Genomic DNA, 45,847 nt, shown 5'->3' on the forward strand with positions numbered 1-45,847 from the left:
CATACGAAAGGCTGATTCCTTGCTCCGCCTACACTTTAAGCCGCTAGGCTTTCCGTTTTCGCGGAAACGGGTCGCACTTCGAGTAGGTACTCTCTAACCTCGTAACCTTGCAATTCCCCTTGTTGATACTCAACGCCGGAAATCTCTGGATTCTGCATTTTTTGAGTGTCAAAGTTTACCAACTCGAAAGCAATTGATTGGATAGGTGCTAGTTTGCGAAGGCGAGAAACCCACGTCATAGTCGTTAATACTCGGTGTTGTAAGCTCGGAGGCAGCCAACCTTTCGGACGAACACGATTTAAGAATCTCGCTTTTCGATAACGAGTTTTACGATTACGGCGGTTGCGTCGGACAGCCCGACGGGTTTCAAGTCGAGACTTGATAGCTTGACCCCGATGGATAAGTTCAGCACCCCAAATGACCTGGGTTTCCTGAACCAAAGCTATGCCAGTAGTTTTGCTACCAGGATCGATGCGAATTTCGATTGGTCTTGGTAGATCATTGACTGATTTTTTCAGAATGATTGTAAACGGGTACAGTCTAAAAACCTTTGCTTTACCTGCATTTAATAGCTTTCTAGCTATCACTGGCAGACACGGAGTTAGAGGTTTCTTGTCGATGTCAAGTACAAATACTTGATTGGGAGTTTTAGACATGGTTGCGTCTATTCCTAATTAGTAAAGGTTGCCTCGGCATGGTTATTAGGCGGTACTTTCTCCACAGCACTGGCTTTACAAATCCTTGCCTGTTTAACGGTGGAGTTATAGAGCTTGGGGCTGGCACGTACTCCAAGGTATGAACTTTAACGCTTCCTAGTAACAACAGCCTGGACTTACTTAGCTATTTCGGGATTTCTCCAGAAATGTCTAGGATTTCAGTAAGTCCCAAAGCAATCAATTTTTCTTTAGCAATTTTTTGAGCAACTTAGGAATCTCTGAAGGTCGAGCGGCCACAGGTATGTCCGCCTCTTCAAAGGCAGCCATTTTGTTTGGGACCGAAACTCCAAAGGCTTTCTGGGCAGCCGCCCGAGAACTGATCAGGATGCCGGCGTGGCCCAAAGACGGCCCCTTGGGAGCGTAGTGGCCGGCCAGATAAGCAACCACGGGTTTGTCGATCGCCGAGGCGATGTAAGAAGCAGCAGCTTGTTCACTCCACCCGCCAACTTCTCCCACCAAAACTATCGCTTCGGTACTGTCGTCTTCGTCCAAAATTTGCAGCCACTGCATAAAAGAAGAACCGACAATCGCGTCGCAGCCAATACAAACCGCCATCGACTGTCCCAACCCAGCCTCCGTCAGTTCTAGGGCAACTTCGTAAGTCAAAGTGCTGCTGCGGCTGATCACTCCCACGGGGCCGGGAGTGTAAAATTCCTTGGGGTGAGTTCCCAGCAGGAGTTTGTCGGGCACAATAATCCCCGGACTGTTGGGCCCGATTACCAAAGTTTCGGTGGCTTCTGCTTTTCTGACTAAGTGCACCATATCCAGAGGAGGCACTCCCCCAGTAACGATCGCAATTTGCCGAATTCCTCCGGCGATCGATTCTAGAGCCGCATCCAGCACTGAGTAAGCGTCTACCAAAATTACCGCAGTGTCAACGTGACCCACTGCAGCCACTGCTTGTTCTACCAAATCAAAAATCGGAATTCCCTCCACTTCCAGCCCCCCCCGACCGGGACTAACACCGGCGACTACATTCGTGCCGTATGCTTTCATCATCAGGGCGACGCGGGTGGACGCGGGAGATTCTGTAATGCCCTGTACTAGGACTTTGCTTTCAGGAGTTAAATTCATTTTTCTTCCCCCTTGGAGACTCCCGCTGTACCTGTACCCAGGTCAGCGGTGAGAGGAAAAGGGGGGCAAGGTTTATGCTGCATACGAATAACCATCTTTTTTGTGAATAATTGAACAATATTTGTGGCTAATTCCTGACACCAATTCGCTCGGCGGAAATATTGAATGAGCCACTGGTTCTTACGGCAACACGTCCAACGTATGTACCAATTTTTTTGCCAGAGGTTACAATCGCTTTGACAATATCTCCCGTTTGAAAACCTTTAACAAACTTAAACCGGGGAACATAGCGAGATGGAAAGCCGAATTTACCAGTGCGGCACATTTGACGTGTCCCGTGACCAGTTGCTTTGATCGATAGTGGCTTGCTTGTTAAAATCTTCAATGACTCAACCTTTCCGATACAAGCTGCATCTAGCCAATGAGTTTTAGGTAAATTTAATTGAATGCGGTTGAACTTCGTTAAGCCACCACTACCTGTAGAAACAGGCAAGCCAGTTGTACGGAGTCGATTAAATAATGTCCAACGAGTTGAGTTAACGGCTGCTGCGTCTTTTAACGGACGCTTTGCTTGAGATAGAATCCGCTTCAAAATCTCTGGCTTTTTAGACAAGAATTGCTCAACATCTTGAGTACCTTTCTTTTTATTGCAAGCATCGCAAGCAAGGCAAAGATTAGAAATGCGATTAGATCCGCCTTTGGCTTTGGGATGAATGTGCTCGACTTGTAATGGTGTATTTATTTCACCACAGTAAGCGCATTTTCTCTCCCATTTGTTCAACAAATACTCGCGGATCTCATAGCCATGCAAAACGCCTTGTTGGTACTCGATTCCAGAAATCTCTGGGTTTTCTAATTGCTGTAAGTCAAATCGCACAAGCTCTTGAGCAATAGAAGCAATGGGGGCGAGTTTCATCAATCTAGTTGCCCATGTAAGGGTTGTTTCGACACGATGTTGCAAACTTGGTGCTAACCAACCTTTAGGGCGAGTCCTGTTTGAGAATCTAGCCCGACGATAGCGGGTATGGCGATTTCTCCTGACTCTACGCAATGAACGGCGAGATTCAAGGCTGGCTTTAATAGCTTGTCCTCGGTGTGTTAGCTCTGCACCAAAGATTACGTTTTCTCCTTGTATTAACGCAATTCCAGTAGTTCGAGAGCCAGGATCTATTTTGAGAGTAATTGGTTTTTGCGGTACTGTTACCTCTACTTTCAAAATTAGCGTAAATGGATACCTTTTGAAGACAGCAGCTTTGCCAATAGTTAGCAATTTACGTGCCAATCCTGGGCGGATTGGATTGAGCGGTCGTTTTTTGGTATCAAGTACAAAAACCAAATTAGACATTTAAGTCCTCCCTTACGGGGTAATGTTTGCTTCGTCAATGTTTAAGGTCGGTAACTATCTTAAAAGCACTGGCTTAACCCTTACACCTGTTTAACTTTTAAGTTCTAGAGCGGAAGACTAGCACGCATCCTCCGGTAGGTACTTCAACACTTACCTTAAACGTAGTGGGCGAACCACTTAGACTGGTCAACTAGGCAATTTCTGTGCCCGCGCTGTCTCGGTACTCCGAGCAGCGCCGGGTGATTGACCTGTACAGAAATCTAATTTTTTGCCGATCGACTGCCGCTACTTGACGGAGGATACAGAAGCGGCCGCGGCCTCATCCAAAGTGCTAGCTAGCTGCACCGGCAACTGTCCCAAACGCTTTTTAACAGCATCAGCATCGATCTCTACCAGCCGCAGCACAACTTGGATGTGGCGGTTAGCGCGAGCTTTCCGTTCCAAATAGCCGGCTACTGCAGCGATTATTTCCTCGGTCTTGGAGGCGCTGCCCAAAATATTTACAAGTATCACCTTAACGCTTTTATCCTGAGCGACTAACTCCAGACCCAACTCCGCGCGATCGCGCAGGGCATTTGCTGCATAGTAGCGGTCTAGGGAACCAATATTCACAAAATTAGCTGGTTTTCCTCCTTGGTGGGTTACAGCATCTAGAGTTGCCATTGTCAGGCCCACTCCGTTGCACAAAATCGCGATATTCCCGTCTAGTTCGATTAATTGCAGGGATTCGGAATTCGAGATTGGGGATTTAGATTTGGGGTCAAACTCCGGCGACTGCTGAACCTTGGACTGGGAATGGGAGCGATCGCCCCCAGCATGGGGACTTCTTCTTTCCCGTGCCAACCCGCCCAAGAGCTTCTTTCCCGATAGTGCGGCCAAATCTGGATGTCGCCCCAAGGCATCGTCGTTGGCGGTGACTTTACCGTCTAAAGCCATTACCTCTCCCGTCGGACTGATGCCTAGAGGATTGATTTCTACTAGGTCTAAATCTTTTTCGACAAACAGCCGGTACATTTTTTCGACAATGGTGCTCACCGATTGAATCAAGTCTCCCTGCAATCCCATTTTCAGCGCGAGACGCCTCGCGTAGAAGGGGGAAAATTCTTGATCTACGGCCACTTGCTGCATTTGCTCGATCGACCCTTCGACATCCATACCTCCTTGGCTCGAACCCAGAAGCACCGGGCGGCGTGCTACGGGGTCTAGGAGTACCGCTAAGTACAATTCTTGGTCGGCGTTGTACTTTGCTTCTGCCAGCAGGACTTGGGGATATTCATCCTCGATCGGCAAATTAAAAATTGTTTGGGCTGCTGCTACTGCATCGATCGTATTTTCTACAAACTTGATACCGCCGGCCCTGCCCCGTCCCCCAGCCCGCACTTGCGATTTGAGTACAACGGGGTAAGGAATTTTCAGTCCTTTGAGGTCAGCGGGATTGTCAATCCGCTGCGACGGCAAAATCGGAATTGCCATCTGGCGAAATAAAGATTTAGCTTGGTACTCTAACAAATCCATTATCAATTACGGGTGACGGGTAGTTGGCAACAAGCAATTCGTCCTAATTGGCAATTCATAATTAATAGATAGTAATTGGTTTTTTGTCAAGTTAAAAGTTAAAAATTCTCGCTTTTATCTTTTAATTTTAGACTTTTGTATGGCCGATTACTTATTCGCTATTACCGCTCGCCGATTACCTATTACCTAAGCTGTTTCAAAGTGTTTTTTTCTCGGACTTGCCCAATTTTAATCTTAGGCTCTGGCGGGGAGATATTTGGCGAGCGTTGGTGTTTTTTTGTCTCGGAAAATCTTCGGACGTTCGGCCATACTGTGCCGAGATATTTCTGCGAATTGTTTACTTGATGCTATTAACAGCACCTTGATGGACGGTTTTGACCCATTTGAGCCGCTTGGGCCGTACCGCAATCCGAGCCGTCACAGTCCCTACCAGCAGCCAGTGGAACATATACACAGTACCCCGCAGCGTTTGCAGCAAGGTGAGAAAAACTCGCCTTACGTCAAATTTGGTCTCTTTGCGAGTGCGGCGCAAACCGACAAACATTCCCACCACCGACAATGTAAGGGTCATAAAAGTTATGGGACTGGCGATCGGCATCCGGCGCAGCGCAATTGACATCACAAAGTCGGGTAGCGCTACTGTGGGTAAGAAATATTGAGATACCCAAAATCCAAATAAATCCCAAGTTTTCCCAGTTCCCATGCGGTTCCGCAAAATTAGCCGCCAGTAGTCAAGATAACGCTGATAGCCACCTTCTGCCCAGCGATTGCGCTGGTGCCACAGGGCGCGAGCGTTAGTGACTCCTTCTTCTGACACGGCTGGGAAAGGGAGAAATTCAATGTCCCATCGGTTTAGGTGCAGCCTCACCGTCAAATCCAGGTCGTCGGTAATCGTCTCCTCGTTCCAGCCTCCGCAGCTTTCCAAGGCGGTGCGGCGCATGAATTGGCCGTTACCGCGCAATTCTCCAATGCCGCCGATCGCAATCCGCTGCTGCTGGAAAAAACTGTCGAGAGCCATTTCTGCTTCTTGGCCGCGAGTCCACAAATTTACCGAAGCATTGGCGATGGCTTTTCTGACTTGCACAGCGCCTACCTTTTCTCCATCGAACACTGGCAGCACCCGGCGCAGCAAATCCGGCGTTACCGTCGCGTCGGCGTCAAATATTCCGACAAATTCCCCGCGAGTCAGCGGTAACACTTGATTCAGTGCTCCCGACTTGCCGCCGCTGGCATTTGCTCCTCTGCGAAATACTTTGAGCTGGGGGTACTTTTTGGTTAGCTGTTCCAATACTAGCGGCGTGGCGTCGCTGCTGTGATCGTCGATCGCCCAAACTTCGTAGCGGTCGATCGGATAATCTACATTGCATATGGATTCTACGAATCTGGCAATCACCGCTTCCTCATTTTTCGCTGCCACCAGCAGCGACACATAAGGCCAATCCTCTCGACTTTCATCGGCAAGAGGTGGCAGTGCGGGCTTGGGCGAAGCGAACAAAACTCGAAATGCTTGCATCCACAGCAGTCCCGTCAACCCCCACACTACCCACGCACCCCAAGAAATCAAGTGCAGGGCGATCGTGCCGGCCCAAATCGCAGTCAGCACTGCGGCGGCTTTTCCGCGCCGTCCCCGGTACAGATTTTGAGGAAAAGAGGGAGTTCCCGGCACAGACACCGCAACTGGGCTCTCTGCTTTTGTTTCCGCGTCAAACACCCTGTCGCCAATGTCTGGTATAGCAAATACTTTGCTGAGCTTCGAGTGCGAGGTCAAACTCTTGAGCTCTTCTTGAGCTAAATCAGAGATGTCCAAGTTAAGCTCGCTGCGAGCGTCGTTTTCTGGCCAAGAACTCTCCTGCATAGGTTACTTGATTCAACCACCAATAGTTTTTGATTTTAGATATAAGCATCTACTGTATCAGTTTCTGGGCTTTTGTCGAAAGCGGACGGGAGGACAACCCGCGGGTTCGGTGCTTGTACGGCCCTGGTAAACGGGTACTGGATAGAGTATTTGGGTTGACTTTTGCTTGCGATCGACCAGGAATATCTGCTAGTTTTTTCAGGGGATCTAAACTATCTGTTAGTAATAATTGTCTGAGGTGGAAATATGTCTATTCCTCAACTCAAGCCAGCCGATGACAAAGAAGTGAAAGTCTACGCGCCTTTCTGTCAAGAGCCCAGGCGCAAGTTTTTACCGCACGCTATTGCCCTCTACAAGCTCAAAAGCTTGGAGGGAGCAAGAAAAATTGACGGCGGGGACAGCGTGCCGTTTGTCGCTAGTTGGAATATCTCGTCGCTGCCGATCGACTTAACCCGCTGTCGGGTGTTGTTTGACGGTAATGCTGAACTCAGCTACGAAGTGACTATGCAAAGCTCTGAGTTTGTTAGTTGCTTAATTGAGGTTCTCCTGACTTTTCAGCGAACTCGTACCGTCGATTTTTCTAAAACGTTTTACCGCAAGCTGATGCGAATGGATGAATAACTTTCACCGCAACCGCACTCCCGAAAGTCGGCAATTGACAATCAAGCAATTTAATCCGGGGCCCCCGGATTGATTCGCGGATCGAGAAAAAAGCTCCTCGCTCCCGATCGCCAGCCCCCGGATTTATCAGTGGGGTTGCTTTCTTCAATCTAAAATCTAAAATCTAAAATCTAAAATCGATTGACGGGCGCTATAACTGGCGCACCAATAGTGTAAAGCCACGACGGCAACATTACATGATTGGTGCGCCAGTCCTATTTGAGAAGCGGAAAGAGTAAGCGAGTTCTTGGATCATTCTCAATAATCTTTTTGGGGGTCAGCACTTATCCCCATTTCTAAAGTAAATCTACAGCAGTTTTCTGTTGAGCGTGATACGGATTTCTCGTAGGGATTCAGACAAAGCCTTAGTCCCTACCTGTATTTCATCCAATTGAAAACTGCTGTATTTGTTGTGGGACAAGCGCAAAAGCCTGTTTCGGATATTAGACCTCTTGCAAAAATAACTAGGACGGGCTCTCCGGCCCGTCCCACAAGAGTTATTTTTTCTTGTGGGATGGGCCGAAGAGCCCGTCCAATAAATTTATGAAAAGGACTTTTGCAAGAGGTCTATTGGTACTGGGCGAGTACGCGCGAGCGAAGCTATCGCCGTGAGGCGAATCGCGCCGTCCGATTTCGTTCAACTTTTGCGACTAGGTAGCTGAGAGGAAAGCGCTGTAGATCCGCCCAAGGAAAATCAATCTACAGCCCTTGAACTGCGATCTCGCTAGCATCGCAATCAGCCTTTGGGCTGCCGAAATTCCAGCCCACGCCGCCCGACAATTTATGTATTGAGAAGCTAGAAGCCCCATTCTAAGCAGCTTATTGCTCGCAGTGCCACCGCTCAGTTTTAACGCGGGCGTGCTCACTAATAATTAATAACTAATCCTACAACATATCCCTTTCAAATTATATGCACAATTGCTTAGGCAAGCAGCGTGTTCTCTTCCTATACAATCCTCTATTTAGCCACTAAAAAAACTATCTTCAACCCTCTAAGTAGGCTTTTAATGTAAAATTAACCAGTTTTACCGTGTTATTTTTACTCGATAAAATTCGAGGTTGATATCTCAGCGACGCAAGCCGAATGCCTAAAAATATTACAATTAAAATCGGCTTTCAAAGAAATTATGGGCGATAAATACTTATCAAAACCTGCTGGCAAAACAAACAATTGAAAAAGTGGTTTCCCAAAATCAAGTAAAAAGAATGGGAAGAAAAGGGTTGCGAACAGGTGAATAAAATTTTTTAGCAAAAAAATAAATTGCCCAAAAGTGACAAAATCGAGTATAATAGTATTGCCTAATTGAGTCGCAGTTCAGAAATACTGTAGAAAAAACTAAATTTATTGAAATAGACAGGTGCAAATTGAGGATTGAAGGCGTACCCAAATTGACTAAATATTTGCTGATCGGTTCCACAAAAGCTTACAGTGGCAAGTCGGCCATCGCCCTGGGGATGGCACTCGGACTCCGGGCAAAAGGACTGGCCGTCGCCTACGGCAAACCTCTGGGAACCTGTTTCAGCTCGCCCGGAGCTGGGATCGAGGACGAAGACGTGCGGTTCGCGGTAGAGACGCTGAATCTCTCAGAAAGTCAGATGCCGTCAACACTGCTGTATTTGGATGAAGAGACCGTTCACAAGCGTTTGCGGGGAGAAGACAAGACAGATTACCGCCAGTCTTTAGCGCAATATTTGCAAGCTCCCAGCGGAGACTTGGCGCTGTTAGAAGGCCCAGCTAATTTGGAGGAAGGCAGTCTGTTTGACTTGTCTTTGGCTCAAATCGCTGAGACAGTTGATGCCTCTGTGCTGTTGGTAGCTCGCCCGATCGATCTGTATGTAGACGATTTGCTGTCGGCTAAACAGCGTTTGGGTTCGCGGTTGCTGGGCGTGGTACTCAACGACGTTCCCTCGGACAAACTCGAATCCGTAACGGCGACTGTGCGGCCTTTTCTGGAGGCTGCGGGTATTCCAGTTTTGGGAATGCTGCCGAGAAGTGCTTTGCTGCGAAGTGTCAGCGTCAAAGAATTGGTGCACCAATTGAAAGCTGATGTGCTCTGCCGTAAAGACCGTTTGGACTTGATGGTGGAAACCTTGACAATTGGCGCGATGAATGTTAGTTCGGCTATGAAGTATTTCCGCAAAGCGAGAAATATGGCGGTGGTGACGGGGGGCGATCGCACGGACATTCAGCTAGCGGCTCTGGAAAGCTCGACTCAGTGCTTGATTTTGACAGGTCACTTGCCTCCTTCTCCCTTGGTGATTGGCAGGGCAGAAGAAATGGAAATTCCGGTTTTGTCTGTTGATTTGGATACCTTAACCACGGTGGAAATTATCGACAGCACCTTTGGCAGCGTGCGCCTGCACGAACCGATCAAGGTGGAATGCGTTACTCAGCTAATGGCAGAACATTTTGACCTTGAGGGCATGATGGCATCCTTGGGGCTGAGCGATCGAGTCCATTAAGAAGAGAGCCGGAGCTGAGGGAAGAAGGTATTCGGCAGAGAGAATTTTTTGTTTAAATAAATAAAAAGCTAAAATTCTTAAATTCTCAATTTTTCTTGAATTCTACCTTGAGCTCCGGCTGGCCAATGTCGGAAGACATTCTGCCTTCAGGCGAACTCAAATCTCCCCATCCTCTAGTCTGATCCGGTAAATCAGCAATTCTTAACTTCTTTTTGGCGGCAATGGCTAGTGAGTCTGCTAAAATCCACAACGTAGTTTTATTTAATTTAATAAATTCTTTGAGTCAATCAATTGAGCTACCCAGAGTAGATGATTTTTTACAAGAACTTGCGGCGATCCAGCAAACCAGCTCCAAGCGGATTGCTCTTTTGGGTTCTCGCCACGTTCCTATTACCCACCAGCAGCTAATTGAGATGCTGAGCTACGCCATAGTTCTGGGAGGCAATCAGCTCATCACTTCTGGCGCTACAGGCACCAATTCAGCCGCAATTCGGGGGGCAATGCGAGCAGATCCTAATCTGCTGACGGTGATTTTGCCACAAAGCATGAGTCGCCAGCCTCGCGAGTCTCGCGAGCAACTCGAACAAGTGATACATTTGGTAGAAAATCCCAAAAATGATAGCTTGTCTCTCCCGGAAGCAAGCGCCATGTGCAATCAGGAGATTATTTCTCGCTGCCAGCAACTGATATGTTTTGCTTTTCACGAAAGCCACACTTTGCTGAAAACTTGCCAGGATGCGGAGGAACAGCGCAAGGTGGTTACTCTGTTCTATTTTGATTGAACTGCGAGGCGGATGATGCTGTTGGGATTACCTGTGTCGGTTATTCTGCTTGATTGTATTGCTGCTGCTGCTGCGCTGGTGTACGCACCGTTTTTGGTGGTTGCGTTCGCCCGCTTGCAGCTAGGCTACGACCAAGCTGCCCCCCGCGCTATGTTTGAGAGGTTGCCTGCTTACGCTCAGCGGGCAACTTGGGCTCACCAAAATTCGTTTGAGACGTTTATGCTGTTTTCAGCGGCGGCTTTGATGGCTTTTGTGACGGGGGTAGATTCGGAATCGGCGGGTTGGGCTGCGATCGCTTTTACGATCGCCCGGTTGTTGTTTTCGGTTTTCTATATTCTCAATGTGCCACTGGGGCGATCGCTCATGTTTGCGATTAGTTCTTCTTGCACTGTTTCTTTATTCTATTTCAGTTTAATGGCTGTTAACGGCTAATTTTCAGTAGTCATTGGTTATTGGTTATTGGTTATTGGTTATTGGTTATTGGTTATTGGTTAGTTGTTAATGCCCAATGCCCTGTTTTGCCAATGCCCAATGCCCAATGCCCAATGCCCAATGCCCAATGCCCCCTTACCAATTACTAATTTATGGCTGCTAGTTATTCCTTTGATATTGTCAGCGATTTCGATCGGCAAGAATTAGTCAATGCTGTTGACCAAACAACGCGAGAAATTCAAAGCCGCTACGATTTGAAAGATACCAAAACTACCGTAGAATTGGGCGCAGAATCCATTACTGTCAATACGGACAGCGAATTTACTCTCGACGCGATTCACACTGTTTTGCAAACTAAAGCCGCCAAGCGCAATTTGTCTCTGAAAATTTTTGATTATGGGAAAATTGAAGCTGCTAGTGGTACTAGAGTACGCCAAGAAATCAAACTGAAAAAAGGGATTGACCAGGAAATTGCCAAGAAAATCACTAAATTAATTCGAGATGAGTTTAAAAAGATTCAAGGCTCGATTCAAGGTGATGCAGTGCGCGTTTCGGCTAAGGATAAGGATGATTTGCAGTTGGTAATTCAACGGTTGAAGCAAGAAGATTATCCGATGGCTTTGCAGTTTACCAATTACAGGTAAATTTGATAGTTTTTCGGGACTTCACTCCTCATCCGTGGTGACGAATCAGGACTTTAGTCCTGACTACAAACAAGTTTTTATCGACTTAATATTAAATATCTAAACCCGTGACTGTTAAGTCGGGAGGATGTTCGACAACAAACTGGTAATATAACTCTTGCTTTGCTTGCGGTGGCAGAGACATTATCCATTCTAGCAGTCCCATTTCACCTGCTACTATCTTCGGATTAGTGAGAGTCGATCGCACTTTAATTTGTTCATTGCGGCTGACTGGCAATTGCTCTTTCAGTGTCAAGTGTACCTGCACCTGATGCAAGTTTGTCACATTTAAGCGATAAGCGTAACTCATGCGCCGCTGCTGGCCGATCAGTTTTTTATCTACTTGTCTTTCCACTAATTCCCGCTCTATTTTTAACCGTTCATCTATTCCTAAATTAACTTTATATTCTTGCCCGGGGGAAACATTTTCTAACTGCACAGTACCGACAAAAGTGTTGTCGCGAAAGATATTTGCTTTACCGGGAAGCAGAGTTGCGCCTGTCAGCGGATTCACAACAACTGCTTGCAAATAGGCAAAACTGACTAATCGCGGAACTGCAATATATTCAGGTTTAAAGGGATAATTTTCGCCGAAAATAGTAACTTTGTGCGGTGTACCGTCGCTGGGAATCTTGGTACTTCCGCCTACTTGAAATGAGACTGTACCGCCTTCTCTGGATACTTGGGCTGTGGCTATTTGAGCTGCTATGGGCGCTCGTGTTATGGAGCGTGAACCGCCGCCTGTAAAACCTTCAGATAATACTTCTTCTAGGTCTAAAAAATCATCCTCTGATACACCCCTACCAAAAAATTGCTCTGGCTCGGTTTTATCGATATACCAAGGTTCTAGTTTTGGTGGGAGAGTTCCCATTCCGGGTTTTGCTGTAGATAAAGTCAGCGCTACTCCCGTCCAATCTTCGCCTGTATTTTGATTGACTTCGGCTAGGTAATTGAGATTAATTTGGTTGTTGATAGTGTTTACTCGCAAGTCGTAAAGGGGAGTCCAACGGGCTCGCGTGACTACATAGGAAACTTCTAGTTCAAAATTGCCGCTGCCACTGGGTTCAATGGCAACAATGATGTTAAAACTTTGCTGCGAATGGGGAGTTTGTACTTGCCCCACCTGCTGCTGCAAAGCTTTTATTTGCTTGTCTATTTCGCGCTGCTGTTTTTCGTGTTGGGCGATCGCACTTACATATTTTAGGTAATTAGTTCCTAAAAAATTGAGCAATTCGCCAGTTTCGTTTAAACCTACCTGCTGTTTGGCGATGCTGCTGGAAAAGAAACCGACGCTTTTTTCGCTCAAACCTTCCACAAATTGGAGCTGAATTTTTCGGGCGGTTATTTTGTCGTTAATTCCCCGTCTTTGGGTTTGTAACTCCTTAATTTGTTGGGTTAATTCGGCAGTGCGATCGCCCAATGGTTCGCTGCTAAACACTCTGTGGCAGCGCACTCCCAGCAATCGCACAGCAACTGTACCCGCACCCGTAGCCCTGACTGACTCTGGTTCCAGGGTTGCGGGGAGAGAGGCGATCGCCAATTCTCGCTCGTTTCCCGTCAAAGCGACTGTGCCACGGCGCGTCACCAAAGCGCGATCGGTGTAAACTGTAACTTCTGATATGCGAGTATCTAGTGTTTTGATGGTATCAGAATTAAGTATTTCTGAGTCAGTCATTGCCAGTGGCTCCTATTTAATAACCGTTTAGTCGATCGAGCATTTTTCAAAGTAGTTTATTAATCAAACTCAGAAGTTATTGGATTATCTACAGCGGGGGATGGCGGGTTTACGAGATCATTAGTTTTATACATTGATGGTTGGTCAAACCCGCCCCGACAGTTTGATGTTCAAAATGGTAGCGCGGGAGTGGGCGGGTTTAGGAGTTTACGAAATCGTTACTTTTAGGCATTGATAGTTGGTAAAACCCGCCCCAACGGTTAATTTTAGCTCAGTGGATCGATTCCTGCCAAATCCAAAATTTGAGGAATTAAATCTTCTCGTTTGACGGCCATCATGTGAACTCCTTGACAAATCTGCCGCGCTAGCTTGACTTGTTCGGCAGCAATTTTTATGCCTTCCTGCAAGGGTTCTGGAGCTTTTGCCAAACGGTCGATCGTCTCTTGTGGGATGTGAACTCCCGGCACGTATTTTTTAATAAATTCAGCATTTTTAGCTGATTTAAACAAAAATATTCCTGCTAAAACTGGCTTGTTGCAGCCCGCAGCCACGTGGTGCATAAACTTATCCAAAACTTCAAAATCTGTAATTAATTGACTCTGAAAAAACTGTGCTCCAGCCTCTACTTTTTTCTCAAATCTACTTTGCAAACCCGACCAACTGGGGCATTGCGGATCGACGGCAGCACCGACAAATAAATCGGTAAATCCGTCTGTTAAAGGTTTGTCATTCCAGTCTTTGCCGCCATTCATTTTCTGAATGACTTGTAACAGTCGTACTGATTCCAAGTCGAATACACTTTTTGCTTTCGGATGGTCGCCCGCTTTGACGGGATCGCCTGTAAGTGCTAATACATTGCGAATGCCTAAAGCGTGAGCTCCCATGAGATCCGCTTGCAGGCCAATTTGATTGCGATCGCGACAAGCAACTTGACAAATTGGCTCAATTCCGTGCTGCACTAAAATCGCCGAAACTGCTAGGGGGCACATTCGCAAAACTGCGCGACTCCCGTCTGTGACATTAATTGCGTGAACTCTGTTTTTGAGGCGTTCAGCCATGTGAATTGTGTGAGTCATGTCGCCGCCTTTTGGTGGGGCAACTTCGGCGGTAATTATAAATTCTCCGGGGGTGGTGCAGGCTGTGCGAAAACGGTTCATGATTATTTGTCTGTTATTGGTTATGTGTTATTTGACAGTTGACAGTTGTTAGTTGACAGTTGACAGTTGGCAGTTGACAGTTGACAGTTGACAGTTGGCAGTTGTTAGTGGGCAGTTGGTAGTTGTCATGGGAGCATCTCAGTTTTGTAAAAAGCATTTTTTTTATTGTAGTGCGAGCGTCCCCGCTCGCGTATTGTACAATACGCGAGCGGGGACGCTCGCACTGTAAATGCAAAACTGAGATGCTCCCGTTGTCATCCTTAACCAGTAACCAATAACAACTAACAACTAACAACTAAACAGGTAAAGAATAACCGAAAGCGGTCTTAACCTTAGTTAGAGTTTGATTAGCAATAGCTTCTGCTTGTTCTCTTCCGCGACGTAGTACAGACTCTAAATATCCCCGATCGTCCATTATTTCCTTGTATTTATCCTGAATAGGTTTGAGGGCATTAATTGTCGTCTCTGTCAGCAAGGGTTTAAAATCTCCCCAACCCATGTTTTCACACTCTGTTGCTACTTCTTCCTTAGATTTGCCGGAAAGCAGGAGATAAAGTGTCAGCAAATTTCTAGCTTCGGGGCGATCGGGGTCGTCAAACGTCAAACCCCGCACGGCATCGGTTTTGCAGCGCTTGATTTTTTTTGCGATCGTATCTGGCGAATCCAATAAATTAATTCGACTTTGTTCGGAAGGGTCAGATTTCGACATTTTGCGCGTGCCATCTGTCAAACTCATCACCCTCGCACCGTCAGTCCGAATTAAGGGTTCGGGAAGTTTCAATACTGGCTTTTCGGGTGTGCCGAATTGGTGATTTAATCTGATGACAATATCGCGGGTGAGTTCCAAATGCTGTTTTTGGTCTTCTCCCACTGGCACTTTGTCGGCATCGTAAAGCAAAATGTCTGCTGCCATTAACACCGGATAATTTAGCAAACCGGCGTTGACATTTTCACCTTGTTTAACTGCTTTTTCTTTAAACTGAATCATATCTTCGAGCCAGTTAATCGGCGTAATACAGTTGAGCAGCCATGCTAGTTCTGTGTGCGCCGAGACGTGGGATTGCACGAAAATAGTAGAATATTCTAAATCGATGCCGCAAGCTAAATACAGTGCGGCGATCGTGTAAGTGTCGGAGGCTAGAGTTGCGGGATTGTGCGGTGCGGTAATTGCGTGCAAATCGACTACGCAGAAGTAATTTTCGTACTGACTTTGATTTTCTACCCAGTTGCGAATGGCACCGAGATAATTGCCTAGGTGAAGATTGCCGGTTGGCTGAACTCCCGAAAGAACGCGCTTTTTGCCCATGAGGAAAGAATAGAATTGAACTCACATTTCTATATTGACACGTTATTTTGATTTCAGATCCCCTTCGTTAAATTCGATCGACCGGCAACGATCTAAATCCCAGCCTTAAAAAGCTCGCTGTCAAGTGTCAACTGTCAACTGTTTTTCGGTTTAGTGCGCCACCAAGTGATGCCGGCTGCGAAAAGAGTGATCGCAAAACTCAAGGCAAATGAAAATAGAAAGGGATGCCATTGCATTAAAATTGGGATTTGATGGTGTTGCACTGTCTGGAATACTTTGTCTGTGCCGCTGGAGGCTGCGATGCCGCCGGCTGCTAAACCGACGCCGATCGCCTGTACTGTGCTTTCTAGGCGATCGTCCCGATTTTTCTCTGCTATCTCGCTGTTGCGGAGTGCGATTTGGTTGGTGCGATCGCTCCTAGCTTGTTCTATTTCTACTATGCCGCGAATTGAGGCGATCGCCTGTTCGATTAAGTTTGTGCCGTGGCGGAAATATCCTAAGTCTCCGGCAATTTGCGATCGCATATAAGGAGCCGTTTTTCTACCGAAGTTATTTAATATTGATAGTTCTTCCTTATCGGTTCCTAGTATATCACAAATTTTCGACAAAATGTCAGTGTAATTGTTAAGATTTAGGGCAATTGTATTGTCATAATCTTCGAGTTTCCGCAGCAGGCGAGTATAAGTTACAGCTTTGCTGAAGAGTTGCTTTAACTGTTCCTGAAATTCCTGCAATTGCGCGGAAGTTAATACAGTCCCTCTGGAAAATTGCTGCTGCAATATCTCCATATTTTTCTCAATAATGCGGTATTCGCGATCGAGTTCGCGGTAAATCTGGCGGCTGTCTTGAAAAGCTTTGATAATTTTGTTGCGGTGAAATAGTAGGTCGAGTATTTCTTCCTGGCAAGTGTTAAAATCCTTGTCAGTTTGTTTGTCAGCCAGCAGCCAGACAAGCAGGTGGCGGTAATTCGCAATATCGCTAATTAAACCGTACTCAAAAATCGGACTACCAAATAATTTACCTGAACGATAAAATACAGGTGGCGAGTCGCCTTGGAATAAAGCATCGCGACATTTATCGGCGAGGGGTTTGAGGGAATCTAAATTATCCGGTGAGTTGTCGGGAAGCCATGCGGTAATTAGGAGAGTTTGACCTAAAAAGTTATCATCGCCACTGATGAGTAAGGCTCGATTTGGGTTGAATTGCTTGATTAGATCGACATCTATATTATCAGCAGTGCCGTCTTCCGGGCAACCTATATTTAAGCATAAAGCATAGCTGTCTTGAATTTGTAGCGGTTGGGCAAAACCTTCAACGGGCGGATTGCTGTTAAATGGTAGTGCGACATTTGGCAGCAAATCTTCGCGGTAGCTGTGGGAATTTTGCGGGAAAACTAGGTTGGATGTTAGCTGTTTATCGGTGAAGTTGGCGAGGATATTGTCGCAGTGATGCCACAGAGGATTATTGCTGCCCGGACTGTCATTTTGCAGTTGGAAAGCATATAAATAAACATTGGGGGCAGAAATTCTATCGGTCATGTTATTGGCGCGGTGGCTGTGAATTGGGGATGCGTTTTTTGAGGCTTTCGGGTAACTCTGGATAGCGGTTTAATAGTTTTGGTTCTTGCTCTTCTTTTTTGGTGGGTTGGGGTTCTGGTTTTCTATTAATAATTGAACGGAGGGTATCTCTGATTTTAGGATATTTTTTGCACCATATCCCAATAGTATCCGCTACTTCCTCATCAGATTCATCAACCATCTGAGATATCATCTGGTTGAGGTTTGCTAAATCTTCTACTGCTCCCACCTCCTCTAATAATTCGGCTTTAGTCTCAAAAACTTGCAGAAATGCTGATATATAACGTTGGTCGTCATTCATGGCAGATTTTCTATTGTGTTAATTGAATTTGGAGATTTTTATGATTTTTGTTCGAGCATTGTCTCTCTGTTAATTGTATGATACCATCGGAGACAATTTAGTGTCAATTTTTTTAGGAGTTGCAAGCATTGACCTCAAGTGATGAAGTAATTCAAGGTGCGGGATTCACGGTCAAATCTAGTAAATTTGACTTCTTTTTTGGTCGCGTCACCTCTACTCCCACAAATACTAGGCGGTCTTTAGATAATTTAAGAGATTTGAGAACGCTAGGAATTGACGAAGTATCTGGGGGGAAAGAAAAGCTATTAGAAATATTTGCCGAAGGATTAAATGCACCAGAAGTTGAAGGCGATCGAACAATTAACGAATATGGCGCAAACATTTCTCGTAAAGTAGAATTGAGAGGGGGAGAAAAACCGGGGGCGATTGTGGTTCGATATTTTTATCCTGAAGGCGACTTAGATGCAAATCCTCAAGTTACTTCAATTGTACCGTTAATTTATCAATAACCAGCTACCATGAAAATTGAAACTATTAGCAAATCAGAATTCGACAAAATTCCCGGCATTCGGCAAATTATTGGCCACGAATACGCTCAAACATTTGCTTGCCTTGACTTGGGGGAAGTTTTGGGATGTTACGGACTGAGTTGGCGGGGTCAATTAGTTGAGTTAAGCATCGAGCATTCTCACGAGAAAAAGATGCTATGGATGGGAATTGAACAGCAGTTAGTAGCTATTTGCCTGGAAAGCGGCCGCATTTGTCTGGCAATGCCTTTGACGGGTAATTTAATTCAGATGGCTGTTATTCACAAAGTAACTGCTGTTTTGACTGAAAATGAGATATTATTATTTAACTCGAATGGTTCCCTCAGATTTAATCGCGGATTGCCCGATGTTCCCGAACAATTTTCGGCGAGCGATGATAACTTAGTAATTGAATTAATGGAGGGCGATCGTTTCAGCTTAAATTTGCAAACGGGACAATTCCGAAAATTAGTTGGGGAGGTTTTAAGTTCATAAAATCACCTATTTCGATAAATTTGTAGGGGCGGGTTCGCCGATGTTTTGGAATCAAACCAACCAACTAATAAACCCGCCCCCACCCACGATGCCGGGGCGGGTTTTTGAGATTTACGGTGTGGTTTCACAGACAGTCGCGAACCCGCCCCTACAGCAATTATATCTATTTTTTACAATATCAAATCCCCAATTTTAACAAATTTGTAGGGGCGGGTTCGCCGAGATTTATAAATCAAACCAACCAACTAATAAACCCGCCCCCACTCATGCAAAAAACCTTTGGGTTATTGTCCAACGGCAGAAAAAGCCGCCCAGTATACAGGGGATTGGCAAGGGCGATCGTCATCATCGTAATCGCGTTTATAATTCTTTTGAATCCTGTTTTTACTTTCACTATCCAGTAACTTTGAACGCTCGGCCCAATCTACCAAATCTTGCACCGTTGCATCCCGCAGCCACATTTGAGAATCGCGCAAAGCAATCGCCACAGGCGGGCGACTTTCAGACAGGAAAAGCTCATAAAATCTTATCATCAAAATCGCCGTAGATACATCATTCACAGCCCACAAAGTGCTAATCACATTCGTGGTTCCGGCGTACAAAAAACCGCTAGGCAATCCGATATACTCATCAGTGGTATCTCTAATATCCGTTAACCCTGTTTCGCAGGCGGAAAGCGTAACTAAACTGCACTTACTCAGGGGCAAATCAAAGATTTCTTCCAGCGTCAGGCATTTTTCAATGTCCAACAATTCGTCTTGGGGGGAACGAATATAACTTTTGTTCTCCGAGTCAACGTTATCGGTGGCAATTTTCGCACCCGCTAAGATTAAAGCAGATTTCCGGGGATCGAGAAAGTCGAAAAAGCCGTGACAGGAAAAGTGGGCGATGTCGGCATTCTGCAACGCTTCAAGCTGTTGCTGCAATCCTGTCTTACTTGCCTTTTCCCGAATCAAAACTTCCGCAGGATTAAAGGATTTGGCAATTGTTTCAACTTCGATATCGGTGAAGTCTAAATCTTCTGTCGGGTTTTGAATGGCAAACAATCTTGTGGGTGATGACTCTTCCCCAGTCGGATTTACCCGCTGAGATAATTGTAATAGCTGACAACTGGGAGTGTATCTCACGCCGCCAGGGAAAAGATCGAGGAGAGTTCCAGTTTCTTCGGTATTCTGCCTTAGCCTTTTGCTGGTTAATGCGTGAAGCGGCAACAAGTGCAAATATCGGAAGGGAACTAATATTAATTTTTGGCATTTTTCTGGGAGGCGAGAAATTATTTCATCGATGTGCAAGATTTTAGCTAGTTTTTCCAGGCGGGTTTCTAGCTGATTTCTCCAGTTATCAGGGTGATTGATATAGTCGTCGATATACTCCTGCTGAAACTTCTCTAATGCTTCCAACTCTTGATATGAAGAGTGCCCGACAATTGGTTGAGGGGACTCGCGGGTGATAATAAAAACTTTAAACCCGTTAAAGGTGATGTACCATTCCAAAATTGCCTCATCTTCACGTAACAGACTGCGAATTTCTTGAAAACTAATCCGCTGTACATTTTGCGGGAGACTGCGAGATGTGTGAAACAATTCTACTAGATTTCTGGTTTTGCTGCGTTCGATGTATTCTAGGGCGGCGGTTTTGTTTTCCATGTCTAGGCAAAGTTTTACCATTTGCTGATAAAGTTTATTCCATTCTTCAGCTAATTTCTGTCTGTCAGCTTCGCCGCCGATAATGATTTCACTCCGCATTGATTCGACTGTCTCAATGACAGCATTAAAGGTATTGTAAGCTGCTGGGAGTTGGTAATTATCCCGGTAGGCAAGTCCGAGATTAAATAAGGTTTCAGCATGATTTATCGGAAATGCCTCGCGGGTGTAAATTGACAAAGCTGCTTGATAAGCGGAAATCGCCATTTCTAGATTCTCCGCTTTTTTCCCTCTGATTCTGTTGCGGTAGGCATTTGCCAAATTATTTTGACTCCTTGCCCATTCAAAAGGAAATGCCTCACGAGTGTAAACCTCTAATGATTCCTGATAAAATCCGATCGCTATTTCGAGATTCTCCGCTTTTTCGCCTATGATTCTGTAGAGGTAGGCATTCGCCAAATTATTTTGAGTCATTGCCCATTTAAAGGGAAATGCCTTGCGGGTGTAAACCTCCAATGATTCCCGATCAAATGCGATCACTTTTTCGAGATTCTCCACTTTTTTCCCTCTGATTCTGTCGCGGTAGGCATTCGCCAAATTATTTTTAGTCCCCGCCCAATCTTCAGGATATTCCTCGCGAGTGTAAACTTCCAATGATGCCTGATAAGTGGCGATCGCTTTTTCTAGATTATCTACTTTTTCCCCTCTGATTCTGTTGCTATAGGCAGCCGCCAAATTATTTTGACTCCTTGCCCATTCAAAGGGAAATGCCTCGCGAGTGTAAACCTCTAATGATTCGTGATAAAATCCGATCGCTTTTTCGAGATTCTCCGCTTTTTCGCCCATGATTCTGTCGTTGTAGGTAATACCCAAATTATTTTTAGCCGTTGCCCAATTTTCAGGAAATGCCTCGCGGCTCCAAACCTCTAATGATTCCTGATAAAATGCGATCGAGATTTCGAGATTATCAGCTTTTTCGCCGAGGATTCTGTTGCGGTAGGCAACCGCCAAATTATTTTGAGTCATTGCCCAATTTTCAGGAAATCCCTCGCGGGTGTAAACTTGTAACGATGCTTGATAAGTGGCAATCGCTTTTTCGAGATTCTCCGCTTTTTTCCCTCTGATTCTGTACAGGTAGGCAATCCCCAAATTATTTTGAGTTTCTGCCCAATTCTCAGCATATTCTTTACGGGTAAAAACTGTCATGGCAACTTGATAACCTGCAATGGCAATTTCCAAATTACTCGCCCTGCTGCCTAAAGAAAAGTCCGCGATTGCATTACTAAAATTCCCAACGACTCCTATTATATAAATTTGTTTTTTTTTATCTAAATTTGGCAAATTTTCCCTCGCCCATTTTTGCAAAACCGCCGCCAAATTATCATTGATTAAGTTTAGATTATCCCGCAGCAGGGCATAAATTACAGTACGGTTGCCCTTGCTATCTTGCGTTTTCTGCAACACTTCCATTAGGAATTCAAGATAACTGTAAGGTGACGCTTTCTCGGGGATTGCATTGCTATAACTACCCATTAGATGCCCTGCCAGAGTCATTAAAGAATTAGCATCATCCAGGTTGTTATCAATTCTCAGATCATTTGCCCTCTCTAGCATTACCTGCACCAACCCCGCATCAACTAACTCTGAGTTGGCCTGCCAAATTTCGTTTTCTTCCCCGCTGGGGCAATTTAGTAACGATTCAATCAGATTGAGATAAGCTTCGTGGCGCGCTTCGTTCATTGCTGACAACCCATGTTTTTAGAATTTTACATTCTTTGTCGGGGAAAAACAAGGGGAAAACCCGACTTGCTGAATCGTCTGGAGTCGTTGGAGTGTGCGTCATAAGCTGCTACGCCACTATGTCGTATAATATAGATACAAGATAAGTAAGCGATCGCAATAATGAATCTATTCGGAATGGGCCCGGTCTCATTCAAAAAAATCTCGATGATTTGCGATGGGGCAAAAAACAAGAGGAAACTAAAATGATTTCACAAACTTTAGTAGAAATTGAACGTTCTATTAGTTCCCTGTCGATAGAAGAACAACTTTGGCTGCTGGAACGTATCGCTTGCCGAGTGCGGGAGAAAACTTACATAGCTAATAAACTCGCTAATGCTAAATACCTGGAAGCAGAGATAGCAGAGATGGCCAACGATCCAGATATTCAAGTTGAGATTGCTGCGATCGATCGAGAGTTTATTGTGGCAGAAATGGATGGTTTACAAGCACTATGAGCATTCAGCGAGGGAAAATTTATTTTGTCAATCTTAACCCAGTTCATGGAAGAGAACAAGCTGGAATGCGACCTGTTTTGGTGCTTTCGATTGATACTATTAACCAGTCACCCTTAGTTGTTACTGTCATTGTCGGCACTAAAGGAACTAATATTCACCGCGAATATAGAACAAATGTGCGTGTTTCTGCGTCTGAAAGTGGTTTACAAATAGAAACAGTTTTCCTCTGTTTTCAGATTCGATCTTTGGATAGAGAGCGATTTCCTACTGATTCTGCAGGGGAACTTTCCGCAGAAAAGATGTTAGAAGTTGAATCGGCGGTTCGTTACTGTTTAGGTTTATAAAAGTTGGGAGTGTTCGATCGATTTGTTCGGGTTTCATAAAGCTATTCCCTGTTGCTGAAAGGCTTTGATGAGCTTTGAGGAGTAAGTTTAATTGAGCGGGTGTCAGATTAAAATTCCCTCTCTACGGATATTTCTGAGCAAAGGGCTTTGATAATTAGTAAACCGTTCCTCATTCATAAAATTGCAGCTAATTACTACGTCATTGTAGAGGGATAAATCTGCTACAATTGGGATAGTTCGAGCGATTTCTTCACCGACTTGGACTGGTGCTTTCAGAACTACCAAAACATCAATATCTGAGTCGGGATCTGCGTCGCCCCGCGCTTGGGAACCGTAGAGTACCATTTGGGTGAGACGATCGCCGTAAAGTTGCTCGAAGTGCGATCGCAATTCAGTTAAAATGGTCTTGAGTTTATCGTTGATTTTCATATGGGTGATGGATATTATATATTTAGACATAAACTCGGCGGTTGAAACCGCGTCTACACAAACAAAGTCCGCCTTCGCGGACTTAAGATGATTAATTAGAAAAGTTGAGATTTTTACCCAATTTCAGCGGGTTGCAAAATCTCATTCACAGGCTTTCCTCGTTTTAATTCAACCCATTTAGATTCAACGGGTTCATAAGCGCAATAGCATACCGCGATGCACAAGTTTGTGCTGCTAGAAGAGAACTCGTGAATACTCTTAACAATCCAGTTTCCATCTCGACCGTGGGTGATTCCGTTGCCAGGATCTTCGAGGTTTGCATATTCTCGCACGCGATCGCCGATTTGAGGCAATTTCCCCGAACAATCCCACTCTTCTGCTAGAATGTCGGTCAAGCCACCATTCGGAATTAGCTTTCGATCTCTCCAGCCTTCCGCACTCATAGATTCAGTTTTGTAAACAATCCATGTTTCTTTTTTGGTCATAAATTACCTCAGTCTTGGTTGTCGTGCCAGAGGTCTTGAAAAGAAGTCTGTTCGCCGTAAAAGACGCAATCGACTTCGAGGGGCAAATCTTTGTTTATTTTGATTTGCTTGAGTTTCCAATCGTATCGGCGTTCCATTTCCCGGCACTTCTGCGGGTCAGTAGCGCTGTGTATGTTTTCTGGTTCTGACGCTTCTTGTTCTATTAAGTTTGTCACTGTTTTCAATACTAGACACCTGTTTATCTATTAGCTAGTGCCTCCTTTTCCGGCTTGCTCTTGCTGGATGAGCGGGTTTTGGTTTGGGTGGCTGTCCCGCTTTCCTTGAACTGCGGCGGTCACAATTCGCTCTACCAGATTGCTCATAGTGCGCCCTTCTTCCTTGGCCCATACCGTTAAGTCGTCTCTAACGTCCTCATCCAAAACGAAATTAATTCTAGGTCGCCTGTACTTCCCCATTGGTTGCCAGTTGGTTAGTGGTTAGTTACCAGCTTATGACGTTAGATTAACTTTTGGAGTAGTGGATCGAGATAGTTGACAGTGGCATCTACTACAATCTACAATATACCTACGATCGCCAAATGTCAAACAAAGAACAAATAAAAGTAAGGTGCGTCAGTCGGTAAAACCCAAATTTTTCGGGCTAACCTCAAGACTGACGCACCATACAATAACAACTGACTAATGACTAATTAAAAATCTGTCAGCAACCTTGCTTTCCGCAAAACAAATGTCAGAACAGTTTCTTCGCCGGTAATAATATCGGCTCTGCCTTCCATTCCCGATTGAATCGAATACTGGCGGGGGACATTAGCCTGGGGGTTGCCGAAGAATTGGCCCTTGGCGGATTTGAGTTTTGTTAAATAAGTTTGTTCGGGCTTAATTGCCACTTCGTAATAAGCTGTACCTAAATTATTAGCGGGATTTTGAGGGGCGATCGCATCTGGGGCGATTTCGCTGACAGTTCCTTTTAATGTGCCGTAATCGGGGAAAGGCAAAGCCGAAATCCTGATCTGTACGGGTTGGCCGATTTGGATGCGGGCGATGTCTTGGGATGTCACCTTGGCTTTGACTACCAGGGGTACGTCGCTGGGGACGATTTGGGCGATCGCGCTGCCGGCTTGTACGGTTTGACCAGTATTTCGTACTTCCAATCTGAGAATTGTACCATCAGCGGGCGCGCGGATCACGCTATTTTCGAGTTTTAACTCAATTTGATTTAGTTCTTTTTTAGCTTGAATTAATTGTTGTTGAAGGGACGATCGCTTAACGAGCAAAACCCGCCGACTTCTGCCCAGTCTTTCGGCGACATCTGGCAGCGATGTGGCGAATTTTACTAAAGCGGATTCGATTAATTCCTGTTGGGCGGAAGTTTCACTTTGGATGTTTTTAAATTGGGCGCTGGCCAAAATTTGATTTTCTAAGTCGCGCAGTTGCTGGTTGATTTGCTGTGCTGCTGTTTGAGACTGATTAATTATTTCTTGTAACTGCTGTTGTTGAGCGCCCAAACGCGAAGCGTCTACAACTGCGATCGCATCTCCTTCTTTTACTGTCTGATTCTCGCTGACAGCAATGCTTTCGACGGTTCCTTCGGTTGCTGCTTGCACGACGCGCACTTCTCCGGCTGGACGGACGATCGCATCTGCTTTGACTGTAGCGCTGTATTTGGTGACGCTAGCGAGGGCGATCGCCCCGCCAAAGGTCGCCACCATCAAAATACCCCCCAAAGTCGTCCACCGGCTGACAGGGGGCAAAAACTGGTCGTTATCAAAGGTTTCAGGGGGTGTGGTTTCGGGAGCGAGAGACATGGCGGCAAGGGGGAGAGGGGAATAGTTTGGAGTTTTGAGTTTTGAGTTGGGGGAGAGGGAGAGCTCAATCGCTGATTTCTTTTGTCACTTTTACGATCGGCTTTCCGGAAACCAAGCATAGGTTTAGAAGTCTAAATCAAAATTCACAGGGTAAAGGTAAAAATCCGCACAGCTTTGCCGTTCCCACCCACAAACTTCGCCAAATATCAAGAGGAGTGAAGCCAGCGGGCCACTGTCATTCAATTTTAGATTTTAGATTTTAGATTTTGGATTGACTTGCGCGAGATAAATGCGGGGGCTTGAGGATTTTCGATTTTAGATTTTGGATTGATTCCACGGATAAATCACGTGGCGGGTACCACCTTTGAAATTCGTGGTCATGAAAATACGGCATTTCCGCCATGAGTTTTGGCACTGTTACCGGGTTTTTCCTGTATGCGTAGGTAGTAAGTAAGTACATAGGTATTAATAGGAGTTATTTATGTCAGAAAATCAAGAAGGTTCACTCTTCATCGAACTAACCGATGGAGAATCTGCTACTGTCAACGGTGGCAGTATTACCAGCGATGTTAGCGGTGCTAAAAGCAACAGCGAGACGGAGAACAGCAGCAGCTATGGCCTGAATATGCTGTTTTTCCTGCCGCAGCCTAGCCAGCTTTATCTGTACGATCCGAGCCGCGCTCGCCCTTACAAAACTCTAGTGGTTTAGATAGCTGAGTCAAGTTGTGCGATCGAGTAAATTTTCAAAATTTCTCGGTAATATTCCGGAAGCCGCACAGCACTACCAGAAGTATTAGTCAGTATTTACACGAGGCTCTAGAAATTAAATAATATTTCTAGTTTCCCTTCAATTTTATTAACTTAAACGGAGTCAAATCATGCAAGTAACAAAGGACGATTCACTGTTTGCTGAACTCACCCCTGAAGAATCAGCTAGCGTCAACGGCGGTCACCATACTAATCGATACAATTGTCACCGGCAGCGGCGCAGTTGGGTCGTGTACCGCCGGAATTGCGACGGTTCATACAGAAGAGTAGTCCGCTACGCCTACTACTAAAGTTTAGTGCTAGTCTATTCAGATATATAACTGTGGAATCGAGAAAGCACCCATAACTTTATGGGTGCTTTTTGCTGATTGGGTAGTTGGTGATGAGTAATCTTCTTTATGCTCTACCATTATTCATTTTGCAAAATGTTAAAGAACATCCCTTTGATCGGCAAAATGCCATTATTCGGACAAGTTAACAGGTTTAAGAAATATCAGGTTGTTCTCCAGCAGAGCGAAGAAGATTGCGGGGCGGCTTGTTTGGCTTCAATCGCTAAATTTTACGGACAGAATTTTACAATTAGCCGCTTGCGAGAATGTGCGGGCACCGGCCAAAAAGGGACGAGTTTACTTGGCTTGAAACAAGGTGCTGAGGCGATCGGCTTTAATGCTCGATCGGTGCGAGCAGCCGCTGCAATTTTAGACAAGCTCGATGATGCCCCTCTACCGATGATTATTCACTGGAGCGGTTATCACTGGGTTGTTTTGTACGGAAAGCAGGGCGACAAATATGCGATCGGCGATCCGGCTGTCGGTATGCGCTATGTTTCTAAAGCAGAATTAGCAGCAGCTTGGACAGATTGGCTGTGCTTGCTAGTAGAACCCGATGCTGAGCGGTTTTTTGCGGCCGCAGAGGGTCAACCGCCCGCCAATTCCTTACAAAAATGGATGCGCCGGATTGGGATTTATCGCCCGATTTTAATGGAAGCATTTTTGCTGAATGTGGTGTTGGGTTTGCTGTCGATTTCTTCGCCTTTTCTCGTTCAACTGCTCACCGACGACATTCTGGTGCGGGGCGACAGACAACTCCTGGCGAGTGTGGCGATCGCAGTTATAGTTATGAACCTTTTTAGCAGCAGTTTAGGATTGGTAGAGTCGAACTTAATTGCTCAGTTTTCCCAGCGTTTAGAGTTGGGATTAGTGATGGAATTCGCCCGGAAATTCCTGCGATTGCCTTTGAGTTTTTACGAAACCAGACGCAGTGGCGAAATTGTCAGTAGATTACAAGATATCCAAGAAATAAATAAATTAGTTTCTCAAGTCGCTATCAGCTTGCCTAGTCAATTTTTTATCGCTGTAGTTTCTTTTGTTTTTATGTTATTTTACAGCAAGGAACTGACGTTAGCAGCTACCGTGCTTGCTCTGTTAATGACGGCCTCTACAGTGGTATTTCTGCCCGTATTGCAGCAAAAAACGCGCAGTTTATTTGTGCTGGAAGCAGAAACTCAAGGCGTTTTAGTAGAAACTTTTAAAGGCGCGCTGACTGTCAAAACTACTAGCAGCGGTCAGCAACTTTGGGAAGAATTTCAAACCCGCTTCGGTCGCTTAGCCAAGCTCACTTTCCGCACTACACAAATTGGCATTCTCAACAATATATTTTCAGGTTTTGTTGCCTCTGCTGGCAGCATTACTCTGCTGTGGCTTGGTAGCGGTTTGGTGATTGACAAGGTATTGAGTATAGGTCAGTTGCTAGCGTTTATTAGCATGAATCAAAACGTTACTACTTGGGTGAATTCGCTAGTAGGATTTACTGATGAAATGACTCGCGTGCAGACAGCAACTCAACGGCTGTCGGAAGTGATCGATGCTGAACCGGAAACTAAAGACGATACGAATAAACCTTTTGTAACTATTCAAGACCGCGACGGTATTGTTTGCAAGAGTGTTAATTTTCACTACCCCGGTAGACTTGACTTGCTGGAAAATTTTTCTGTCACCTTTCCCGGCGGTCAAGCAATTGCTTTAATTGGTTATTCGGGCTGCGGAAAAAGTACGCTAGCAAAAGTAATTGCTGGTCTGTACCCGCTGCAATCTGGTAATATTAGAATTGGCGGCTACAACTTACAGGATTTGTCTCTTGACAGTCTCAGACAGCAGGTAGTATTGGTTCCTCAAGAAGCGCATTTTTGGAGCCGTTCGATTATGGAAAATTTTCGATTGGGCAGTCCAGATATCAGCTTTGAACAGATTGTGAAAGCGTGTAAAATTGCGGGCGCGGATGAATTTATCAGCCAATTGCCTGATAAATATCAAACTGTTTTAGGGGAGTTTGGAGCGAATATTTCTGGCGGACAAAGACAAAGATTGGCGATCGCCCGCGCCATTCTCAACAACCCGCCTGTATTGATTTTAGACGAATCTACCGCAGGGCTTGACCCGGCAAGCGAAGCGGAAGTTTTAGAACAATTGTTGATGTATCGGCACGGGAAAACGACGATTTTTATCAGTCACAGGCCACGAGTGATCGATCGCGCCGATTGGATTATCATGTTAGAACGCGGCCGGTTGAAAATGCAAGGCTCGGCTGCAAAATTGCGATCGATTCCAGGAGACCATTTAGAGTTTTTGCATCCTTGACCGAGTTAATAAAACGACAGGTTGAAATCTGTCGCTACACAAACAAAACCAGCCTGCGCGGTTCGACACCGAGTCAATCGATTTTAGATTTTAGATTTTAGATTAAAGAATTGAAGCATTGACCCCACGGATAAATTCGGGGGCTCCTTTATCGGATACAGGTTTTTTATTTCTGGGTCCTGAGTCTGCTTTCGGAATGAATCACGTGGCGGGTATCCTGGATGCTTTCGGTCAGCAGTCAACAGTCAACAATCATTTCGCTCGTGCAACCGGAATTGATATCACTCATGACTAATAACTTCTCTAAGGAATGAGAATTAAATAACTTCCACTCTTGAAAGTGGGATGGGCGTCCCGCCCGTTCTTTTTGGACGGGCGGGACGCCCATCCCACAATAACAATTAAAATTGTAAGTTATTTAATTCGCGATCCTAAGTTTCTTGAGCCAAAGTACATCGATCGCACAATCCAAAAAACTCCAAAGTGTGATAATAAATCTTGAAAGAATGAGATTGTTGTAGTTGGCTTTCTAAGTGGTGGACGGGGCATTCGTCGATCGTAATGGACGCGCCACATTCCAGACAAGTTAGGTGGTGTTGGTCTTGGTGGGCGGCACCGTAGAGAGACTCGCCACTAGCAAGCGTTCTGACGTGAACGAACCCCTCTCGCTTTAAACCGTCGAGGGAGCGGTAAACGGTTGCTAGGCCCATGCTTTGGTCGCTGTTACGCAGTTCTAAGTAGATATCTTGCGCTGAGAGCGATCGATTCAAGTGCTTGAGCAAGTGTAAAATACGCTCCTGACTGCGGGTGCGGTTGGTTCTCATAATTTTTTTGTGTAATCTGCTAGAGTCAAATCAGTCCCTATTTCTAGGCTATCTTACTTGGGCGAACCAAATGGCGATCGGCGCGCTGCTCGGTTGTAGAATACAATGGGGCTAACTTTCACATCACCTACCGCAACATTCCCGTGACTCAGAAATATCTTGCCCAAATCTATGTTACCCTCCGCCCTTCTGTTTTAGATCCCGCCGGCACTGCCGTACAGTCTGGTTTGCAACACATGGGATACGACAATGTTGAGCGTGTGCGAATCGGGAAGTACGTTGAATTGACGCTGACTGCTGCTGGTGAGTCGGAGGCCCGCGAACAACTCGATCGCGTTTGCGACCAACTTTTGGCCAATCCAGTGATTGAAAATTATCGCTTTGATTTGACTGAAATTCCTGTTGCTGTGGAGACAGCGGCGGCATAAATGCGATCGTCCGTAGGGTGTGTTTTTTGGCCCCGGAGATCCCCCTTAACCCCCCTTAATAAGGGGGGACAAGAGCATTCAAAGTCTTTGTTAAAAAGCGGGGACAAGAGCGTTGAAAGTCTCTGTCCTAGGGTGTTTTTCAACCCGGAGATCCCCCCTAACCCCCCTTAATAAGGGGGGGACAAGAGTGTTCAAAGTCTCTCTTAAAAAGGCGAGGACAAGAGCTTTCAAAGTCTTCGTTAAAAACACAAAAACTCGGAACACTCAAAGTCCCCCTTCTTAAGGGGGATTTAGGGGGATCTAGACTTTGATACAAGCGAGAAAAACATAAGATTTTAGTCTTAAGTTGACACCTCTTCCTTCTTCCTTCTTCCTTCTTCCTTCTTCCTTCAGCTTATGAAATTTGGAGTTATTGTTTTTCCTGGTTCAAATTGCGATCGCGATGTGGTGTGGGTGACTCAAGGGTTACTCCACCAACCAACTCGCATGATTTGGCACGAAGATACCGATATTTCGGATATTGATGTCATTGTAATTCCCGGCGGTTTCAGTTACGGAGATTATTTGCGGTGCGGCGCGATCGCCCGTTTTTCTCCGGCGATGCGGGCTACTGCGGAACACGCGAAACAGGGCAAACTTGTACTCGGTATTTGCAACGGTTTTCAGGTGTTGACTGAAGCTGGTTTATTGCCTGGTGCTCTGGTGCGGAATGCGGGATTGAATTTTATTTGCGATCGCGCTTCTTTGAAAGTCGAACGCGGTAATACTCGTTGGACTGCGGCTTATACTACGGGTGAAATCATCGATTTGCCGATCGCCCACGGTGAAGGCAACTATTATGCTGATGCCGATACATTAGCAGAACTAGAAGAGCACGAACAAGTGCTGTTTCGCTACTGCACAGAGGCGGGCAAAATTAGCGATGCTGGGAATCCCAACGGTTCGTTAAATAATATTGCCGGTATTTGCAATCGCCAAGGCAATGTATTAGGAATGATGCCGCATCCTGAACGGGCATCCGATCCGATGTTGGGCGAAACTGATGGGGTGAAATTGTTTCAAGGGTTGTTGATGGCAAGTGTGGCTGCTGTTTTGTAGTTGATATTTGGGGTGTCTATAATTTTATGAACAGGCAAGATGCCTGTTCCACAGTAGATTAAATTTATTGTGGGGCGGGCCGGAAACCCCGCTCTTTGCAACAGGCAAGATGCCTGTTCCACAACAGATTAAATTCATCTACAAATAGACATCTCCAATAATTACTGTGGAACAGGCATCCTGCCTGTTCTTGACAAGCTTTAACTGGTTCCCAGGCTCCAGCCTGGGAACCTATATCCAGAGGCTCTGCCTCGCTTTAAAGCGACGCACCTACAAAATTAAAAATGCTAAAATGATTTGAAAGTCAATACATCGGAAAACAGTCCTATGCCTTCACCTTTTCCTGGAATGGACCCCTACTTAGAACACCCCGATTTCTGGCAGGAAACTCACAATAGATTGATTATCGCGATCGCTGATACCATCATGCCTCAAATTCGGCCTAAATATGAGGTTGCAATCGACAAACGAATCTATGAAATTACCGATCCAAATGACAGTAACAGCGACTCCCTTTTAGTAGGTATCCCCGATGTTGCGATTAAGCGTCAATCTAATAACCCGAATATTCCTACAGGTTCAGTTGCCACTGTAAGTATAACACTTCCGACTACCGTCAAAGTGCCTGCTCCTGAAAAAATTAAACAGACTTACTTGGAAGTGCGAGAAATGGCAACTAAACAAGTTGTCACTGCAATTGAGATTCTTTCTCCTGTGAACAAACGTAGTGGAGAAGGAAGAATTACTTATCTCAAAAAACGCCAGAGCATTTTAGGTAGCTTAACCAATTTAGTGGAAATCGATTTACTACGAAAATGGGAATATATGCCCATTCTTAATAATTCTATTGAAAGCGATTATCGGATTTTAGTCAGTCCCAGTAATCGCCGTCCGTTTGCCGAACTTTATGCTTTTAATCTCCGCGATTCTCTACCTATATTTCCGCTTCCCTTGCGTGAGGAAGATGTAGAACCTATTGTTAACTTACCAGAAATATTTGCAGGTATTTACGATCGCGCTGGCTATGATTATCGGCTCGACTATAATCAAGAACCCGTACCGTCTCTATCGGAAGAAGATCGGGTTTGGGCTACCCAACTTTTGCAAGAAAAAGAACTTCGAGATAATTAATTATATTTTACTTTATATCCTAGGGTGCGTCGCGATCGACAATCTCTAAATCAACTTGAAATTTTCGCAGCCACGCACCCTACAAATATCTCGCATCTTAGCTATGACAATTCACGCAATATTGTTTCTATCATCACATCGGGCAGACCAAGCAACTGAGCGATTTGGCATGGTTCAATACCTTGACCGTGCAACTTACAAACGACATCAGCAACATTAATTTCGAGCCGTTCGATCTGAGTTTTGAATCTGGATTCAGTGGCGTATTTGTTGTCAGATTTGCTAGGCAAAGAAGGACAGGGGTTGAAGTTTAGTGTCTGAACGTATTCAACGTATTGATGAATATAATCTCTACCGAAATTTGAGTTATTACTGGAGGTATTGCTAATATTTCTGCGATCGATCGCAGCTTTGAGATTGCCTTTTTGCATCTCTTCATCCATCACTGCGGAGAGACTTTTGAGCAGCTTGTAGCCGACTTCTCGGACATATTTTGTAGTGTAGCGGGTGTCGCGGGCGATCGTTTCGTAGGTTTTGCCATCATACATTCCCTGCAACACTAACTGCTGTAGCGTGTTGAGATGTTTACCTGTTTTTTCAAATATTAGACCATCGACCAATTTCAGCAATTCGTTATCGTCAGGGACGGCTTGCAACGGGCGATCGTCGTTGGGCTGCATGGGTTAAGTGAAGAAATATAAAGTTAAGGAAACTTCGGGCTTTTTCAGTCTTTTTCGGGCTTTTTCAGCCATGACATAGATGAGACAGGTGAGGTAGATTTCTTAAATCACCAACACAAAGCAACAGTATATGCCTGACAATTTAGCTTTGCTGGACAAGAACGATGACATATTGAACGGTAGCAGCGCCAAGAATCAAGCGGATTGTGGCTGTGGCTCGAAAAAAGCCACGACTCAAGAGACGGTATCGAATGCTCAGAATATCCAGAATATCTTTAGCTTGGGAAGCAACGATACGCTAGAAAGTTCGATCGCGCCAGACTTTTTGAATGGTAACACGGGAAAGGACTTTATCTCCGGTAGTGTTGATGGGGATATCGGGCGATCGACTTCTCAAGTCGGCGATGGTCGGGCTTTTCGCTTATCTGAGAGTGGCGACCTGTTTACGGCGACACCAGATCAGTCAGGTCAGTATATCCAAGGTATCCTCGGCCTGGGGGGTAACGATACACTACAAGGCTCTGTCGCAGAAGACTTTTTAAGTGGTAACGCAGGAAACGACTTCATTTCCGGTCGTGCTGGTGACGATTTGCTCTCCGGCGGTGTCGGTGCGGATACGATCGCGGGTGACGAGGGCGATGACGTTATTAGCGGTAGCGAGGGCAACGACCTATTGCGCGGTGGAGCGGGCATAGATGCTCTCAATGGCAATCAGGGGGAAGACACGCTGTTTGGGGACGAAGGTAACGATATTTTGCGGGGCGGTCTTGGAAATGACCTTCTCAACGGTGAAACTGGTAACGATCTGCTCATAGGCGATTTTGGCATTGATACACTAACGGGTGGCTCTGGAAACGATACATTCGTGCTGCGCTCTAATACTGCTACATCTGTCGTGAGCGAGGCAGATATCTTGACAGATTTTAACAAAAGCGAAGATTTCATCGGGATCGATCTCGATCTCACTGAGGCCGATTTATTGCTCCAACCAACGGTCGCCAACAATCGATCAAGTACGATTATCCGTGTTGCTGGCACTAATTCAGTATTGGGAGTTGTTCAGGGGGCGGCACCAGACGATTTACGCGGTCGCTTCGTTAATTTGGATGCTAATCCCGCCCTCCGAGAAGAGACTGTCACCTATGACGCGCCGGTTGTCCGCAGTACCGGGTCGAATACCTATGATTTCATTTTGAACGGCAGCGATGGCAGTCAATATGTTGTCAATATTAAGCGATCGAGTGATGAAATCAGCGCCCGTGAGTTACGCTACCAACCAGGCCCTCAAAGCAGTATGCCCGCTCACACCCTTAACATGAGTGCTGACGGTAAGCGGATGGAGGCTCAGGTTCAAGGTTCGACCAACAAATCAATTTTCGATCGGCAAGATGACGGTTCAATCGTTGCCAAGCGAAAAAATGGGGCTGGTAGTGAGGAGACGATTGCTACCGTAGTTGGCCCAAGTGACCCCTCAATACCAACCACGCCGACGACCCCAGCCACACCAACATCAATAACCCCCTGCGAATTATTTAAGGGACTTTGCGCTCTTTCAGAAAATAATAATGTCTCCGATAACCTTGCTCTTGGAGGCCTTTTCGCGGTAGGAGTTGGAACTGTGGCGGCTCCAGCGACATTAGGGACGAGCGCACTGATAGGAGCAACAGTAGGTGGTGCTTTGGAAATAGCCGCTGCTGGTGTTAAAGTGTTCGATACTGTTTGCCTTGTTCTCACTGGTAATGATGGAGATATAGCCGAGGAAGCCTTTGGTTTAATTCCTTTCGGTAAACTATTGGCTAAAGGTAGTGCACTCGGTAATGCTGTGCGTCCTCTCAAAGCTGGTGCATTGAAAGTAACGAGAAAGGCAATCAATTTTGTTACAGAAAGAAGCGAACTGGCGGCTAATGTAGTTAAGACATATGGTAAGATAGCTGCTGACGATTTGTTTGGGCAAGTGGGGGGTGCAGTAAAAGATATTGCTTATAACTTCAATTCCAAGCTTTACGACAAGGTTGCCAATACAGTCGGATTTAGCAAAGGCGATGGAATGAAGACGCTCAGAAAGACTCTGGGGTTAGACTTCTGCGATGAACCTTCGACTACTCCTGTAACACCTCCAACAACACCATCCACTCCCTTCTTAAAAATAGAGGTAAAGCCATCTGCTATCCCTTATCAGGGGACTGCTAACCTGAATGTCAAATACTCGAATCCAGACAACAATAGCACAAATATAGATATCACAGGTGTTGCTCAAAAAGGTCTTGGACTTAACAGTTTTCTAATTCCAGATGATAAAAAAGGTCAAGGAGAGTTAAATTTCACTTTGACCAATATCGGTACAGAGTTAGGAGGACCGGGTAGTGCAAGCCGGGAGGATTTATTAGAGGTTTCGATTGGGACTGTAGGGGGAGGAGAACTATTTGATACTGTTAATTATCGTCCACAATCATTCGATCTTCTAGAAGCTTCAGGTCCAAATGTTGACTTTTTGCCTAATGTCTATACGGTTAGTTCGGTAGATGGTTTGACACGGCGGCGATAATGGGTATAGTCGGGCGGGCACGGGGGCACCGCCCCTACAGTAATTATTGGGGGCGAGCCTGGTGGATTCGGCATTTCGAGTGTGTGTGATGTAGAGTTGGTTTAAGGGCGATCGGGTTTTTTGTGGATGGGGGCGATCGGGTTTTTTGTGGATGGGCGATCGGCTTTTTAGTGGATGGGCGATCGAATTTGAGAGAAATGTGCGATCGGGTTTTTGGGTTGATGGGCGATCGGGTTTTTTGTGGATGGGGGCGATCGGGCTATAATACAGAAAACTTGACAACAAAAATGACTGTCATGAGAGAGTTAATCCAACAAGAATTAGAAAAGTTCGATCGAGAACAACTCCAACAAGTATTTGAATTTATTAGCTTCCTGAAATTCCGTGCCAGATTAGTGACTATTCCTGCGATCGACGAAACTAACTTAGCTGCACTCTACAGCGAATTTGCCGAAGAAGACCGACAACTGGCGGAACTCGGAATCAGCGAATATTCAGAGCTCCTCAAACATGAGGATTTGGCATGACAATCAGACGAGGTGAAATCTGGATTGCCAACCTCGATCCCACACAAGGTTCCGAACAAGCAGGCGTGCGTCCCACAATTATTTTTCAAAACGATACAATTTCGAGATACACAACTACTGTTATCAGTATTCCTCTCACCACAAATCTGCGCCGTGCATCTCTTCCTTCCTGTGTCTTGATTCCCGGCGGTGAGGGAGGATTAACTCAAGATTCTGTTGCATTATGCCATCAACTGCGAGTTTTGGATAAAACAAGATTGCGAAATAAAATTGGTGAAGTCAATCCAGAGATACTGGTACAATTAGAAAATATCATATTATTTACCTTGGGTTACTTGCCTTAAAAAGAGCGAGCAATTTTTATTTTTCAGAGATAGTATTTGGATCGACTTTTAGGGAAAGGGGCGATCGGTTTTTGTGGATGGGCGATCGGGTTTTTTTGGATTGATGGGGGCGATCGAATTTGATTTGTTAGTCCGTTAGTTAGTCCGCGCCAGGGGCTAGTTGGTTCGTTGTCGAGTCCGCCAGGGGTTGAAACCCCTGTCTCATAGCGAAAGTCCTCGCTCAAGAGGACTGAAGAATTGTAACCATTCAGGGGGATGGGGAGATGGTGTAAACTGGGAGTATGGACGAGAGCATAACGATAGGTGGCATCAAGATTCCTCGCGCGGACTGGGAAAAGACCCCAGAAACCGTGAAAAATGTGGTGAGGAATATTGAGCAACGAATCGCCGCCATTGAAGAACGTCTGGGACTAAACGCCTCAAACAGCTCCATCCCTCCGTCCAAACAGCCTCCTCAAGCCAAAGAAAAGAAGCAAGAGAAAGGAGGCCGACGTAAGCGCGGAGGCCAAAAAGGACATAAAGGATTTACAAGACACTTATATGAGCCGAGTCAGTGTAGCGAGATTATCGACCATCAACCCGAGACCTGCAAGCATTGCCAAACCCCTCTGACAGGAGAAGACTCCCAGCCTTACCGCCATCAGATTGTGGAAATTCCTCCCGTGACTCCAGTGGTAACGGAACACCGACTTCACGCCCTGACCTGCGGCTGTTGTGGTCAAACCACTCGCGCCGAGTTGCCCGATGGTATAAACTCCAGTGGTTATGGAGAGCGTCTCCAAAGTCTGGTGGCTCTGCTGAGTGGAGCTTATCGTCTGAGCCACAATCAGGTAAAAACCCTAATGAGGGACTTGTGGCAAGTGCACCTGAGTACGGGAACCGTCAACCGCATCCGTCAACGAGTCAGTCAGAAACTCAGCCAAGTGGTGAATGAAGCCAGAAGTTACATCATGGCCAGTGGAACGGCTTACGTTGATGAAACCAGTTGGAGTCAAAACAATGGTGACGGCAATAATCCCGAGAACGCCTCGGCCTGGTTATGGACCGCCGTCAGCAATAACGTGGCGGTCTATCAAGTGACCCTCAACCGCGCTCGTAGTAGCGCGGAAGCTTTATTAGGAAAGAACTACACAGGCCTAGTCGTTAGCGACCGCTATAGTGTCTACAACGGATTGGACGTTGAGCAACGACAAGTATGTTGGGCGCACTTAAAGCGCGATTTTAAACGTATAGCTGAACGCAGTGGGGTCTCCAAAGAGATTGGTGAAGCTCTACTAAAACAGACTCAACGCCTCTTCCACTGGTGGCATCGAGTGCGGGATGGAACGTTATCAACAGAGTTGTTCCAAGCTGCTATGACACGGCTACGTCAAAGCGTTCATCATCTGTTGAGTGAAGCCGCGAGCCGAGAGTCATTCGAGCCGAGAGCAAACGCCCTTGGCCAAAACTGCACGCACCTGCGAGCAAATTTTAAAAATTGAACCGGCCTTGTGGACGTTTGTCCAGGTCGAATCCGTCGAGCCAACAAATAATACAGCCGAGCGCGCTTTACGCACGGCGGTCATTTGGCGTGACTTGAGTTATGGCTCCTGGTCTCGCTCGGGCAGCGAGTTTGTGGAACGTTTGCTGACGGTGGTCATGTCTTTACGGTTGCAGGAACGCCCGGTGTTGGAGTTCTTGATTCAGGTCTTGCATTCTGAGCCGGTCTCTCTCCTCCCTCTACCCCCTGAATAGTTACGAAGAATTAGTTGATGTGTATGGGTTTCATGCGAATTTTCAGTCGGTTTCAACTGATATCTTGCACCATTCTCAATTAGCCGTAGATACTGTCTTGACCTGTCAAGGGGTAGCAAGTAAATAATTAGGATCGAAAGGCTTTTGGGACTTTAAAATCCCAAAAGCCAAATGCACCAACTTCCTCATCAAAGCACCAATCACCTGCATTTTGACCTGGACACGACCCAATAATCGGTCACTCATGGCCTTAAGTAACGGGTTGTGACGCATCGCCACTACCGCAGGCAAATACAACGCCTTTCGTAGTCGGACATTGCCGGTACAGGACAAACGAGTTTTGCCTTTAACCGAAGTCCCAGAACTGCGTTCGCAGGGAGTTAAACCCGCATAAGCTGCTAATTGACGGGCATTGTTGTAATCAGAAACATCACGGATTTCAGCTAATAATACAGAGGCCGTCTGTTCACCAATTCCAGGAATTGAGGTCAAAAGATCACGCTGTTGTTTTAAATGTGGGTGCTGGTCAAAATGGTCACTAATCAGTTTTTTGATCAGTTGCTGTTGTTCTTTTAGGTACTCCAAATGTGCCACTGTAAGACCAGCAACAGTTGGCGTAGCTGTTTCCAGACGGTTCTGCTCGCTCGTAGCCATTTCGATCACAGATTCGAGCCGTCGCAACAGGGCTTGTAATTCTTTGACTTCGGGCGCAGTTGGTGTCCATAGAGAGGGTTTCATCGCTGCACAAAAACGAGCAATCAATGCCGCATCTACGGAGTCAGTTTTAGTTCGTAGGAGTTCGCTTTTAGCAAACCCTTTAATCCTGGCCGGATTGACGATACTAACCTGAAATCCACCCCCATAAAGGAATTCGGCTAAGGCTTCTCCGTAAATGCTAGTGGCTTCCATACAAGCATGGAGTCCCACTACATTTTGTTGTTTAAGCCAGTTATGTAAACTCTCAAACCCTTGAACATTGTTCGTAAACTTTTTGGGTTTAGTTGCACGACCTTCTCTCAGTAAAGAGACATGAAAGTCTCTTTTACTGATGTCTATACCTAAGACTGTTGATGTCATTGTTTGCTCCAGATGTACTCCGATTTATGAAAGAACCGACAGGCAATTGAAGACTAACCTTGTGAATGCAGGCTTTCTCGATCGTTCGATCGAGAGCCTAAGATACTGTCCAGTTTTAGGTGCGCCTGTCATCAGTAATGGGAGCTTATCTACGCAACAGACTTATTTCGTCTAAGGGGCGGGCCAACTTCACCAATTTCTGATGTCCTTAAACAGCACTTTCCACTGAAACTTGCACCAAGCGTCAGAAACTTTCTTGTTTCTTTAGATTTACCAAGAAGAAGGTAAGCTCGCCTGAAAGTCGGTATGATCGCCTGAGTGTCGGCTCGATCGACTGATTGTCGGTAGGATCGCCCACTTGTCGGTAGGATCGCCCACTTGTCGGTAGGATCGCCCACTTGTCGGTAGGATCGCCCACTTGTCGGTACGATCGCCTGTGTGATGTGGCGATCACCTGTTTGATGTGGCGATCGACCGTCCTCACTCTTTTAAGATACAAGGGGCGGGTTCGCCAATAGCCTTAAAGCTTGCAAATAGGTTCTATAAACCCGCCCGACCCCACGAAAAATCCTCTTAGGATCGCGAATTAAATAACTTACAATTTTAATTGTTATTGTGGGATGGGCGTCCCGCCCGTCCTTTTTGGACGGGCGGGACGCCCATCCCACAAACTTGTGGAAGTTATTTAATTCTCATTCCTTATTGATATTGCTGCAAGATGTCAGTTTCAACCGACTGTCTTCTATGAGACGGGGGTTTCAACCCCCGGCGGGCTGTGTCACAAAGCAGACAAATTTTCAGTCTGTTTCAGGGCGATCGAATTTGAGAGAAATGTGCGATCGGATTTTTGGTTTATGGCCGATCGACTTTGAGAGAAATGTGCGATCGAGCAATAAGTTGTTCACCAATAAGTGATTAATGGAAACCCGATTAGTGCGAACGTTACTTGTGTCTCGGATTCTATCAGGTTCAAAAAGATTGTGAGTAAAATAAACGGGCTTTGCGTCAGTTGTTTTTGTAAGTGAGTCTGGTAAAAGGTTGGTAACATATTTTTTGCGATAGGCAATCGTGTAACAATTCTGCTGCCTATCTTTTTTTACCACAACACAGCTCAATCCTTACCCAGTCTGGATTTGGGGCGGGTTGTCACCCCCCCAGCACACTAACAATCCTATTTTTTAATAGTCGCTTGCAAATAAAGCAGCGGGTCTTCAGCAACCCAACCCAAACCGGAATTGTACCGAACTTCAAAATGCAAATGAGATGGCCGAATGTCCCGTTTTCCCGTCGTCCCCACAGTTCCCAAAACTTCTCCAGACTGCACTTTTTGACCGACTTTTACCGCAATATCTTTCAAATGAGCGTAGCGCGTTTGCTTCCCCGCTTCATGGTTCACCACCACTAAATTCCCGTAATCCCCCTGCGGCCCGGCAAAAGCGACAGTCCCCTCGCCCGCCGCCAAAACCTGCGTACCCTCCGACGCCAAAAAATCTACGCCGCTGTGGAAAAAAAATTCGCGCCGCGCCGGATGCAATTGCCGCCCGTAACGCAAAGCTTCCACTGCAGGGGCGGGCAGCGGAAATCCTTGCACCGATGGCGTTGCATCGGGATTGATAGAAGGCCCGATCAACCTATTCACCGCTGGCACAAACACCGTTTTCCCCAAAGGCCTGCACCCATTCGCCTCAAATAGCAAATCTGCGCGCACTTTGTAAGATTCTGCCAGTTTTTGCCAATTCCAGCCCGCAGGCACTTCTACCTCCATGCCACTGTACGGAGGAATGACGATCGCACTTCCAGCAGATACTCCACCGCCCCGCAACATCGGATTTATCCCGATCAGCGCCCCAGGAATCACATTGTACTGCAGCGCGATGCTTTCTATTGTTTCGCCCTGGGCCACAGTGTGGCGGCGCAACCGAGACATAGCCGGACTCGGGCAATCGCGGGCCGGGTCGGGGTTTTCTACAGGTGTACCTAAAGGAAGATTTGCAGGTGGGATCTCGGTATTTGCCGCCGTTTTCTCAACGGGTGCGATCGACCAAATTAATGCAAAAATCAGCGGAAATAAGCGTTTCAAAGTCATTATGTACATAAAAAAGTATTCATTTCGGACAGTTGACAATTTTAAAATCCTGTAAAATTGCATATTTACAAGCTCTAGCCACCCCCCAGACTGTAAATCCCAGGCTAAGCCAAGTTAGGATGAGAATTATTAGTTTGATTCGCTCTTGGCAAATCCGGCAAAATTGCCTGTGATGCCGATGGGCGCCTGCCTGTTAACAGCTATGTTCTTGAGGAAGCGGTACGCCCCGCCCCGCTTCCTTCCCGTCGCCAAGACAAAAAAGCTTGATTAGGAACCTGTCTGCGGGGATGAGGTATTTAGCGGGAGTTATTAAATGAGTTTATCTTTTAAGCAAGCGACCCTTTATGTGACTCTGCTGTCAATCGGCGGAGGTATGGGATGGTTGGGAAATCGCTATCTGCAAGGCTCAAACAATCTGGAAACCGGATTGGTTTTGCCAGTAGTACGCCAGCAAATCCCCCCCTATCCCTCTCCTTCAGTTCAGGAAAATCGGGCAGTCGATCGCAGCAATCCCAATTTTATTGCTGAAGCAGCCGAAAAAGTCGGCCCGGCTGTAGTGCGGATTGACGCCTCCAGCAAGGTGGCGAATCAAGTGCCCGAAGCATTCAAAAATCCTTTGTTTCGTCGGTTTTTTGGGGAGAATTTGCCGCAGCCGGAAGAACGAACCAAGAGAGGTACGGGTTCCGGGTTTATTCTCACTTCTGACGGCCGCATCGTTACTAATGCTCACGTTGTCTCCGGGACTGATACTGTCAAGGTGACTCTCAAAGACGGCCGCGAGTTTGAGGGTAAGGTGCAGGGAGTCGATCCGCTGACGGATGTGGCTGTGGTTAAGATTAATGCTAAGGAACTGCCGCAGGTGGCTTTGGGTCGATCGGACAATATTGTACCGGGACAGTGGGCGATCGCGATCGGCAATCCTTTAGGTCTCGATAATACCGTGACTGTGGGCATTATCAGCGCTACGGGTCGATCGAGTTCCCAAGTCGGCATCCCCGACAAGCGAGTCCGCTTCATCCAAACCGACGCAGCCATCAACCCCGGCAATTCAGGCGGCCCCCTGCTCAACGACCAAGGCGAAGTAATTGGCATCAATACCGCTATCCGCGCGGACGCTCAAGGCTTGGGATTTGCAATTCCGATCGAAACCGCCAAACGAGTTTCCGATCAGCTATTCGCCAAAGGTAGAGCCGAACATCCCTATCTCGGCATTCAAATGGTCAGCTTGACTGCAGCCACCAAGGCCGAACTCAACAAACAGCTCGATAATAATAATAAAATTACCCTCGATCAAGGCGTAGCTGTGGCGCGAGTCGTGGAAAATTCCCCCGCTCAAAAAGCCGACTTGCGTCCCGGAGATGTCATTCAAAAAGTTGACGGAATTGCGGTTAACACTCCAGGGGACGTGCAAGAACGGGTGGAAAACACGGTTGTGGGCAAAGAACTCGAACTGGAAATTAACCGTTTGGGTCAAGTTCAGAATATTAAAGTACGTCCGGGTGCTTTTCCCCTATCGGGTAGCTCCGCCGGTGGGTAATACCATTTTCGATTTTCGATTTTCGATTTTCGATTAAAAAATTAAGAATGACTTACTGCATAAGGATTTGGATCTTATCTGCAGTTGCATTCTTTTTTGAAATTGGTATTAGTTGCAAGGGTGGAGGATGGAAGATGAATCTGATGCTTTATAGTCCTGGAAGCAGTAACCGGGTTTTTTCACCAAAATCCTCGGTGTAGCGCTAGGGATAGCCGGTTAACAGCCCGGTTTCTTAATTCCCTGTGCCTCCATGATTCAGGATTATGGATTTTTCTGAACAACTTTCATCTTTCTTGCTTCCCCAACCCGTTGATTTTTTTACTTGTCTTTGGGTGAGTTTGGTTTAATCGAGCTGGTGCTTGCTAAATTTTCTTCGAGGTGCATCCTTTGCTCCATTTGCCTCAAAAAATAGCCTGTCATCATCGCTGAAGCTAGCAAACCTGCTAAGTTTTCGCGATCGGTGGTAATTTCGACGTTAAAATTTTCTGAAGGCAAAACGCCGACAAGTCCTTGAACGTTATGAGAGATTATTTCTCTGATGTCGGGGCTGACAGACTTGGCGACGCGGGCTAGAACCTCCGGGGATTGGTGTTGGAGGTACTTCAGCAGTGGATTGACTGCGGTTTGTTGGGCATTGGATGTGTCAAAGTCAGGGTGAAAAACCATTTGGCGATTCTTAATTTCTGGCTGGTTACATTCTACTTCAAACTACTCGTCATTGCTTGGGTACAAATTTGCCTGAAAGTCAAGTTGCAATTGTTTTGGCAGTTGGTCTACTTGAAAGTACCGATGAAATTTCTCGGTAACTTGTAACCAATATGACCGCCCCTCACTCGGTCGCCGTTTGCGGACGAAACCCATTTCAACAAGTTCCTGCACTTGTTGGTAAGCTCCTGAACCTCGCAAGTTAACTAAATCTGGCTGAGCGATGCCGCCTTTGAGGGCGATCGCAGCCAGCGTCCGCAAAGCTCCCACACCTAATTCTGGAGGTATTAAAGTTTGCATTAAACTGGCAAACTCTTCTCTGAGTTGCAGGCTGTATCCTGTGGGGGTTTCGACGACTTCTAATGCACTGTCGCGGTGGGACGAGTCAGACATGAGTTCGATGATGGCGTCTTCGGCTTCGGCTCGATCGCACTTGGCAATCTCGGCGATTTCTGCGATCGACACTGGCTGACCTTTTAGGTAAAGTATGGCTTCTATTGTTGTGGCTAAGCGAGTCATTTGGGAATTAGTAATTAGGAATGGGGACGTTGAAAGAAGAAGGAATAAGCAAGAAAGAAGAAGGAATCAGGAAAACAACAGTTATCCGTATTTCCGTAACTTCCGTGTCGTGAATAATGAGAGTTAGGAATAAACATTCCCCTTACACAAATTATTAATAGTGTAGGTTAGGTTGAGAAACAAAACCTACACTATTAATTTTCTTTTTTTATATCAATCCGAGACGCAGGAATATATAACAACGTTTCTAGCTCTCCTGAGCTTATGGTAAAATATATCAACCAATACAGATGACGGGGCTAGGACCGATTTTTGGTAAAAAAATATGGGGTCAGTCTTGTTAAGAAGCCCCATCAGTTAAAAATGTTACCTCAATCATACCAAATTTGTTTCCAACACCAGCTCAAAAACACCGAATACTTGACTGTGACTATTTTAGTTTTTCTGCTCCCAACCCATAAACAAGTGAGTATTGAGTTATTGGCGAAATTGATGCCATACCCAATCATGTTTGAGAGCCGACGACGTTCGTTCTATTCAACGGTTTCTCAAGCTACCTATCCTCAAGATAGAAAAGCTTTGGTTTCATCTGCTTAAATATATCTGGAGAACTCAATTTAAAAAGAAACAAGAGTTGAAGGTCGCCATTGATAGAACGCAGTGGCGAGATAAAAATATGTTGATGATTAGCCTGATTGGGGACAAGAGAGCTTTACCTTTGTAGTAGCAGATATTGCCTTCGCTGTGCCTGTAGCAACATCCGAGAACAACAAAGCTTAATCTGCCCCATTCTTGGTCTGCTAAAAAAATATAAAATGGTCCTTTTAGGAAACGCCTGAATTTGCGATCATTAAACTGGCAATTTGGCTGTGTGAAAAGAACATAAGGTTTGTTTTGAGAGTAAAACAGGGACGCTATATTCAAGAAGAAGGAGAGGAATTTAAGCGGTTGAGTGAGTGTGGTTTAGTAGCAGGTACGAGCTTTTATTTGACAGGAGTTAAAATCAGCAGCAAGGATTTGGCTGTTTTGATGTCGCTGGTTATGGGCAACGAAAATATCGAAATAGTGGCGAAGATGAAGACTGGTATTTACTCACCAATATCGGCAAATTGAAACAAGCTGTAACAGCGTTTAAATGTCGCAGTGGTATCGCAGCAAGGTTTAAGGACTGTCAAACCGTCGGCTATAATCTTGAAAAAAGTTACCCTTGTGACGACCGCCTCAAAACTTTAATATTAATAAAAATTTAAGATTTTTAATAGCTTTAGCTTATAGTTGCTTATAGTTGTGCGATTTTACAAGGACACAAGCTCAAGCTTATGGGAATTCCGAAATAGATCGGTCGCCTTACGGTCGTCGAGGCGATCGCAACGCCGTCATAGTAGCTTTTGAATTGGATTATACGGTCAATCGTGGGCGCAGCGAAGCGGAGGGAGTAGGGAGGGAGCTTTGCCATGCACCTATTGCGGAATTGATGAAAATTAGACGCAATCAGCTCCTATTCCCTCAGATTAGCAACCCGGAGTTTTAACAACGGAAAAAGGAATAGTATCCCAGTGATGCCACTGCGTCTTTGTAGAGACCGAAAAACTAGAAGGGTAAAAAACCCTGAAGACTGCAGAGAATTAAGTCATCATCATCACCATGTAGAAAGAGAGGTCAAGCCCTCGGTCTATTAGTACGCCTCAGCTTCATCCCTCTCA

At 45.8% G+C, this 45,847-nt stretch carries 42 protein-coding genes and 3 pseudogenes; 22 read left to right on the forward strand and 23 right to left on the reverse strand.

Features of this window, described 5'->3' with window-relative positions:
- Positions 1-77: 77 nt before the first annotated feature.
- The 5 genes and pseudogenes from iscB (QT992_RS24100) to QT992_RS24120 all read right to left on the reverse strand — a co-directional run.
- Positions 78-656: pseudogene (gene iscB, locus QT992_RS24100) on the reverse strand (RNA-guided endonuclease IscB); the annotation flags it as partial.
- A 237-nt stretch (positions 657-893) separates the two neighbouring features.
- A complete protein-coding gene (locus tag QT992_RS24105) occupies positions 894-1,790 on the reverse strand; it encodes a CoA-binding protein (protein ID WP_333343051.1) in 897 nt (298 codons plus the stop codon).
- A gap of 72 nt (positions 1,791-1,862) precedes the next feature.
- Positions 1,863-3,135 (reverse strand): annotated as a pseudogene (gene iscB / locus QT992_RS24110) (RNA-guided endonuclease IscB).
- Positions 3,136-3,420: 285 nt separating this feature from the next.
- Positions 3,421-4,650 carry a succinate--CoA ligase subunit beta gene (locus tag QT992_RS24115; protein WP_333322134.1) on the reverse strand — a complete coding sequence of 410 codons (1,230 nt, stop codon included), beginning with the start codon at positions 4,648-4,650 and terminating at the stop codon, positions 3,421-3,423.
- A gap of 337 nt (positions 4,651-4,987) precedes the next feature.
- Positions 4,988-6,505, reverse strand: a complete 1,518-nt coding sequence (locus QT992_RS24120) for a glycosyltransferase family 2 protein (protein WP_333342760.1) — start codon at positions 6,503-6,505, stop codon at positions 4,988-4,990.
- 246 nt (positions 6,506-6,751) lie between these two features.
- Here QT992_RS24120 and ebsA point away from each other — a divergent pair, with 246 nt between their 5' ends.
- The 5 genes from ebsA (at position 6,752) to QT992_RS24145 (ending at position 11,486) form a co-directional block, all read left to right on the forward strand.
- Positions 6,752-7,126, forward strand: a complete 375-nt coding sequence (ebsA, locus tag QT992_RS24125) for a type IV pilus biogenesis protein EbsA (RefSeq protein ID WP_333140917.1) — start codon at positions 6,752-6,754, stop codon at positions 7,124-7,126.
- Positions 7,127-8,530: 1,404 nt separating this feature from the next.
- The gene (locus tag QT992_RS24130; RefSeq protein ID WP_333322136.1) at positions 8,531-9,628 is read left to right on the forward strand and encodes a phosphotransacetylase family protein; all 1,098 of its coding nucleotides are present in this window, start codon (positions 8,531-8,533) and stop codon (positions 9,626-9,628) included.
- A 278-nt stretch (positions 9,629-9,906) separates the two neighbouring features.
- Positions 9,907-10,410: a DNA recombination-mediator protein A gene (locus QT992_RS24135; RefSeq protein WP_333322141.1), complete on the forward strand. Its 504-nt coding sequence runs from the start codon at positions 9,907-9,909 to the stop codon at positions 10,408-10,410.
- Between the two features lie 15 nt (positions 10,411-10,425).
- Positions 10,426-10,842 carry an MAPEG family protein gene (locus tag QT992_RS24140; protein ID WP_333342763.1) on the forward strand — a complete coding sequence of 139 codons (417 nt, stop codon included), beginning with the start codon at positions 10,426-10,428 and terminating at the stop codon, positions 10,840-10,842.
- A gap of 152 nt (positions 10,843-10,994) precedes the next feature.
- On the forward strand, positions 10,995-11,486 hold the full coding sequence (locus QT992_RS24145) for a YajQ family cyclic di-GMP-binding protein (protein WP_333029954.1): 492 nt from the start codon (positions 10,995-10,997) through the stop codon (positions 11,484-11,486).
- A gap of 91 nt (positions 11,487-11,577) precedes the next feature.
- On the opposite strand, the gene QT992_RS24150 is transcribed toward QT992_RS24145, so the two are convergent.
- The 5 genes from QT992_RS24150 to QT992_RS24170 form a co-directional block, all read right to left on the reverse strand.
- Complete coding sequence (locus tag QT992_RS24150) at positions 11,578-13,200, reverse strand: mucoidy inhibitor MuiA family protein (RefSeq protein ID WP_333322138.1); 1,623 nt, start codon at positions 13,198-13,200, stop codon at positions 11,578-11,580.
- Between the two features lie 266 nt (positions 13,201-13,466).
- Positions 13,467-14,357 (reverse strand): methylenetetrahydrofolate reductase, encoded by an 891-nt coding sequence (locus QT992_RS24155; protein WP_333322139.1) that lies wholly within the window; start codon positions 14,355-14,357, stop codon positions 13,467-13,469.
- 295 nt (positions 14,358-14,652) lie between these two features.
- Positions 14,653-15,663 (reverse strand): tryptophan--tRNA ligase, encoded by a 1,011-nt coding sequence (gene trpS / locus QT992_RS24160; RefSeq protein ID WP_333321982.1) that lies wholly within the window; start codon positions 15,661-15,663, stop codon positions 14,653-14,655.
- A 134-nt stretch (positions 15,664-15,797) separates the two neighbouring features.
- Complete coding sequence (locus QT992_RS24165; protein ID WP_333341305.1) at positions 15,798-17,201, reverse strand: hypothetical protein; 1,404 nt, start codon at positions 17,199-17,201, stop codon at positions 15,798-15,800.
- A 1-nt stretch (position 17,202) separates the two neighbouring features.
- A complete protein-coding gene (locus tag QT992_RS24170; protein ID WP_333341308.1) occupies positions 17,203-17,541 on the reverse strand; it encodes a hypothetical protein in 339 nt (112 codons plus the stop codon).
- A gap of 128 nt (positions 17,542-17,669) precedes the next feature.
- Here QT992_RS24170 and QT992_RS24175 point away from each other — a divergent pair, with 128 nt between their 5' ends.
- Together QT992_RS24175 and QT992_RS24180 are read left to right on the forward strand one after the other, a co-directional pair.
- On the forward strand, positions 17,670-18,050 hold the full coding sequence (locus tag QT992_RS24175; protein WP_333140931.1) for a hypothetical protein: 381 nt from the start codon (positions 17,670-17,672) through the stop codon (positions 18,048-18,050).
- 9 nt (positions 18,051-18,059) lie between these two features.
- Positions 18,060-18,563 carry a hypothetical protein gene (locus QT992_RS24180; protein ID WP_333108020.1) on the forward strand — a complete coding sequence of 168 codons (504 nt, stop codon included), beginning with the start codon at positions 18,060-18,062 and terminating at the stop codon, positions 18,561-18,563.
- 284 nt (positions 18,564-18,847) lie between these two features.
- On the opposite strand, the gene QT992_RS24185 is transcribed toward QT992_RS24180, so the two are convergent.
- Positions 18,848-21,946, reverse strand: coding sequence for a CHAT domain-containing protein (locus tag QT992_RS24185; protein WP_333321977.1), 3,099 nt, complete (start codon positions 21,944-21,946; stop codon positions 18,848-18,850).
- 245 nt (positions 21,947-22,191) lie between these two features.
- On the opposite strand from QT992_RS24185, the gene QT992_RS24190 reads away from it, so the two are divergent.
- Together QT992_RS24190 and QT992_RS24195 are read left to right on the forward strand one after the other, a co-directional pair.
- Positions 22,192-22,443 carry a hypothetical protein gene (locus QT992_RS24190; protein WP_333108022.1) on the forward strand — a complete coding sequence of 84 codons (252 nt, stop codon included), beginning with the start codon at positions 22,192-22,194 and terminating at the stop codon, positions 22,441-22,443.
- Positions 22,440-22,787: a type II toxin-antitoxin system PemK/MazF family toxin gene (locus QT992_RS24195; RefSeq protein WP_333140936.1), complete on the forward strand. Its 348-nt coding sequence runs from the start codon at positions 22,440-22,442 to the stop codon at positions 22,785-22,787. Before QT992_RS24190 ends, QT992_RS24195 begins: the two co-directional genes overlap by 4 nt.
- Positions 22,788-22,889: 102 nt before the next feature.
- On the opposite strand, the gene QT992_RS24200 is transcribed toward QT992_RS24195, so the two are convergent.
- From QT992_RS24200 to QT992_RS24220, 5 genes are all read right to left on the reverse strand, one after another.
- A complete protein-coding gene (locus tag QT992_RS24200) occupies positions 22,890-23,246 on the reverse strand; it encodes a nucleotidyltransferase domain-containing protein (protein WP_333321975.1) in 357 nt (118 codons plus the stop codon).
- Positions 23,247-23,329: 83 nt separating this feature from the next.
- Complete coding sequence (locus QT992_RS24205; protein WP_333321973.1) at positions 23,330-23,701, reverse strand: hypothetical protein; 372 nt, start codon at positions 23,699-23,701, stop codon at positions 23,330-23,332.
- A gap of 8 nt (positions 23,702-23,709) precedes the next feature.
- Positions 23,710-23,916 (reverse strand): hypothetical protein, encoded by a 207-nt coding sequence (locus tag QT992_RS24210; RefSeq protein ID WP_333321972.1) that lies wholly within the window; start codon positions 23,914-23,916, stop codon positions 23,710-23,712.
- A 30-nt stretch (positions 23,917-23,946) separates the two neighbouring features.
- On the reverse strand, positions 23,947-24,156 hold the full coding sequence (locus tag QT992_RS24215) for a ribbon-helix-helix domain-containing protein (protein WP_333321970.1): 210 nt from the start codon (positions 24,154-24,156) through the stop codon (positions 23,947-23,949).
- A gap of 233 nt (positions 24,157-24,389) precedes the next feature.
- Positions 24,390-25,505, reverse strand: coding sequence for an HlyD family efflux transporter periplasmic adaptor subunit (locus tag QT992_RS24220; RefSeq protein WP_333341314.1), 1,116 nt, complete (start codon positions 25,503-25,505; stop codon positions 24,390-24,392).
- Between the two features lie 481 nt (positions 25,506-25,986).
- Here QT992_RS24220 and QT992_RS24225 point away from each other — a divergent pair, with 481 nt between their 5' ends.
- From QT992_RS24225 to QT992_RS24235, 3 genes are all read left to right on the forward strand, one after another.
- Positions 25,987-26,214 carry a secretion protein HlyD gene (locus tag QT992_RS24225; RefSeq protein WP_333341316.1) on the forward strand — a complete coding sequence of 76 codons (228 nt, stop codon included), beginning with the start codon at positions 25,987-25,989 and terminating at the stop codon, positions 26,212-26,214.
- Positions 26,215-26,383: 169 nt separating this feature from the next.
- Complete coding sequence (locus tag QT992_RS24230; protein WP_333321965.1) at positions 26,384-26,563, forward strand: hypothetical protein; 180 nt, start codon at positions 26,384-26,386, stop codon at positions 26,561-26,563.
- A gap of 135 nt (positions 26,564-26,698) precedes the next feature.
- Complete coding sequence (locus tag QT992_RS24235; RefSeq protein ID WP_333377880.1) at positions 26,699-28,909, forward strand: peptidase domain-containing ABC transporter; 2,211 nt, start codon at positions 26,699-26,701, stop codon at positions 28,907-28,909.
- 431 nt (positions 28,910-29,340) lie between these two features.
- Here the strand turns inward: QT992_RS24235 and QT992_RS24240 are convergent, their stop codons facing one another.
- Positions 29,341-29,733 carry a Fur family transcriptional regulator gene (locus tag QT992_RS24240; RefSeq protein ID WP_333180372.1) on the reverse strand — a complete coding sequence of 131 codons (393 nt, stop codon included), beginning with the start codon at positions 29,731-29,733 and terminating at the stop codon, positions 29,341-29,343.
- 143 nt (positions 29,734-29,876) lie between these two features.
- Here QT992_RS24240 and purS point away from each other — a divergent pair, with 143 nt between their 5' ends.
- From purS to QT992_RS24255, 3 genes are all read left to right on the forward strand, one after another.
- Complete coding sequence (gene purS, locus QT992_RS24245; RefSeq protein WP_333042010.1) at positions 29,877-30,161, forward strand: phosphoribosylformylglycinamidine synthase subunit PurS; 285 nt, start codon at positions 29,877-29,879, stop codon at positions 30,159-30,161.
- Positions 30,162-30,557: 396 nt separating this feature from the next.
- A complete protein-coding gene (purQ, locus tag QT992_RS24250) occupies positions 30,558-31,259 on the forward strand; it encodes a phosphoribosylformylglycinamidine synthase subunit PurQ (RefSeq protein ID WP_333157845.1) in 702 nt (233 codons plus the stop codon).
- A 327-nt stretch (positions 31,260-31,586) separates the two neighbouring features.
- Complete coding sequence (locus QT992_RS24255) at positions 31,587-32,390, forward strand: DUF4058 family protein (RefSeq protein WP_333377883.1); 804 nt, start codon at positions 31,587-31,589, stop codon at positions 32,388-32,390.
- A 101-nt stretch (positions 32,391-32,491) separates the two neighbouring features.
- On the opposite strand, the gene QT992_RS24260 is transcribed toward QT992_RS24255, so the two are convergent.
- On the reverse strand, positions 32,492-33,070 hold the full coding sequence (locus tag QT992_RS24260) for a hypothetical protein (RefSeq protein WP_333157685.1): 579 nt from the start codon (positions 33,068-33,070) through the stop codon (positions 32,492-32,494).
- Between the two features lie 130 nt (positions 33,071-33,200).
- On the opposite strand from QT992_RS24260, the gene QT992_RS24265 reads away from it, so the two are divergent.
- The 4 genes and pseudogenes from QT992_RS24265 to tnpC all read left to right on the forward strand — a co-directional run bounded on the left by QT992_RS24265 (position 33,201) and on the right by tnpC (position 38,220).
- Entirely contained in the window at positions 33,201-35,615 is a 2,415-nt protein-coding gene (locus QT992_RS24265; RefSeq protein ID WP_333157686.1) for a calcium-binding protein, read from the forward strand.
- 122 nt (positions 35,616-35,737) lie between these two features.
- Entirely contained in the window at positions 35,738-36,142 is a 405-nt protein-coding gene (locus QT992_RS24270) for a hypothetical protein (protein WP_333341328.1), read from the forward strand.
- Positions 36,139-36,486 (forward strand): type II toxin-antitoxin system PemK/MazF family toxin, encoded by a 348-nt coding sequence (locus tag QT992_RS24275; RefSeq protein ID WP_333157691.1) that lies wholly within the window; start codon positions 36,139-36,141, stop codon positions 36,484-36,486. Before QT992_RS24270 ends, QT992_RS24275 begins: the two co-directional genes overlap by 4 nt.
- Before the next feature lie 281 nt (positions 36,487-36,767).
- Positions 36,768-38,220, forward strand: a pseudogene (tnpC, locus tag QT992_RS24280) (IS66 family transposase).
- A 105-nt stretch (positions 38,221-38,325) separates the two neighbouring features.
- Here the strand turns inward: tnpC and QT992_RS24290 are convergent.
- Together QT992_RS24290 and QT992_RS24295 are read right to left on the reverse strand one after the other, a co-directional pair.
- Positions 38,326-39,297, reverse strand: coding sequence for a transposase (locus QT992_RS24290; RefSeq protein ID WP_333341330.1), 972 nt, complete (start codon positions 39,295-39,297; stop codon positions 38,326-38,328).
- Positions 39,298-39,541: 244 nt separating this feature from the next.
- The gene (locus QT992_RS24295) at positions 39,542-39,796 is read right to left on the reverse strand and encodes a hypothetical protein (RefSeq protein WP_333377887.1); all 255 of its coding nucleotides are present in this window, start codon (positions 39,794-39,796) and stop codon (positions 39,542-39,544) included.
- Positions 39,797-39,912: 116 nt separating this feature from the next.
- Between QT992_RS24295 and QT992_RS24300 the strand changes: the two genes are divergently transcribed.
- Positions 39,913-40,212: a hypothetical protein gene (locus tag QT992_RS24300; RefSeq protein ID WP_333377890.1), complete on the forward strand. Its 300-nt coding sequence runs from the start codon at positions 39,913-39,915 to the stop codon at positions 40,210-40,212.
- A 256-nt stretch (positions 40,213-40,468) separates the two neighbouring features.
- Here the strand turns inward: QT992_RS24300 and QT992_RS24305 are convergent, their stop codons facing one another.
- Complete coding sequence (locus tag QT992_RS24305; protein WP_333157627.1) at positions 40,469-41,392, reverse strand: M23 family metallopeptidase; 924 nt, start codon at positions 41,390-41,392, stop codon at positions 40,469-40,471.
- A gap of 304 nt (positions 41,393-41,696) precedes the next feature.
- Between QT992_RS24305 and QT992_RS24310 the strand changes: the two genes are divergently transcribed.
- The gene (locus tag QT992_RS24310; protein WP_333157628.1) at positions 41,697-42,920 is read left to right on the forward strand and encodes an HhoA/HhoB/HtrA family serine endopeptidase; all 1,224 of its coding nucleotides are present in this window, start codon (positions 41,697-41,699) and stop codon (positions 42,918-42,920) included.
- Between the two features lie 318 nt (positions 42,921-43,238).
- Here the strand turns inward: QT992_RS24310 and QT992_RS24315 are convergent, their stop codons facing one another.
- Both QT992_RS24315 and scpB read right to left on the reverse strand, forming a co-directional pair.
- Entirely contained in the window at positions 43,239-43,586 is a 348-nt protein-coding gene (locus QT992_RS24315; protein WP_015177249.1) for a DUF760 domain-containing protein, read from the reverse strand.
- A gap of 42 nt (positions 43,587-43,628) precedes the next feature.
- The gene (gene scpB, locus QT992_RS24320) at positions 43,629-44,144 is read right to left on the reverse strand and encodes an SMC-Scp complex subunit ScpB (RefSeq protein ID WP_333055484.1); all 516 of its coding nucleotides are present in this window, start codon (positions 44,142-44,144) and stop codon (positions 43,629-43,631) included.
- A gap of 894 nt (positions 44,145-45,038) precedes the next feature.
- Here scpB and QT992_RS24325 point away from each other — a divergent pair.
- On the forward strand, positions 45,039-45,257 hold the full coding sequence (locus QT992_RS24325) for a hypothetical protein (RefSeq protein ID WP_333322021.1): 219 nt from the start codon (positions 45,039-45,041) through the stop codon (positions 45,255-45,257).
- The last annotated feature ends 590 nt before the right edge of the window (positions 45,258-45,847 follow it).

Source organism: Microcoleus sp. T3_D1 (assembly GCF_036700405.1).
In the GTDB taxonomy this organism is placed as follows: domain Bacteria; phylum Cyanobacteriota; class Cyanobacteriia; order Cyanobacteriales; family Microcoleaceae; genus Microcoleus.

What these genes read in the sequence shown, in the direction of transcription:
- QT992_RS24105 (WP_333343051.1), bottom strand. Translation starts at nt 1,790, where the DNA reads ATGAATTTAACTCCTGAAAGCAAAGTCCTAGTACAGGGCATTACAGAA.
- QT992_RS24115 (WP_333322134.1), bottom strand. Translation starts at nt 4,650, where the DNA reads ATGGATTTGTTAGAGTACCAAGCTAAATCTTTATTTCGCCAGATGGCA.
- QT992_RS24120 (WP_333342760.1), bottom strand. Translation starts at nt 6,505, where the DNA reads ATGCAGGAGAGTTCTTGGCCAGAAAACGACGCTCGCAGCGAGCTTAAC.
- ebsA (WP_333140917.1), top strand. Translation starts at nt 6,752, where the DNA reads ATGTCTATTCCTCAACTCAAGCCAGCCGATGACAAAGAAGTGAAAGTC.
- QT992_RS24140 (WP_333342763.1), top strand. Translation starts at nt 10,426, where the DNA reads ATGCTGTTGGGATTACCTGTGTCGGTTATTCTGCTTGATTGTATTGCT.
- QT992_RS24145 (WP_333029954.1), top strand. Translation starts at nt 10,995, where the DNA reads ATGGCTGCTAGTTATTCCTTTGATATTGTCAGCGATTTCGATCGGCAA.
- QT992_RS24150 (WP_333322138.1), bottom strand. Translation starts at nt 13,200, where the DNA reads ATGACTGACTCAGAAATACTTAATTCTGATACCATCAAAACACTAGAT.
- QT992_RS24155 (WP_333322139.1), bottom strand. Translation starts at nt 14,357, where the DNA reads ATGAACCGTTTTCGCACAGCCTGCACCACCCCCGGAGAATTTATAATT.
- trpS (WP_333321982.1), bottom strand. Translation starts at nt 15,663, where the DNA reads ATGGGCAAAAAGCGCGTTCTTTCGGGAGTTCAGCCAACCGGCAATCTT.
- QT992_RS24165 (WP_333341305.1), bottom strand. Translation starts at nt 17,201, where the DNA reads ATGACCGATAGAATTTCTGCCCCCAATGTTTATTTATATGCTTTCCAA.
- QT992_RS24170 (WP_333341308.1), bottom strand. Translation starts at nt 17,541, where the DNA reads ATGAATGACGACCAACGTTATATATCAGCATTTCTGCAAGTTTTTGAG.
- QT992_RS24180 (WP_333108020.1), top strand. Translation starts at nt 18,060, where the DNA reads ATGAAAATTGAAACTATTAGCAAATCAGAATTCGACAAAATTCCCGGC.
- QT992_RS24185 (WP_333321977.1), bottom strand. Translation starts at nt 21,946, where the DNA reads ATGAACGAAGCGCGCCACGAAGCTTATCTCAATCTGATTGAATCGTTA.
- QT992_RS24190 (WP_333108022.1), top strand. Translation starts at nt 22,192, where the DNA reads ATGATTTCACAAACTTTAGTAGAAATTGAACGTTCTATTAGTTCCCTG.
- QT992_RS24195 (WP_333140936.1), top strand. Translation starts at nt 22,440, where the DNA reads ATGAGCATTCAGCGAGGGAAAATTTATTTTGTCAATCTTAACCCAGTT.
- QT992_RS24200 (WP_333321975.1), bottom strand. Translation starts at nt 23,246, where the DNA reads ATGTCTAAATATATAATATCCATCACCCATATGAAAATCAACGATAAA.
- QT992_RS24205 (WP_333321973.1), bottom strand. Translation starts at nt 23,701, where the DNA reads ATGACCAAAAAAGAAACATGGATTGTTTACAAAACTGAATCTATGAGT.
- QT992_RS24215 (WP_333321970.1), bottom strand. Translation starts at nt 24,156, where the DNA reads ATGGGGAAGTACAGGCGACCTAGAATTAATTTCGTTTTGGATGAGGAC.
- QT992_RS24220 (WP_333341314.1), bottom strand. Translation starts at nt 25,505, where the DNA reads ATGTCTCTCGCTCCCGAAACCACACCCCCTGAAACCTTTGATAACGAC.
- QT992_RS24225 (WP_333341316.1), top strand. Translation starts at nt 25,987, where the DNA reads ATGTCAGAAAATCAAGAAGGTTCACTCTTCATCGAACTAACCGATGGA.
- QT992_RS24230 (WP_333321965.1), top strand. Translation starts at nt 26,384, where the DNA reads ATGCAAGTAACAAAGGACGATTCACTGTTTGCTGAACTCACCCCTGAA.
- QT992_RS24235 (WP_333377880.1), top strand. Translation starts at nt 26,699, where the DNA reads ATGTTAAAGAACATCCCTTTGATCGGCAAAATGCCATTATTCGGACAA.
- QT992_RS24240 (WP_333180372.1), bottom strand. Translation starts at nt 29,733, where the DNA reads ATGAGAACCAACCGCACCCGCAGTCAGGAGCGTATTTTACACTTGCTC.
- purQ (WP_333157845.1), top strand. Translation starts at nt 30,558, where the DNA reads ATGAAATTTGGAGTTATTGTTTTTCCTGGTTCAAATTGCGATCGCGAT.
- QT992_RS24255 (WP_333377883.1), top strand. Translation starts at nt 31,587, where the DNA reads ATGCCTTCACCTTTTCCTGGAATGGACCCCTACTTAGAACACCCCGAT.
- QT992_RS24260 (WP_333157685.1), bottom strand. Translation starts at nt 33,070, where the DNA reads ATGCAGCCCAACGACGATCGCCCGTTGCAAGCCGTCCCTGACGATAAC.
- QT992_RS24265 (WP_333157686.1), top strand. Translation starts at nt 33,201, where the DNA reads ATGCCTGACAATTTAGCTTTGCTGGACAAGAACGATGACATATTGAAC.
- QT992_RS24275 (WP_333157691.1), top strand. Translation starts at nt 36,139, where the DNA reads ATGACAATCAGACGAGGTGAAATCTGGATTGCCAACCTCGATCCCACA.
- QT992_RS24290 (WP_333341330.1), bottom strand. Translation starts at nt 39,297, where the DNA reads ATGACATCAACAGTCTTAGGTATAGACATCAGTAAAAGAGACTTTCAT.
- QT992_RS24305 (WP_333157627.1), bottom strand. Translation starts at nt 41,392, where the DNA reads ATGTACATAATGACTTTGAAACGCTTATTTCCGCTGATTTTTGCATTA.
- QT992_RS24310 (WP_333157628.1), top strand. Translation starts at nt 41,697, where the DNA reads ATGAGTTTATCTTTTAAGCAAGCGACCCTTTATGTGACTCTGCTGTCA.
- QT992_RS24315 (WP_015177249.1), bottom strand. Translation starts at nt 43,586, where the DNA reads ATGGTTTTTCACCCTGACTTTGACACATCCAATGCCCAACAAACCGCA.
- scpB (WP_333055484.1), bottom strand. Translation starts at nt 44,144, where the DNA reads ATGACTCGCTTAGCCACAACAATAGAAGCCATACTTTACCTAAAAGGT.